Source organism: Halopenitus sp. H-Gu1 (assembly GCF_041821145.1).
Classification (GTDB): domain Archaea; phylum Halobacteriota; class Halobacteria; order Halobacteriales; family Haloferacaceae; genus Halopenitus.
In genome coordinates this window covers 57,124-113,945 of the sequence record NZ_JBGUBC010000010.1, presented here as the reverse complement: position 1 = coordinate 113,945, position 56,822 = coordinate 57,124, and the positions used below count along the sequence as shown (strand labels likewise).

General features: G+C 59.9%; 53 protein-coding genes, 1 tRNA gene and 3 pseudogenes (2 of these 57 only partly in view). 27 read left to right on the top strand and 30 right to left on the bottom strand.

Annotated features, from left to right (window positions below):
• On the top strand, positions 1-433 hold the final stretch of the coding sequence (locus tag ACERIT_RS09500) for a glycosyltransferase (RefSeq protein WP_373674611.1). The gene continues 683 nt to the left of window position 1, outside the view; the window shows 433 of its 1,116 coding nt (coding positions 684-1,116); its start codon lies off the left edge, out of view; it ends in the stop codon at positions 431-433.
• Positions 434-516: 83 nt separating this feature from the next.
• Here the strand turns inward: ACERIT_RS09500 and ACERIT_RS09495 are convergent.
• Positions 517-1,153, bottom strand: a pseudogene (locus ACERIT_RS09495) (IS6 family transposase).
• A gap of 226 nt (positions 1,154-1,379) precedes the next feature.
• On the opposite strand from ACERIT_RS09495, the gene ACERIT_RS09490 reads away from it, so the two are divergent.
• Positions 1,380-2,300 (top strand): NAD-dependent epimerase/dehydratase family protein, encoded by a 921-nt coding sequence (locus ACERIT_RS09490; protein WP_373674610.1) that lies wholly within the window; start codon positions 1,380-1,382, stop codon positions 2,298-2,300.
• A gap of 71 nt (positions 2,301-2,371) precedes the next feature.
• Here ACERIT_RS09490 and ACERIT_RS09485 read toward each other — a convergent pair whose 3' ends face one another.
• Both ACERIT_RS09485 and ACERIT_RS09480 read right to left on the bottom strand, forming a co-directional pair.
• Positions 2,372-3,184: an XrtA system polysaccharide deacetylase gene (locus ACERIT_RS09485; protein WP_373674609.1), complete on the bottom strand. Its 813-nt coding sequence runs from the start codon at positions 3,182-3,184 to the stop codon at positions 2,372-2,374.
• Positions 3,181-3,948 carry a formyltransferase family protein gene (locus ACERIT_RS09480; protein ID WP_373674608.1) on the bottom strand — a complete coding sequence of 256 codons (768 nt, stop codon included), beginning with the start codon at positions 3,946-3,948 and terminating at the stop codon, positions 3,181-3,183. The genes ACERIT_RS09485 and ACERIT_RS09480 overlap by 4 nt, the downstream gene beginning before the upstream one ends.
• A 170-nt stretch (positions 3,949-4,118) precedes the next feature.
• Between ACERIT_RS09480 and ACERIT_RS09475 the strand changes: the two genes are divergently transcribed.
• Together ACERIT_RS09475 and ACERIT_RS09470 are read left to right on the top strand one after the other, a co-directional pair.
• Positions 4,119-5,126, top strand: a complete 1,008-nt coding sequence (locus tag ACERIT_RS09475; RefSeq protein ID WP_373674607.1) for a GDP-mannose 4,6-dehydratase — start codon at positions 4,119-4,121, stop codon at positions 5,124-5,126.
• The gene (locus tag ACERIT_RS09470) at positions 5,123-6,466 is read left to right on the top strand and encodes a nucleotide sugar dehydrogenase (RefSeq protein WP_373674606.1); all 1,344 of its coding nucleotides are present in this window, start codon (positions 5,123-5,125) and stop codon (positions 6,464-6,466) included. The genes ACERIT_RS09475 and ACERIT_RS09470 overlap by 4 nt, the downstream gene beginning before the upstream one ends.
• 20 nt (positions 6,467-6,486) lie before the next feature.
• Here ACERIT_RS09470 and ACERIT_RS09465 read toward each other — a convergent pair whose 3' ends face one another.
• The 3 genes from ACERIT_RS09465 to ACERIT_RS09455 form a co-directional block, all read right to left on the bottom strand.
• Positions 6,487-6,933: a VanZ family protein gene (locus tag ACERIT_RS09465; protein ID WP_373674605.1), complete on the bottom strand. Its 447-nt coding sequence runs from the start codon at positions 6,931-6,933 to the stop codon at positions 6,487-6,489.
• A gap of 28 nt (positions 6,934-6,961) precedes the next feature.
• Complete coding sequence (locus ACERIT_RS09460; RefSeq protein WP_373674604.1) at positions 6,962-8,398, bottom strand: sugar transferase; 1,437 nt, start codon at positions 8,396-8,398, stop codon at positions 6,962-6,964.
• A gap of 174 nt (positions 8,399-8,572) precedes the next feature.
• Complete coding sequence (locus ACERIT_RS09455) at positions 8,573-11,011, bottom strand: hypothetical protein (protein ID WP_373674603.1); 2,439 nt, start codon at positions 11,009-11,011, stop codon at positions 8,573-8,575.
• A gap of 91 nt (positions 11,012-11,102) precedes the next feature.
• Here ACERIT_RS09455 and ACERIT_RS09450 point away from each other — a divergent pair, with 91 nt between their 5' ends.
• The 4 genes and pseudogenes from ACERIT_RS09450 (at position 11,103) to ACERIT_RS09435 (ending at position 15,916) form a co-directional block, all read left to right on the top strand.
• Positions 11,103-14,117, top strand: coding sequence for a PAS domain S-box protein (locus ACERIT_RS09450; RefSeq protein WP_373674602.1), 3,015 nt, complete (start codon positions 11,103-11,105; stop codon positions 14,115-14,117).
• Positions 14,118-14,208: 91 nt separating this feature from the next.
• Positions 14,209-14,643 (top strand): universal stress protein, encoded by a 435-nt coding sequence (locus ACERIT_RS09445; protein ID WP_373674601.1) that lies wholly within the window; start codon positions 14,209-14,211, stop codon positions 14,641-14,643.
• A 212-nt stretch (positions 14,644-14,855) separates the two neighbouring features.
• Positions 14,856-15,722 (top strand): annotated as a pseudogene (locus ACERIT_RS09440) (universal stress protein); the annotation flags it as partial.
• A 59-nt stretch (positions 15,723-15,781) separates the two neighbouring features.
• The gene (locus ACERIT_RS09435; RefSeq protein ID WP_373674600.1) at positions 15,782-15,916 is read left to right on the top strand and encodes a hypothetical protein; all 135 of its coding nucleotides are present in this window, start codon (positions 15,782-15,784) and stop codon (positions 15,914-15,916) included.
• A gap of 55 nt (positions 15,917-15,971) precedes the next feature.
• On the opposite strand, the gene ACERIT_RS09430 is transcribed toward ACERIT_RS09435, so the two are convergent.
• A complete protein-coding gene (locus tag ACERIT_RS09430) occupies positions 15,972-16,628 on the bottom strand; it encodes a helix-turn-helix domain-containing protein (RefSeq protein ID WP_373674599.1) in 657 nt (218 codons plus the stop codon).
• Positions 16,629-16,939: 311 nt separating this feature from the next.
• On the opposite strand from ACERIT_RS09430, the gene ACERIT_RS09425 reads away from it, so the two are divergent.
• From ACERIT_RS09425 to ACERIT_RS09415, 3 genes are read left to right on the top strand one after another with little or no spacing between them, the layout of a single operon-like run.
• On the top strand, positions 16,940-18,595 hold the full coding sequence (locus tag ACERIT_RS09425; protein ID WP_373674598.1) for a COG1361 S-layer family protein: 1,656 nt from the start codon (positions 16,940-16,942) through the stop codon (positions 18,593-18,595).
• Between the two features lies 1 nt (position 18,596).
• Positions 18,597-21,098 (top strand): RND family transporter, encoded by a 2,502-nt coding sequence (locus tag ACERIT_RS09420; RefSeq protein ID WP_373674597.1) that lies wholly within the window; start codon positions 18,597-18,599, stop codon positions 21,096-21,098.
• A gap of 6 nt (positions 21,099-21,104) precedes the next feature.
• A complete protein-coding gene (locus ACERIT_RS09415) occupies positions 21,105-21,809 on the top strand; it encodes a TrkA C-terminal domain-containing protein (protein ID WP_373674596.1) in 705 nt (234 codons plus the stop codon).
• Positions 21,810-21,942: 133 nt separating this feature from the next.
• Here the strand turns inward: ACERIT_RS09415 and ACERIT_RS09410 are convergent, their stop codons facing one another.
• Complete coding sequence (locus tag ACERIT_RS09410; protein ID WP_373674595.1) at positions 21,943-23,508, bottom strand: ABC1 kinase family protein; 1,566 nt, start codon at positions 23,506-23,508, stop codon at positions 21,943-21,945.
• 123 nt (positions 23,509-23,631) lie between these two features.
• On the opposite strand from ACERIT_RS09410, the gene ACERIT_RS09405 reads away from it, so the two are divergent.
• The 3 genes from ACERIT_RS09405 (at position 23,632) to cysK (ending at position 25,318) form a co-directional block, all read left to right on the top strand.
• Positions 23,632-23,907, top strand: a complete 276-nt coding sequence (locus tag ACERIT_RS09405; RefSeq protein ID WP_373674594.1) for a DUF433 domain-containing protein — start codon at positions 23,632-23,634, stop codon at positions 23,905-23,907.
• A complete protein-coding gene (locus ACERIT_RS09400; RefSeq protein WP_373674593.1) occupies positions 23,904-24,272 on the top strand; it encodes a DUF5615 family PIN-like protein in 369 nt (122 codons plus the stop codon). The genes ACERIT_RS09405 and ACERIT_RS09400 overlap by 4 nt, the downstream gene beginning before the upstream one ends.
• 104 nt (positions 24,273-24,376) lie before the next feature.
• A complete protein-coding gene (cysK, locus tag ACERIT_RS09395; protein WP_373674592.1) occupies positions 24,377-25,318 on the top strand; it encodes a cysteine synthase A in 942 nt (313 codons plus the stop codon).
• Positions 25,319-25,332: 14 nt separating this feature from the next.
• Here the strand turns inward: cysK and ACERIT_RS09390 are convergent, their stop codons facing one another.
• The 9 genes from ACERIT_RS09390 to ACERIT_RS09350 all read right to left on the bottom strand — a co-directional run bounded on the left by ACERIT_RS09390 (position 25,333) and on the right by ACERIT_RS09350 (position 34,505).
• Positions 25,333-25,980 (bottom strand): nitrous oxide reductase accessory protein NosL, encoded by a 648-nt coding sequence (locus ACERIT_RS09390; RefSeq protein WP_373674591.1) that lies wholly within the window; start codon positions 25,978-25,980, stop codon positions 25,333-25,335.
• A gap of 196 nt (positions 25,981-26,176) precedes the next feature.
• Positions 26,177-27,061, bottom strand: a complete 885-nt coding sequence (locus ACERIT_RS09385; protein WP_373674590.1) for an ABC transporter permease — start codon at positions 27,059-27,061, stop codon at positions 26,177-26,179.
• Entirely contained in the window at positions 27,061-28,035 is a 975-nt protein-coding gene (locus ACERIT_RS09380; protein WP_373674589.1) for an ATP-binding cassette domain-containing protein, read from the bottom strand. The genes ACERIT_RS09385 and ACERIT_RS09380 overlap by 1 nt, the downstream gene beginning before the upstream one ends.
• Positions 28,028-29,401, bottom strand: a complete 1,374-nt coding sequence (nosD, locus tag ACERIT_RS09375) for a nitrous oxide reductase family maturation protein NosD (RefSeq protein WP_373674588.1) — start codon at positions 29,399-29,401, stop codon at positions 28,028-28,030. Before nosD ends, ACERIT_RS09380 begins: the two co-directional genes overlap by 8 nt.
• On the bottom strand, positions 29,398-30,189 hold the full coding sequence (locus ACERIT_RS09370; protein ID WP_373674587.1) for a hypothetical protein: 792 nt from the start codon (positions 30,187-30,189) through the stop codon (positions 29,398-29,400). The genes nosD and ACERIT_RS09370 overlap by 4 nt, the downstream gene beginning before the upstream one ends.
• Positions 30,190-30,276: 87 nt before the next feature.
• The gene (nosZ, locus tag ACERIT_RS09365) at positions 30,277-32,313 is read right to left on the bottom strand and encodes a TAT-dependent nitrous-oxide reductase (RefSeq protein ID WP_373674586.1); all 2,037 of its coding nucleotides are present in this window, start codon (positions 32,311-32,313) and stop codon (positions 30,277-30,279) included.
• 17 nt (positions 32,314-32,330) lie between these two features.
• Positions 32,331-32,795 (bottom strand): high-potential iron-sulfur protein, encoded by a 465-nt coding sequence (locus ACERIT_RS09360; protein WP_373674585.1) that lies wholly within the window; start codon positions 32,793-32,795, stop codon positions 32,331-32,333.
• 377 nt (positions 32,796-33,172) lie between these two features.
• Positions 33,173-33,559 (bottom strand): hypothetical protein, encoded by a 387-nt coding sequence (locus tag ACERIT_RS09355; protein WP_373674584.1) that lies wholly within the window; start codon positions 33,557-33,559, stop codon positions 33,173-33,175.
• 160 nt (positions 33,560-33,719) lie between these two features.
• Complete coding sequence (locus tag ACERIT_RS09350) at positions 33,720-34,505, bottom strand: TSUP family transporter (protein ID WP_373674583.1); 786 nt, start codon at positions 34,503-34,505, stop codon at positions 33,720-33,722.
• Between the two features lie 66 nt (positions 34,506-34,571).
• Between ACERIT_RS09350 and ACERIT_RS09345 the strand changes: the two genes are divergently transcribed.
• Positions 34,572-34,727: a hypothetical protein gene (locus tag ACERIT_RS09345; RefSeq protein ID WP_373674582.1), complete on the top strand. Its 156-nt coding sequence runs from the start codon at positions 34,572-34,574 to the stop codon at positions 34,725-34,727.
• Positions 34,728-35,762: 1,035 nt separating this feature from the next.
• Here ACERIT_RS09345 and ACERIT_RS09340 read toward each other — a convergent pair.
• Entirely contained in the window at positions 35,763-36,026 is a 264-nt protein-coding gene (locus ACERIT_RS09340) for a hypothetical protein (protein ID WP_373674581.1), read from the bottom strand.
• A 196-nt stretch (positions 36,027-36,222) separates the two neighbouring features.
• Positions 36,223-37,485: an RNA-guided endonuclease InsQ/TnpB family protein gene (locus tag ACERIT_RS09335; RefSeq protein WP_373674580.1), complete on the bottom strand. Its 1,263-nt coding sequence runs from the start codon at positions 37,483-37,485 to the stop codon at positions 36,223-36,225.
• Positions 37,486-37,727: 242 nt separating this feature from the next.
• On the opposite strand from ACERIT_RS09335, the gene ACERIT_RS09330 reads away from it, so the two are divergent.
• The 4 genes and pseudogenes from ACERIT_RS09330 to polX all read left to right on the top strand — a co-directional run bounded on the left by ACERIT_RS09330 (position 37,728) and on the right by polX (position 43,427).
• Positions 37,728-37,943, top strand: coding sequence for a hypothetical protein (locus ACERIT_RS09330; protein WP_373674579.1), 216 nt, complete (start codon positions 37,728-37,730; stop codon positions 37,941-37,943).
• Between the two features lie 227 nt (positions 37,944-38,170).
• Positions 38,171-41,083: a PAS domain S-box protein gene (locus ACERIT_RS09325; protein ID WP_373674578.1), complete on the top strand. Its 2,913-nt coding sequence runs from the start codon at positions 38,171-38,173 to the stop codon at positions 41,081-41,083.
• 233 nt (positions 41,084-41,316) lie between these two features.
• Positions 41,317-41,580 (top strand): annotated as a pseudogene (locus ACERIT_RS09320) (RNA-guided endonuclease TnpB family protein); the annotation flags it as partial.
• A 119-nt stretch (positions 41,581-41,699) separates the two neighbouring features.
• Complete coding sequence (polX, locus tag ACERIT_RS09315) at positions 41,700-43,427, top strand: DNA polymerase/3'-5' exonuclease PolX (protein ID WP_373674577.1); 1,728 nt, start codon at positions 41,700-41,702, stop codon at positions 43,425-43,427.
• Between the two features lie 12 nt (positions 43,428-43,439).
• On the opposite strand, the gene ACERIT_RS09310 is transcribed toward polX, so the two are convergent.
• From ACERIT_RS09310 to ACERIT_RS09285, 6 genes are all read right to left on the bottom strand, one after another.
• Positions 43,440-43,850, bottom strand: coding sequence for a helix-turn-helix domain-containing protein (locus ACERIT_RS09310; protein WP_373674576.1), 411 nt, complete (start codon positions 43,848-43,850; stop codon positions 43,440-43,442).
• A 158-nt stretch (positions 43,851-44,008) separates the two neighbouring features.
• Positions 44,009-44,644 (bottom strand): helix-turn-helix domain-containing protein, encoded by a 636-nt coding sequence (locus tag ACERIT_RS09305; protein WP_373674575.1) that lies wholly within the window; start codon positions 44,642-44,644, stop codon positions 44,009-44,011.
• A 144-nt stretch (positions 44,645-44,788) separates the two neighbouring features.
• Positions 44,789-45,250: a pyridoxamine 5'-phosphate oxidase family protein gene (locus ACERIT_RS09300; RefSeq protein ID WP_373674574.1), complete on the bottom strand. Its 462-nt coding sequence runs from the start codon at positions 45,248-45,250 to the stop codon at positions 44,789-44,791.
• A gap of 253 nt (positions 45,251-45,503) precedes the next feature.
• On the bottom strand, positions 45,504-45,674 hold the full coding sequence (locus tag ACERIT_RS09295) for a hypothetical protein (RefSeq protein WP_373674573.1): 171 nt from the start codon (positions 45,672-45,674) through the stop codon (positions 45,504-45,506).
• 211 nt (positions 45,675-45,885) lie between these two features.
• The gene (locus ACERIT_RS09290) at positions 45,886-47,103 is read right to left on the bottom strand and encodes a CBS domain-containing protein (protein ID WP_373674572.1); all 1,218 of its coding nucleotides are present in this window, start codon (positions 47,101-47,103) and stop codon (positions 45,886-45,888) included.
• A gap of 152 nt (positions 47,104-47,255) precedes the next feature.
• Entirely contained in the window at positions 47,256-47,897 is a 642-nt protein-coding gene (locus ACERIT_RS09285; RefSeq protein WP_373674571.1) for a phosphoribosyltransferase, read from the bottom strand.
• Positions 47,898-48,003: 106 nt separating this feature from the next.
• Here ACERIT_RS09285 and ACERIT_RS09280 point away from each other — a divergent pair, with 106 nt between their 5' ends.
• The 4 genes from ACERIT_RS09280 to ACERIT_RS09265 all read left to right on the top strand — a co-directional run bounded on the left by ACERIT_RS09280 (position 48,004) and on the right by ACERIT_RS09265 (position 50,806).
• Positions 48,004-48,654: a dienelactone hydrolase family protein gene (locus ACERIT_RS09280; protein WP_373674570.1), complete on the top strand. Its 651-nt coding sequence runs from the start codon at positions 48,004-48,006 to the stop codon at positions 48,652-48,654.
• A 59-nt stretch (positions 48,655-48,713) separates the two neighbouring features.
• Complete coding sequence (locus tag ACERIT_RS09275; protein WP_373674569.1) at positions 48,714-48,926, top strand: DUF2892 domain-containing protein; 213 nt, start codon at positions 48,714-48,716, stop codon at positions 48,924-48,926.
• A gap of 197 nt (positions 48,927-49,123) precedes the next feature.
• Positions 49,124-50,071, top strand: coding sequence for a hypothetical protein (locus ACERIT_RS09270; protein ID WP_373674568.1), 948 nt, complete (start codon positions 49,124-49,126; stop codon positions 50,069-50,071).
• A gap of 189 nt (positions 50,072-50,260) precedes the next feature.
• Positions 50,261-50,806 carry a halocyanin domain-containing protein gene (locus ACERIT_RS09265; RefSeq protein ID WP_373674567.1) on the top strand — a complete coding sequence of 182 codons (546 nt, stop codon included), beginning with the start codon at positions 50,261-50,263 and terminating at the stop codon, positions 50,804-50,806.
• A gap of 31 nt (positions 50,807-50,837) precedes the next feature.
• Here the strand turns inward: ACERIT_RS09265 and ACERIT_RS09260 are convergent, their stop codons facing one another.
• Positions 50,838-51,494, bottom strand: a complete 657-nt coding sequence (locus ACERIT_RS09260; protein WP_373674566.1) for an HAD family hydrolase — start codon at positions 51,492-51,494, stop codon at positions 50,838-50,840.
• A 154-nt stretch (positions 51,495-51,648) separates the two neighbouring features.
• Here ACERIT_RS09260 and ACERIT_RS09255 point away from each other — a divergent pair, with 154 nt between their 5' ends.
• The 3 genes from ACERIT_RS09255 to ACERIT_RS09245 all read left to right on the top strand — a co-directional run bounded on the left by ACERIT_RS09255 (position 51,649) and on the right by ACERIT_RS09245 (position 52,772).
• Positions 51,649-52,137 (top strand): DUF2267 domain-containing protein, encoded by a 489-nt coding sequence (locus tag ACERIT_RS09255; protein ID WP_373674565.1) that lies wholly within the window; start codon positions 51,649-51,651, stop codon positions 52,135-52,137.
• Positions 52,138-52,307: 170 nt separating this feature from the next.
• A tRNA-Ser gene (locus ACERIT_RS09250) sits at positions 52,308-52,391 on the top strand.
• Positions 52,392-52,565: 174 nt separating this feature from the next.
• On the top strand, positions 52,566-52,772 hold the full coding sequence (locus ACERIT_RS09245) for an HVO_2922 family protein (RefSeq protein WP_373674564.1): 207 nt from the start codon (positions 52,566-52,568) through the stop codon (positions 52,770-52,772).
• Positions 52,773-52,844: 72 nt separating this feature from the next.
• Here ACERIT_RS09245 and ACERIT_RS09240 read toward each other — a convergent pair whose 3' ends face one another.
• Genes ACERIT_RS09240 through ACERIT_RS09225 form a run of 4 tightly spaced genes read right to left on the bottom strand, consistent with a single transcriptional unit; the run spans position 52,845 to position 55,663 of the window.
• Positions 52,845-53,906 (bottom strand): presenilin family intramembrane aspartyl protease PSH, encoded by a 1,062-nt coding sequence (locus tag ACERIT_RS09240; protein ID WP_373674563.1) that lies wholly within the window; start codon positions 53,904-53,906, stop codon positions 52,845-52,847.
• Between the two features lie 58 nt (positions 53,907-53,964).
• On the bottom strand, positions 53,965-54,195 hold the full coding sequence (locus ACERIT_RS09235) for an H/ACA ribonucleoprotein complex subunit GAR1 (RefSeq protein ID WP_373674562.1): 231 nt from the start codon (positions 54,193-54,195) through the stop codon (positions 53,965-53,967).
• Positions 54,192-54,476, bottom strand: a complete 285-nt coding sequence (gene srp19, locus ACERIT_RS09230) for a signal recognition particle subunit SRP19 (RefSeq protein ID WP_373674561.1) — start codon at positions 54,474-54,476, stop codon at positions 54,192-54,194. Before srp19 ends, ACERIT_RS09235 begins: the two co-directional genes overlap by 4 nt.
• A gap of 56 nt (positions 54,477-54,532) precedes the next feature.
• On the bottom strand, positions 54,533-55,663 hold the full coding sequence (locus tag ACERIT_RS09225) for a PGF-CTERM-anchored ABC transporter substrate-binding protein (protein WP_373674560.1): 1,131 nt from the start codon (positions 55,661-55,663) through the stop codon (positions 54,533-54,535).
• Positions 55,664-55,724: 61 nt separating this feature from the next.
• On the opposite strand from ACERIT_RS09225, the gene btuC reads away from it, so the two are divergent.
• On the top strand, positions 55,725-56,822 hold the 5' portion of the coding sequence (gene btuC, locus ACERIT_RS09220) for a vitamin B12 ABC transporter permease BtuC (RefSeq protein ID WP_373674559.1). 6 nt of this gene lie beyond the right edge of the window; 1,098 of the gene's 1,104 nt are visible here — the first part of the coding sequence; it begins with the start codon at positions 55,725-55,727; its stop codon lies off the right edge, out of view.

The following is a 56,822-nucleotide window of genomic DNA, read 5'->3' as shown; positions in this document are numbered from 1 at the left end:
GCTTCGCAGCGACCTTGAGGATCGCACTAAACAAAAAGGCGTAGATAGCAAGGTGAAATTCCTTGGGTATGTAGATGAAAAGGTCCTCCATTCCTACTATCATGACGCCGACTTATTTGTGCTGCCCTCAGTTGCACGGAGTGAAGGATTTGGGATCGTCCAGTTAGAGGCAATGGCCCATGGAACACCGATAGTAAATACGGATTTACCCACTGGTGTACCGTGGGTCAGTCGTGACGGAGAAACTGGGGTAACCGTTCCCCCCAGAGACTCGGTCGCGCTCGCAGCAAGTATCAACGAATTACTTGGCGATCCCCGACTGCGTAAGGAATACGCTGAAAATGCGCGGATCAGGGTGCGAGAAAAGTTCAGTCGAAATCGCATGGTAGAGCAGACACTTCAAGAGTACGAGGAGATAACGAAAAGTCCTTGATCCTAGTTCTAGTTTCTGGTACCGATCGGTTCTCCATCAAATCCTCTAACTGGTTGCTTTAGTCGCTCTTCTACCCATCGTGTTTAGTTAAGCGAATTCCACCAGACGGCAAAGCTTCGCAACCACGTTTCGGCGGTTTTCGGATCGACGTGACTGAAGCTATTACTAAACGAGGATGTACGTCGTTGTATCTCTCGAAAGATATGTTCGACACCATTCCTATTTCCATGGCGAATCGTCTGAAATTGGAGTCCTACTCGTTACAGTGCAGCAGCTAGATGCTGTGCGTAATCAACGAGAAACACGGCATTTTCAATGTCGTATTTCTCACGAAGTTCTCGCAGAAACTGCTGCGTCAATGCTGTTGTAGTCGTTATAAATAGCCTTACATGCAGAATTTGTTCGTTTCTGGATTAACAGCAGCGTACAGCCAAAACTGCTGGCCGTTGATTCGGATCCCGGTTCCGTCAAGCGCCACGTGATCCGGGCAGCCGTCACTAGTGGGCTGTCGATCGGCTTTCTGCACCCAGTCGTGAACAGCTTTTCGTGAGCGTTTGACACCGAACTTTTCTAATTCAGTAACTGTATTCGAAAAATGATAATCCAGACAGATGAAGGCGAATACCGAGTTCCATCAGCTCGCTCGGTGTCCGCTCTCGCTGCACAAAATCTAACTCAATCCCAGTCGATATGACCGCTGAGGCGGGCGGTTTTCGCCATGGAACAGCTGAAAATCAATCCCGCCTCGCTTTTCAGCCTTAACTAAACACGACGTACTATATTTACATAGCCTGTTTTCCGAAGCGCAAAAAACTTATTGTATAATTGCCTTATTCTCCTGTTTTATCTCGATCGTCCTGACGACTTATTCCGGCAATTGTGGATTCAATAAAGTCGAATAGATCCGAATCGAAGACGTAATGAGATTACTGGCTGTATCCTGTGTATGCACGACAAACGCGTCCTCGTAACGGGTGGCGCAGGCTTCATTGGTTCAAACCTCGCGAACGATCTCGCGGCCGACAACGACGTCATTGCGGTTGACAACGAGTTTCTCGGAACGCCCGACAACCTCGATCTTGGAGTCGAATACATCAAGAGGGACGTTCTCGATGACGATCTTCCGACTGACGCCGACGTCGTCTACCACCTCGCTGCGCTCTCCAGCCGTCAGATGCTTGAGGAGAACCCTCGACAGGGAGCCCGAGTCAACGTCGAGGGATTTGTGAATGTGGTCGAACAGGCGATCGAGGACGGCTGTGACACCTTTATTTACGCCTCGACATCTTCGGCATACGGCAGTCGAGCCGAACCGACTCCGGAGAACGTTCCACTTGAGGCGTCGACTGGGTACGACGCCTCGATGCTCGGTCGCGAACGTTACGCCGAGTACTACAACGATTTTTACGACGAGGTCACCCTCGCTGGAATGCGCTTCTTCTCGGTCTATCAGGGGTACGGCGGCAGCGAGGAACATAAGGGCCAGTACGCCAATACCGTTTCGCAGTTCACCGACAAGATCGCTAGCGGAGAGTCGCCTGTCCTGTGGGGAGATGGTACCCAAACCCGAGACTTCACGCACGTCTTCGACATCGTTCGAGGACTCAAGCAAGCCGGAGAAGCCGAACTTGCCGGAGTCTACAATCTCGGAACCGGCGATCCGTACTCGTTCAACGAGATGGTCAAGTTGATCAACGAAACACTCGGAACCGACGTCGATCCTGAATACGAACCGATACCGCTTGAGAACTACGTCCACGACACCTGCGCAGACATCTCGAAGATCAACGACGCCGTCGGTTGGGAGCCGGAGATCAATTTTGAGGACGGCATTCGGCGCGTCTGTGAACCATACATTAAAAAGTAGTTACGACTGCTAATCGGTGATTCAAACGCTTGCATTTGTTCATACGTTTTTTATAATACGATTGGAGATTGTTACAACCCATCACCGATCGGCTTCCACTCATACTCCGCGAGTAACCGTTCGAAACGCTTCTCAGTCTTTTCGAGATTTCGATAGTGCCGCAGACGGTAGAACGGATTCACATCATGGACCTTCGGTTGCTCGGGATCGAGTTCCCATGGGTGAAGGTAGAAGACGAAATCCCGGTATTGGGAGATACGATCGACGCCACGGCGAAAGATCGGATACGGGATGAAGCGAAAGTATCCACCGCCGGCCCACGGAATCCGAACCTTCGACCACTCAAAGAGCGGTAGTTGGACCTCCGTGAGTCCGGACTCGGTTCGTGTGAATGTTTCCGAACCCTGTACGGACACATCGCCGTATCGATCGTGGACCGGGGCTGGAAAACGACTCGAATCGTATTCGAAACCGAGATCGGAGAGCGTCTCGATCGCCGCTTCCGTAATCGAAAAGCTCGGAGCTCGATACCCGACCACCTCTTGATCGACTTGCGATTCAAGCAGTTGCTTCGACCGTCGTAGATCGTCCCGTATCGCCGTCTCGGACTGTTCGTACAGGAGTTCGTGGTTGTATCCATGTGACGCCACTTCGTGCCCTCTGGCCTCGATCTCCCCCGCAAGTTCGGGTGCCCGCTGTGCGACGTGGCCGAGGATAAAGAACGTCGCTTTCGTGTTGTACTCGTCCAAGAGAACGAGGATACGTCGCGTGTTTTCGACGACTCGAAGTTCGTACTCGTCCCACTTCTCGCGATCGAGTGCGGGCCACAGATTGTGCGAGTGGAACCAGTCTTCGACGTCGATAGTGAGATAAAACTCGGTCATAGAACCTCTCCACCACGTTTCTCGAACTCGCGACGATCGTCGGCGGTGGGGAACGAGTAGTACGAACCCTCACCATCCATCTTCGTCAGATCCACGGTTCCATCCGCGATCGTGGCCAGAGCGGCCGCGGCTTCCTCGCCCCCAACGCGTTTTCCCCGATTAATCACGTCGTCAAGAGTATCGTTGCTGGCCACCGGAAAGGTCGTCTGTCGAACGATCTTCCCTCGATCGATCTCCTCGACCATCGTGTGAACGGTGACGCCGATCTCGTCTTCGCCATGATACAGCGCCCAGAACGTCGGGAGTATACCGCGATACTCCGGAAGCAATGCGGTATGGACGTTCACACAGCCCCAATTTGGTGCATTCAGGACCGCGGGATCGAACACCTCCGGTGCGGAAACGGATAGCAATACGTCGATACCGGATTCGTTGAGATACGAGACGAATTCCGACTCGTTCACGCTTTCGCGAGTTTTGACAGTAACCCCGTTTCGTTTAGCAATGTTTGCGACCGAATACGAACCACCGATCGACGAGAGCGTCTTTCGATATACGAATTCGATTCCTCGCCGGAGGGAAGTCCACGGACCGTATAGACCATACATACGGGTTGCCAGATCCACCATCGAATCGTCGAGGAGATCGAGGATCGTAACCGAATCGATGACGACCTCCTCGGATAGTTCCTCGAAGAACGCCTCGAAGAACGCGGGCATATAGAAGGGTTCGTCTTGAGTGACGATTGCGACCCGTAGCGACATCTACTTCGTTCCTTTCTCGGAGGGCGACTAAACCTTGTTCATCCAACTGATCCCTCGACCAGAGATTCTGGCGTCATACCATGAATCGTCCACAAGTCGATGTGTCCTACTGTTTCAACCACCACTCCTAACGCGAAAGCTACACGTCCCCCCGCCACACACCACACCATATGACCGTTCTCGTCACCGGAGGCGCGGGTTTCATCGGCTCCCACCTCGTCGACTACCTCCTCGGGGAGACGACCGACCGGATCGTCGTCCTCGACGACTTCTCGACCGGCAGCGCCGACAACCTCGTACACCTCGAGACGGACCGCCTGACCGTCGAGGATGGCGACGTCCGGAACGCCGATCTCATCGCCGACCTCGTCTCCGACGCCGATGCCGTCTATCACCTCGCGGCCGCCGTCGGCGTCCAGACCATCGTCGAGAACCCGCTCTCTTCCCTCCGAACCAATCTCGAAGGCACGGAGAACGTCCTCGAGGCCGCCACCGCGGACGGCACGCCCACGTTCCTCGCCTCCTCCTCGGAGATCTACGGGAAGTCCGAGGCCGTCCCCTTCGCCGAGACCGACGACCGCGTCTACGGTCCGACCTCGACCACGCGCTGGAGCTACGCGACCGCGAAGGCTGCCGACGAGTTCCTCGCGTTCGCCTATCACGACGAGCACGACCTCCCGGTCGTCGTCGGCCGCTACTTCAACATCGTCGGTCCCCGACAGACCGGCCAGTACGGGATGGTGATCCCCACCTTCGTCGAGCAGGCGCTCGCCGGCGAGGATCTCACCGTCTACGGCGACGGCACCCAGACGCGCAGCTTTACCCACGTCGCCGACGCCGTCTCGATCACCCACGAACTCCTCGACACCCCGGCCGCCCACGGCGAGGTCGTCAACGTCGGTGCGCCCGATCCGACGAGCATCAACGACCTCGCCGAGGCCGTGATCGACCGCACCGACAGCGACTCCGTAATTACCCACGTTCCCTTCGAGGAGGCCTACGGCCCCGACTTCGAGGAACCGGACCAGCGTGAACCCGACGTCACGAAGCTTCGCGAGATCCTCGGATGGGCTCCCGAGGCCGATCTCGATCGTATCCTGCACGACGTGATTCACGAGCGTACGGACGGAGAGCAACCAACCGGACAGGCCCCGGACGAGGAGGTGACCACGCAGTGAGCGCGTCTAACCTCGTCGCTCGGCTCGCGAACCGCGACGCCAAGATCGGCGTCATCGGTCTCGGATACGTCGGCCTCCCGCTGAGCGTTGAGTTCGCCGCAGCTGGCTTCGACGTGGTGGGATTCGACATCGACGCCGACCGTGTCGAGCGCCTGCAACAGGCCGACAGCTACGTCGACGACGTGAGCGACGCGGATATCTCGGACGCCCTCGATGCCGGCTTCACGCCAAACGACGATCCGAGCGCCGTCGCCGACTGCGACGCGTACGTGATCGCGGTCCCGACCGGCATCGCGAACGGCGAGCCCCGACTGGAGTCCATCGAAGCGGCCGCACGGACGATCGCGGACCAGCGCGATGAGCGCGAGACACTCGTCGTCGTCTCCAGTACGGTCTATCCCGGCGCGACTCAGGAAGTCGTTGCGCCGATAGTCATTCCAGACGGGACGGACAAAAACAACCCCGCCGACGCCCCAACTCGACTCGCGATGGTCCCCGAGCGTCTCAATCCGGGGAGCGATCACGAGATCGCGGACATTCCCCTCGTGATCGGCGCGGACGATGAGCCCGCACGCCGCGCTGCTACCGAACTCTTCGATGCGATCGTCGAGGAGACGGTCCCCGTCTCGAACGCCGAGACAGCCGAACTCACGAAGACGCTTGAGAACACCTACCGGATGGTGAACATCGCGCTCGTCAACCAACTTGTCGACCTTGCAGACGTCCTCGAAGCCGACGTCTGGGAGGCGATCGACGCCGCGGCCACGAAACCCTTCGGCTTCCAGCCGTTCCGCCCCGGTCCGGGCGTGGGCGGCCACTGCATCCCCGTCGATCCGCAGTTCCTCACCTGGCGCGCCCGCGAGAAAGGCACCGAGATTCCCTTGATCGAGCGCTCCCACGAGGTGAACGAATCCATGCCCGAGAAGGTGATCGAAGACGTGCTGACGGCGCTTCGCGCCCGCGGCGTCGAGCCCGAAGAAGCGCGCGTCCTCGCGTTAGGTGCGAGCTACAAGCCGAACGTAGGGGATGCCCGCAACTCCCCGGCGATCGACGTGGTGACCGGGCTGGCCGACCATGCGAGCGTGACCGTAGTCGATCCTCACGTCCCCGCAGGCGACTCCCCACTCCCGCTCGAACTGGACCTCGACGCGATTGACCTCGATGCCATCGATGCGGTCGTCCTCCTCGTCGATCACGACGCTTTCGATCTCGATGCCCTCGGCGAACGTGCGTCCTTCGTCTACGACTCGCGAAATGCCATGCCGGAGGAAACGAACGCGACGGTCCTCACACTCGGCGATCGTCACCGGATCGATGAGGAGCCTCGGATCCGTCGGTAGCTACTCGGAAATGTTTTCGGTCACTGCACGACCGGCTCGACGTCATCGATCGCCGACAGCCGGTAGAATCGAGCGACGTGAAACAGGCCCAGCCACACGATCGCCGCGGCCCCTGCCCCGAGCGCGTTGAGCCCCATGTCGCCTACCGCGAACGTTCGTGCCGGGAGCGTCGACTGCACGAACTCGATTGCCACTCCGTAGCCGAACGCAACGAGGAACCCACCGCCCACCGCGTACCACGACGACCGTGGCGGCGCATAGAGTGCATAGACGACTGCACCCGCGAGCCCAACGTAGGCGGTCACGTGCAGCCAATTTGAGTACGGGAACAGTCCCAATGGACCCATCTCCATCGCCCCCGATCCCGGCGGGGCGAACACGGAGTAGTATACCACGACGCTCGCGACGCTCACCACGAGCAACCATCGGAGCGGTTTCGGAACGAGTGGGAGATGAAGACGGGTCACGGTTCTCTCGACTCCCCTTCCGCCTCGATCATTGGTCTCGAAGCGCCGTTACGTCCCGAGCGACCTGCCAGAGCTGTCGCAGAACGATCTTCACGTCGAACGTGAACGACTGTCGACGGATATACTCGACGTCGTAGTCGATCTTCACGGAGGGTTCCCGGCTCGTCGCGTCGTTGATCTGTGCCAACCCGGTCAATCCCGGTTTGACGAACCACCGGCGCTTCCAGGTCGCCGCCTCGTCCTCGAATTCGTCCTCCAGATCGGTCTGTGCAGGACGCGGACCGACGACGCTCATGTCACCCACTAGGATCGACCACAGCTGCGGGATTTCGTCCAGATGCGTCATCCGAAGGAAATCCCCAAGTCGCGTTTGCCGATCCTCGTCGAAGGTCGTCCCGACCTCTCCTTCCGGTTCCGGTTTCAGCGTGCGGAACTTGTAGACGGTGAAGGTATTCCCGAACCGGTACGTCCGATCCTGGCTGAAGAGAACCGGCCCGTTCCCCTCCAATTTGATCGCGGCCGCGATCGCGAGGGTGACCGGTGAGAGAACGAGGAGCGCCGTTGCGGCGAAGCTCACGTCGAACGCGCGTTTGACGATCCGGTCCTGCAGGTCCCACGGCTCGAGATCCACGTCGACGATCGGGGAGTCCTCGCCCATTTCGTTGACGAGGAGGCTGTCGACGTGGTCGACGTGGGTCTTCACGTTCACGCCGTGTTCGTGACAGGTGTGTAGCGCCCCGAAGAACTCGCCGCGGTCGACCCGATCGAACGCGAGGATCGCGGTGTCGACATCGTAGTCTCGGATCGTCTCCTCCAGCCGCGAGAGCCCGCCGATGTGACCCACCTCGATCCGCGCCTTGCCGCCATCCGTGACCTCCGCCGCTACGGACTCGCGATCGCTCGACGTTCCCCCGTCCGTCTCCGACGACCCGGTCCGGTAGGGTGTCGGCGGCGCGAGGTAGCCGAGCAGCGGGCCGTCGTAGGCATCGACGATGCGCTCGACGCCGTGCGGATCATTACCCACGATAACCGAGCGCCGTGCCTGCGCCGACGGCGATCCGGTGATCGCGACGAAGAACACCGGCAGCAGGATCGATAAGAACACGGTGGTCATAATGACCGTCTGCCGCGGAAGTCGGTGAGACCACTTGAAGTATCCCAGTGTGGCCATCGCACACACCGAGAAAGTGACGCGTTTTTCGACCTCGAAGACGACGTCGAGCACTCGTCGCGGCTCCGGCCGAAAGAGCTTCGTGAACGACCCCACCACGATGACCGTCGAGATGAAAAGCGCCCACCGAAGCCCGCCGCTGTCCAACACGGCCGGGTCGAGCCGGTTGACGATCGGCACGTACTCGGTGAGCAGAACCTGGAAGAGAGGGAGGTTCGCGGTGTATACGGAGAGGGCGGTGATCGACGTCACGCCGAGCACGCTCACCAGCCGATAGCGCCATCCGGTTACCATCACTGAAGAAGAAGCGAGCCAACGCACATAAATCGAATGCTTGTCATCGCAACTGATTCGAGCCGATCGTGCGTCCACATCCACGACGCGTCCTCGTCGATCGGTAAACGTTCGCGTAGGCGGTAGCGGCTCTACACTGACTGCTTGCACGATTGCGATCGTCGGCGAGTGGCGTTACGCGTCGATCGTCCGCCCTTCGCGAACATCCGCCTCCGAGACGGAGACGGTTCGATCGCCGATCTCGTAGGACCCCGGCTGTGCGACTGTCACCGAGAACGATCCGTCGTCATCCACGGTCGCGTATCGCGTGTAGGTAAACTCCGCACCCGGGATCGAGACGTTTGTCTCCACGGTCAGCCGGTCTCCCGGCTCCACGTCGGCCGGGGCGCTCCCGTTGATCGTCGCTCCGGGAACTGGCGTGAAGACGACGACGGAGCCGTCCGAGGCGACGAACTGCGCCCGGTAATGTCCCACGCCGTCGACCTCGCCCGAGGCACTCCCGAGCTGTTCGACGAGTCGGGTATACCCCTGCTCGGCGGTGGTCTCCACGTTCAACTCCGTCAGGACGAGATAGCCGACCCCGCTTTCGAACCGATCGTACTCCCCGTCCGGATCGGTCGAACTCAACATCACCTCCATGTCGCGGTGTGCTCCGGTCGAATACGTATCGCTATCACCAAAGACGTGGTAGTTGTACAGCCGCTGGTCGCCCCAGTCACTCAGGACGAACGCCGGACGATCGTGTTCGGTGACGTCCTCCTGCATCCACTCGATCGCCTCAACCTGGCTATCTCCGTGGGCGACGGTGTCCATAATTCCGGGAATCACGAGCAGGCTCAAGCTGGCGAGGAGAATCAGTCCCGCGGCGATGTACAGCCCCTTCGTCGTGGGGAGACCGAACGAGACGTCCAACCGATATCGCGACCGATCGCCGAACACGGACGCCGGAGCGAGAAGATCGAGCTTCGAGAACAGGAGCACGGTCCCGACGGCGGTGAAGATCGCGGCGAACGGCGAGAACTCCCCGGAAAACCGGATCTGGAAGACCATGAACCCGAACAGCGGCCAGCCGAAGCTACAGGGAACGAGCCAGCGGGGATCGTGACGTTTGATGCATCGCCAACTCACCCAGATCATCGTGGGGAACGCGAGGAAGAACAGCCAGCCGAACATGTCGATGCTTCCGAAGACGAACGCGAAGTCCCCGGAGAACAATCGTCGACTTTCCGCGATCTCCTGTCGCCCTGTAACGAAGCCAACTCGCTCGATGAACCGGGTTGGGATCTCGGGATACCGCTGCCAGACGATCGCGACGAATCCGCCAACTGCCGCGAGACAGGTCCCCAGATACGTCCGAACCGAAAGACGATCGATTCGCAAGCAGGTCTCACCGATCGCAACGACCGCCACGAGCCCACCGAGGAGCAGCGCCGGCGTGTATGCGACTGCCCGCTCCATCAGCCCGCCCCGCGTGTGGATCAGGTGGAGGAGGACTACCGAGATCGCCAATCCCACCGCTACCGGTGCCGCGGTCAATCCGGGGGACGCTCCAGCGCGAACGTCGGATCCGGCCCGGAAGAACACGTACGCGGCGATCCCCGTCAGGAAGACCGGCGACCCGTTCCAGGTGAACGCGGCCGCGGTCACCGCAATCCCGAACAGGATCGCCACCAACCACGTCCACGGTGTGCGGAGGTGGTCGCGGATCGGTGTTTCCGAATCCGATCGAGCCCGCCGATCGAGATCGGCGGCGAGCCAGACGAGTCCCGTCGCGATCGTTGCGATCCAGAGATAATCGAGCGTGTGGTGATCCGTGAACCCGATCCCGGAGTACAACGCGTGGGCCGGCGTGAGCGCGAGCGCGAACACCGCGAGCACGGCGATCCGCTCGTCTTCAGTGATCGTAAACGCCATCCAGGCCACGAGAGCACCGACGATCAGCGCCGACGCGACCGGGATCCACGCCATGATCCGGATCGCCGACTCCTGCCCGCCGCCGAACAACGCCGTCATCCACCAGCCGAGAATGTAGGTAAACGGATCGTTCGTCGCATGTCCCCCAAGCACTTCCGCGATCGCCTGCAGGTCGAAAAATCCGATGTCGGCCGCGATAAGCCGTTCGGACCAGTAGAGGTAGTGATACGGGTCGTTCCCTGGAAGCGTGACCATCTCCTCCCGGAAGACCTGTCGATACGTGATGATCCGATAGACGAAGAGGAACGCCATCGACGCGATGAGCCCGCCGACGAAGGAGGGGTTGATCCCTTCGATCCATCCCCGAATCCCCTCCCCGATCGCCATCCCGCCGACCCTCTCACCCGCCTCACCATCATCCACTCCACCTACACTCCCGCCGTCCACTCCTGCCCCCGCCTCGAACGCTTCGAGCGCGCTCCGGACCGCTTCGGTATCGCTCACGCGATACCCGTCGTCGACGCCCTCGACGATCCCGCGCGAGACGAGCTCGCCGAAAGTCCCCGAATCGGCCGCCACGTCCTCGAACGTCCAGGGCTCGCTGGCCGCCTCGTCCACGTCGAGTGCGTCCGCGACCGTGTCGGCCACCACCGGTCGCTCCTCGAGAAGGGTTCGCGTGGCCGCGTGCGGATCCGCCATTATCGAAGGCGTGGGTGGGCGACCGGCTAAAGTGCTGTGTTGTGCTCTGTCCGCCCCCCGTCTTTTTACTCTCGCTTCCGGATTAGGGAATATGAACACCTCTCACGCCGGTCATCTCGAGTCCGCGTCCGATCCGAGCAGTGAGATGGAGCCGATCACCGTGTTGCACGTCGACGATCAGGTCGACTTCCTCGAGATGGCCGCGCAGTTCCTCGAGCGAAAACACGACGGGCTCGCCGTCGAAACGGCGACGAGCGCGAGCGAGGGGATGGAGCGGCTCGCCGAGGGGGACATCGAGTGCGTGGTAAGCGACTACCAGATGCCCGGAATGGACGGGCTGGAGTTTCTGGAGGCCGTTCGCGAGGAGTACCCCGATCTCCCGTTCATTCTGTTCACCGGCAAAGGCAGCGAGGAGATCGCAAGCGAGGCGATCTCCGCCGGCGTCACCGAGTACCTCCAGAAGACCCACGGCTCCGATCAGTTCACCGTCCTGGCCAATCGGATCGAGAATGCGGTCCACCGGTCCCGGACCGAAAAGCGGTTCGCGGAGAGCCAACGCCGCTTCCGGACGCTGCTCAGCAACCTCCCGGGAATGGTGTATCGCTGTGGCTACGAACAGGGCTGGCCGATGGAGTTCGTCAGCGGTGGCAGTATCGAACTCACGGGATATGATCCGTCGGAACTCGTCGACGGAGACGTTGTCTACGGCGCGGACGTGATCCATCCGGACGATCGCGATCACGTCTGGAACTCGGTTCAGGAGGCGGTTGAATCGGGGGACCCCTTCCGCATCGAATACCGGATCCGAACCGCGGACGGCGAGGAGCGATGGGTCTGGGAAGAGGGACGAAGCGTGATCGAGGACGGTGACGTCGTCGCCATCGAGGGATTCATCACCGACATCACGGACCGAAAGGAATCGGAGGATGCGCTCGAATACCAGTCCTCGTTACTCGAAGCACAGATGGAGACGACGATCGACGGACTGCTCATCGTCGACGAGGACCGAAACGTCGTCTCCTACAACGAGCAGTTCGTCGAACTGTGGGAGATCCCGGACGAACTCGTCGAGACCGGAACGGAGGGGGACCTGCTGGAGTGGGTCGTCGATCACAAGCTTGCGGATCCGGACGAATTTATCGACCTGATCGAAGAGCTGTACGATTACCCCGAAGAGACGAGTCGAGACGAGATTCACCTCACCGACGGACGTGTCTTTGACCGCTATTCGGCACCGGTTGTCGGAGAAGACGGCACCAACTACGGTCGATTATGGACGTTCCGTGACATCACCGAGCGCACGGAGCGCGAGCAGGAACTGGAACGACAGGAGTTCCTGTTCGAGCGGGTGCAGGACATCGCCGACATCGGCGTGTGGGAGTACGATCGTCGGACGGAGGAACTCACGTGGTCTGACGGGATCCGTCGTATTCACGGAGTCGACGACGAGTACGACCCGAGCTTAGCGGAGGGACTCGAGTGGTACCACCCCGACGATCGCGACGAGATCACCCAGGCCGTCACCGAGGCGATCGAAGATGGGAGTGATTACGATCGGGAACTTCGTATCGTCCGTTCCGACGGCACGGTCCGAGACGTCCGTGCGTACGGGGAGGTTCAAACGGACGAGTCGGGGAACACGGATGTGCTTCGGGGAGTGTTCCAGGACATCACTGAGCGCAAAGAGCGGGAACGGCAGCTCCGAACGTACGAATACGCATATGAGTCCGCGCTGAGCGGGATCGCCATCGCGGATCTCGACGGCGAGTTGACGTCCGTGAATCCCGCTGTCCTCGATATGTGGGGGTACGATGACCCGTCGGACGTCCTCGGGAAATCGGTGACGGAATTCTGGAAGCACCCCGAGAGCGCAGCCGCCGTCCTGAACACGATCCAGGAGACGGGACGGTGGAAGGGCGAAGCCCGGGCCGTCCGGGCTGATGGATCCACGTTCGACGCCCAGTGTTCGGCCAGTTACGTGACTGATGACGAGGACGAACCCATCGGATTGATGGCCTCGTTCGTCGACGTCACGGAGCGCAAGGAGCACGAACGACGACTCGCCGAGGAACGAGAGAAGTACTCGACGCTGGTCGAACGGAGCCACGACGGTATCGCGATCGTTCAGGATGGGAAATTCGCCTTCGTCAATTCACGGTTTACGGAGATAACGGGTTATGAGGAGGCAGACCTTCTCGGAATGCCGTTCATGGAGGTGCTCACACCAGCGGATCGACAAATAGCCCGAGATCGATACGAACGCAGACTCGACCCGGACAAGGAGGATCCGCCGTCACGATACAGGGTGACGTTCCGGACGCAGGAGGGGGACAAGCGAGTGGCGGAAGTGAGCGTTGCACAGATCCACTACGAGGGAGCGAACGCCGACCTCGCATCGATCAGGGACGTCACCGAACAGGAACAATACGAAGCGGAACTCGAACGGATGAACGAGGAACTGGCGATACTCAACCGGGTCGTTCGTCACGACATCCGAAACGATATGTCGATCATTCACGGCTGGGCCGAGATACTCGAGGAGTACGTCGACGAAACGGGGACGGAGTATCTCGAGAAGGTGATCAATAGTAGCGAACACATCATCGAACTGACCGAGATCACGCGCGATTACGTCGAGGTGCTATCCAGCGACGAAGAGGCGGACGTGCATCCGACGAAACTCAAGCCGATGCTCGAAAAGGAGATCACCCTCCGCCAGGAGGCGCATTCGGACGCGGAGATCACCGTTCGTGGGTCGATTCCTGACGTCGAGGTTCGAGCGAACGAGATGCTCTCGTCGGTCATCCGGAACGTGTTGAACAACGCCGTCCAACACAACGACAAGGACACCCCGGTCGTCGAGATCGACGTTGAAGAGCGCGAGGAGGACGTGCGAATGGCAATTTCGGATAACGGACCGGGAGTGCCCGAAAGCAAACGTGACGCGATCTTCGGCAAGGGGGAACGGGATCTCGAGAGCAGTGGAACGGGAATCGGGCTCTATCTGGTTCGGACGCTGATCGACCAATACGGCGGCGACATTCGGGTGAGCGACAATGATCCGGTTGGCGCAGTGTTCACGGTGACGCTCCCGAAATCGGGGTGATCGGGGTCTCCCCTACGGAATAACGTACCTCTCCCTCCCGACACGGGAATTCGCCTTGCTCTTTATAACCGAGGAGTCGGATACTCCACGTATGCAAGGACCCGACGAGACGGAGGAGTTGCTCGCTCACGTTCTCCTGCCGATTGCCAACGAGGAGGACGCGCTGGCGACGGCGACCGCGCTGGAACCGTACCAGCCGGATCGAGTGACTGCCCTTCACGTCGTCGAGAAGGGTGGCGGCGTCCCCGATAAAACTCCAGTCGAGCAATCGGAGGACCTGGCGGGGGAGTCGTATGCTGCCGTGCGGACGGTATTTCCCGACGCCGACGAACACACCGCCTATGCTCGGGATGTCGTCGGCGCGATCTTCGAGGCTGCCGAGGAAATCGAGGCGAGCGCGATCGCGTACCGCTCCCGCGGCGGCAACCGCCTGCTGCAGTTCCTCACCGGCGACAGGTCCCTGAAGTTGGTCACGAACGCGAATCGCCCAGTTATCGCCCTCCCGCACGAGGACCAGGAGGAGTGAGCGATGGGACACTCCCCACAGGCGGGAGGTTCCTATCGGCGATACCGTTCGGAATCGGGACGATGATCGAGTCCGGACGGTTCGACCTATCCGGCGTCGCCGCGAACGCAACAGGCGTCTCGACGTTCCGAGACGGTCGGGACGAATCGCCGCGAGAGCGTATCCTCCCGAACGCCGTTGGTAGCCGTGAAACGAAACTGCTGGGTCCACTCGTCGCCGCCGCCGCAGTGGCCCCGAGCGGGAACGAGGGGCCAACGATCATGGCGGCGATATCGAATCCGCGAACCGAAAGTGACCTCATCACGCTCGCCGGCGCGCTCGCTCAACACGAGGGTGGTCGCGTGCTGGCAACCCACATCGTTACCGTCCCGGATCAAACGGCACTCGAGGCTGCTGCAAAGCACAAAGCGGAGATCGACGCGTCCTCACGGGAGCTTCTGATCGCCGCGAGAGCGGATGCGAAGGCGTTCGACGTTCCCATCGATACGAAAACCATCCTCTCTCACCGTGGATTCGAGGAGGTGTTCGACGCCGCCCGGAGGAACGACGTGGACACCCTCGTGATGGGCTACGGCGGCGCGCAGTTCGCGGGTGGACGTGTCGAAGGCACGCTGGAGGAGCTTGCACACGATCTCCCGTGTGACGTCCTCGTGTTGGACGGACAAGACCTCGAACTCACCGACGTCCTCGTTCCCACTGCCGGTGGGCCCGCCTCCGATCTGTCCGCGGAGGTGGCCCGTGCACTCCGAGAGACCGTCAACGTGGACGTCACACTCCTGCACGTCGTCGATCAGGGCGCGGAGAAAGCTGGACGCGACTTCCTGAGGGACTGGGCAGAAGCCCACCACCTCGAAGACGCCACCCTGCGCGTCGAAACCGGAGACGTGGAGACGGTGATCGGACGGATCGGGCCCGAGTACAGTCTGGTTATCGTCGGGGCGACCGAGCGAGGACTGCTGTCACGCATCGTTCGTGGATCGCTCGCGTACGAGACCATCGAGAAACTCGACACGCCGGTGTTGCTGGCCGAACGACCGACCTCACGATCCCTTCGAGAGCGACTGTTCGGCCGTCGTTGAGGGGTCGCTTCGTCGATCCGCACGGCGTCTTTATTGTGGTCGCGTGCGTTCCGTGATCCATGGGCCACTGTCCCGATTGCGGACGAGACATCGATGAACTCGTGAGTTCCGAGACGAACATCTCGAGCGGGATCGTCTACGAATGCCCGGAGTGTGAGGCGATCCTGGGTGTCTCCGACGCCGTTGATCTCTGATCGGTCCGAGCGGGAAGACCGCGGACCGGCAGCGTCTTCCCGCCACGTCGACGACTCATCCGATCACGTCACTTGCTCGGAGGTGCTCCTCGATGAACCACGACAGAACGTTTCCTTCGGTACGGTGGAGCACGTCGCTGCCGGTCGCCTTCGAGATGTCGAGCGAGTTGGACACCTCGGTGAGCGTCACGCGTCGAGGGGTGTCATAATACCCTTGCTCGGCGGCCGTCAACAGGACCTCTCGCTGCCGATCCGTGAGGAGATAGTCGGCCGGATCCGATGGCTCATCGCGCACGTATTTCGTTTCGAACTCGATACCGGCCTCCGCAAGCCGCGTTCCGAGCGCCGACAGTCGCTCCGATGAAGTCGTGATCACCCATTCTGCAGTTCCATCGATGACTTCGAATGGAGTTTGCAGTGGAATCCCGGCTTTCAAAACCGGAGCCAACAGGAGGGGACTTTTCGTTTCGATCTGTAGCATGGTCTCTTCGTCCTGTTTCCACAACAGATCGAAGTTGGAAATGTCCGATCGATGTTCGATGTTCGTAATGATCGGAATCGGGTTCGGGGTTTGGATCTTGAGGAGGGCGATACCGCTTTCGTCACTGGAGAGGACGGCGACGATTCGGAACCTCGTCTCCGGATATTCGGCTGAGACGTCGTGAATCCATGCCTGTTCGGGGATGGAAATTCGTAATTTTGCTCTGGGCATTGGATCGGTCTCCGTGTCCTTTCTAGAAATTTGATCCGGGCAAGCCTATCAAACGTGGCTAACATGTTAGGGTCCGACAAATCAGTTGCGAGCAATGCGTTCCGATCGTCGCAGATCCCGTGGAGTGCTCGCCTCCTCGATTCGACGCAGATCGGGTGGAGACTGCATCTCTCGACTCACGACGGGCAGTGTCCAGCGTTCGCGTGATCTCGACGCCGATGGGTGAGGCTGGGGCGCGAGACACCACGAGCCACCGGATATTCTAACATGTTCGTGATTAGCTACACAAGTCTCGGGAGCCAATACATCATATGGGGAAGATGCTCCGGGTCGGCAGGGTCATACTCGTCGGCGTGTTGGTCGTTTCGGTGCTGTCGATGCCGGTGGCAGCCGAGTATAGCGTCATTGGACATCCGTCGATCGAACTGTCCGCTCACGACAATCACGTGACCGCCGAATCCCAGGTGGTGCTCCCGGTGTCCGTATCGAATGATGGGAGCTTCGACGATGGCGGACCGGCGAATCTCGAACAGCGGGTCAAGACCGCACGGAACGTCCAGCTGACCGTTCTCTCGGGTCGGATCGACGCCCCGATAACGGCCAAATCCGGAACTGCCCTCGTCGGAAACGTTCCCGAAGGCGGTCTCCAACATCCCGTCAACTACAAACTCGACATCGGCGACGCCGAACCCGGCACCTATCGAATTCCGATCCGGGTCGAGTACGACTACACGATCCACGCCAAGTATCGCCAAATGAAGAATCCTCCTGGATACACCGACGTCGAGTACACCGACCGTTCGAAATCGGAGATCAAGTACGTGACCGTCGTCGTCGAGGACCAACCACGATTCGAGATCGTCGACGGTGAAGGGAACGATCTCACGGCGGGGGATAGTGGCCCCCTTTCGTTCACTCTGAAAAACGTGGGGACACAGACCGCAACGGACGCACGCATCCAGTTACGATCGGCTGACAAAACGGTTCAGTTCGGTGAGTACGCCGCCCCACAACCCACGAGCAGCACCTTCGTGTCGTCGCTTGAACCCGGGGAATCGACCGCCGTCGAGGTACAGGGCGTTGTCCCGCGTGACATCTCTCCCGGAGAGTATCCAGTGACCGTCGGCGTCGAGTATGAGGATCCAAGCGGCATCGAAAAACGGTCGAAGCCACTGCAGTTCGGCGTCGACGTCCGACCGGAACAGACGTTCAGCATCCAGGAGATACGCAGCGATCTCAACGTTGGCGAGGACGGGACGGTGACGGCGACGATCGTCAACGACGGACCCGCCGACGTCACCAACGCCCTCGTCACCTATCGGTCCGAGAGTCGAACGCTCACCCCGACTGAAACCGAGTACGCGGTAGGCGACCTCGCGTCGGGTGAGTCGTCCCACTTCCAGTTCGAATTCGACGTGAGCGAGGAAGCCGACGCCGGCCCACGGATGCCATCGTTCGCCGTGCGATATCGGAACGCTGAGGGCGAAGTCCGCACCAGCGAACCGATCGATGTCCCCGTTACCGTCGATCCCGAAGCGGACCCCTTCCAGGTCGAACCGGTCGCCACGACCGTCACGGCCGGCACGCAGACGACGATCGAACTCCGGGTGACGAACACACGGACGGAGACGCTCACCGACATCGAGGCCAAACTGTTCGCCGATGATCCGCTAACGAGCGACAACGACGAGGCGTTCGTCGAGACGCTCGATCCGGGAGAATCGACCACGATGAAATTCGACGTTGGAGTGGCCGAGGGCGTCATCGCGAAGACCTACCCCGTCTCCGTCGATTTCACCTACGAGGACGCGAACGATGACACCGAACTCTCCGGCACCTACCGAGTCCCGATCGACGTGGTCGAACCCGAAGATGGCGGGTTCCCCTGGTCCCTGATCGGGGGTGTCGGAATCGCCTCGATCGGTCTCGTCGCCTGGAAGCGCACCACCCTGTGGGGCCTGCGTTGAAATGTCCGGATACGGCGGCCGACTCCTCGATTGGATCGACATGTGGATCGTCGATCGTCCGGGGACCGTGGTCATCGTCTTTTTGCTCATCACTGCTGGGTTCGCCACTGGCCTGGATGACATCACCATGTCCTCCGGGACGGAGCAGATCGCACAGGACGTGCCCGCCTACGACACCTACCAGCGGATGGAGGACGACTTTACGTTCACCTTCGGGCAGGGCACGGACACGACACAGCTCATCCAGACTAACGAGAACGTTCTCTCACGGGAGGGGTTGCTTCGAATGCTCGAAACCCAGCAACGCCTTTCCGATCGCGAGGATTTCCGCGTCGCTGACAGTACCTCGGTTGCGAACCTCGTAGCACGAGAACTCGATCCCAGCGCGACGACCCTCGACGCTCAGATACGGGCCGTCGAGCAGGCAAGCGATGCCGAGAGACGCGCCGCAGTTCGTCGAGCGTCCCGCCATCCCTCATTCGGGCTGGCCATCAGCGACGATTTCAATCAGCGCGAGGCCTACGCATCGTCCACGCTCGCCGTGGTCGAACACGACGTCTACGTCGAGAGTTCGGACGTCGGTTCCGGCGGCGAGGCGACCCAGCTGACCGACATCCAACTCGAGGCTCGTCGCGTTACCGACTCCGTCGGCGGCGACGTCCGCGTCTTCGGGAGCGGCATCATCAGTTACGAGAATTCGAAGATCCTCGAGGACTCGCTCCGGGCGACGATCCCCGCAGTGGTCGTCCTGCTGTTGTTGTTTCTCGCGATCGCCTATCGTGACCCGTTCGATCTGGCACTCGGCGTCCTCGCGCTGTCGATGGCGCTCATCTGGACCTTCGGGTTCATGGGATTGGCGAACATCCCGTTCACGCAGTTACTGGTGTCGTTACCGCCGCTGTTGCTCGCCATCGGCGTCGACTTCGGCGTCCACACGATCAATCGATATCGCGAGGAACTCGCCGACGGAGTTGCCGATAGGCGGAGCGCTATGGACGGGGCGATGCGGCATCTGCTGGTGGCCTTCTTCCTCGTGACCGGGACCTCGGTCATCGGGTTCTCGGCCAACATGACGAGCGGCCTGGGAATGATACGCGACTTCGGTCTGGTGGCCGCGGTGGGCATCACCTTCGATGCGCTGGTGTTCGGCGTCTTCCTCCCGGCGGCGAAACTGCTCGTCGAACGGGCACGGGCGGGGACGCGGCTGCCCGCATTCAACTCGAAACCGCTCGGCTCCGAGGACTCGATGCTTGGCCGTCTCATGCCGCTTCACCTGACGGTGACGAGCCAGGCACCGAAGCTGTTCCTCGTTGCCGTCCTCCTGCTTGCCGCCGTGAGCGGTTACCACGGATCGGGCGTTGACAGCTCATTCGAGGACGAGGATTTCCTCCCGCCCGAGGAGTTGCCCGCTTATCTGTACTCGCTTCCGGAACCGATGCAACCGGGTGAGTACACGACGACCCGGGACGTTAACTTCATCGAGGACCATTTCGAGACGAGCAACAGGGATACGGTTACGGTGTACGTCGAGGGACCGATGTACCGCGACGACGCCCTCGAATCGATCGCCCGGGCCGGTGACGATCCGCCGGATTCGTTCGTCACGGACGAGACCAACCACGCCCGCTCCGAGAGCATACTCACAGTCATCCGAACCTACGCACGGGAGTCACCCGAGTTCGCCCGTCTCGTCGCGGCAAACGACGCGAACGGGAACGGCATCCCGGACGACAACCTCCGCGACGTCTACGACGCGCTGCTCGCCTCGCCATACGAGGACCGGGCGGAGTCGTATCTCACTGCGGACTACCACAACACGCGTGTGGTCTACTCGGTCGAGGCTGATGCGACCCGAGCGGACACGACCGTGGATGCCGCCGAGATGGCCGACCGCTACCGGTTCGAGGCGGTCGAGACCGGCGGAACGGTCGTGTTCCAGCGCGTCGCCGACACCATCTTCGCCACGGCAGTCACCAGTCTTGGGACGGCGCTGATCCTCGCGGGACTGTTCTTGTTGTTCATCTACTATCTGCTGGTTGGTGACCCGCGTCTGGCTCCCGTGACGATGCTCCCGATCATTGTCACTGCGACGTTGCTCGTGGGGACGATGCGGGTGATCGGCGTCCCGTTCAATACGCTCACGGCAACCATCCTTTCGATAACCGTCGGCATCGGTATCGACTACGCCGTCCACGTCGTCCACCGATTCGTCGACGAGGTCGATGCGAGTGGCGATCCACACGGTGCAGCGATCATCACGCTCCGTGGAACCGGTGGGGCGCTCGCCGGGAGCATGCTTACGACTCTCAGCGGTGCGGGAGCGTTGTATTTCCTGTCGATAACGCCGCTGCTCAAGCAGTTCGGCCTGTTGTTGTCCATTAGCGTGACCTACGCCTTTCTCAACTCCGTCATCGTACTCCCCATTGCACTGCTGCTCTGGGCGCGACGATCCGGCCGCGGTCAACCGAGCGCGGTCGACGGGCGAGAGGGGACGCCCGCCTGATCCGCCATGACGATCGGAATATACGCAGTCATATTCGTCCTCGTCGTACTCGCGTTTTCGGTCATCGTCATTCGAACCGGAACAAGGGCACTAACGATGACGGGGCTGTCAGCAGAAATTGCCACCTTTCAGGCGGTCTCCGCGTTCACCGGTGTGGGATTCACCACTCGCGAAGCCGAAGATGCGATCTCGACACCGGGACGCCGTCGAATCGTCATGGTCTTGATCTTGGCCGGAAACGTCGGCATCATCACCGGTATCGTGACGTTGATCCTGTCGTTTATGGGAGGGGAGGGAGGTGAGGCACGACGATTCATCTACCTAGTCATCGGGAGCGGGACCATTCTGTTGTTCGCCCGGAGTCGGTGGTTCGACCGTCTCATTACCCCACTGATAACGTGGGGACTCGATCGGACGACGTCACTCGCTGTGGGAGGGTCTCGACAACTCCTGCAGCGTCGTGAGGGATACGGAGTTGCCGAAATATACGTCGGAGAGGATCACCGTCTCGCGAACGAACCGCTTCGAAAGGCAACCCCGGATTCTGATTCCGTTCTGGCGCTGGGTATCGTTCGTGCGGACGGATCGTACGTGAGTGTCCCGAACGGTGACGAGATCCTTCGTCCAGGTGAGACATTACTGGTGTATGGACAAAAACGCCGCTTGAAGGAACTGTCCGAACCCGAACGTGACGACCCGAACGCTCCCTAGACGGAGACGATTGAGCGACGCCGACATGAGGAACATCGCCGACGCGATCAACCGTCGCCGACGCGATCAACCATCGCCGACGCGATCAACCGTCACCGACACGATCGATCGTCGCCGTGGTGGATCTGCTGTCCTACTGGAACCGCCGAACGAGGTAGCCGGTGAGAAAGACCCCTGCCAGGAGCAGGGCGGGAACCTCGTACGGTCGTTCATGGAGCGTGAAAACCGCCGCAGCGACGGTGAGCGCGCCGGCGAGTATCGCATACCCGAGGGCCGGATCGCCGAGGCCGGAGGCGTCGGCGCCCTCGGTTTGGACGACGAGTTTGCCGCGTTCCATCCGATCCAACGTTCGATCGAATCGGGCCGGAATACGTGCCAATGCGGGTATCGACCGTCGAGCGTCCCTCCACGTCTCCTCGATGATCGTTTCGAGTTCGCTTTCGATGAGACCCTGTTCGACGAGGAACGACCGAACGACTGCGAGAAAGTCGAACTCGGGATCGAGTTGGCGACAGACGCCTTCACCGACGGTGCCGACCCGAATGAGCAACATCACGTCCGGCGGGATACGGAACGGAAAGTCCCGGAGCATCGTCGTCAATTCGGTGATTATCATTCGCCAGGTGATCTCCGAACGTCCCTCGAGGTTCTCGACGACGAGTTCGAGGACGCGTCCGACCTCGGCTCGATTAACACCCGGGTCGAGAACGTCGAGCGTGATCAGGGCGTCCACGAGTGCATCGACGTCGCGCCGGACGAGCGCGCGATAGAGTCCGATGATGTTCTCCTGATCGGTGGGTGAGAGTCGATCGCTCATTCCAAAATCAAAGATCAGCAGACGCCCCGCATCCGTGACGGAGAGGTTGCCCGGATGCGGGTCGGCGTGAAAGACCCCGTCGACGAGGCCCATCCGTAGAAACACCTTCGTGATCCGCGTGGCCATCTCCTCCCGGTCGACGTCGACGTGGTCAAAGGCGTCGTCGGCAGTGACCTTCCGACCAGTCAGGTACTCCATCGCCAGCACGCGCTCCGAGGAGAGGTCCTCGTAGACGTCCGGGATGACGACCCGATCGTCGTCGGCGAAGTTCGTCCCGATTTCGACCATGATCTGCCGTTCCCGGTCGAAATCGATCTCGTCGAAAATGATCTCCTCGAAGTCGTCCGCCGCGTTCTCGATCGAGTACTGATTGCGCTCGTCGACGAAGACGCTTATCAGGGGGATCAATCGCCGGATGACTCGGAGGTCGAGTTCGATCTGGGATTTCACGCCCGGACGCCGCACCTTCACCGCGATCCGATCATCGTCGTGGGTAACCGCGTACACGAACGCGAGCGACCCTCCGGCGATCGGTTCCAGCGTCGAGAGATCCAGTTCGTCGCCGAGTTCCTCCCTGAGGACGGTCTGTGGGTCGCCGCCCGTCTCCTCGGGGATCTCATCCTGGAGCGTCCCGAACACGTCGGTGTAGGTCAACGGGAGGATGTCGGGACGCGTCGACAGAACCTGCCCGACCTTGATGAACGCCGGGCCGAGTTCCAACATCGTGTCCCGCATTCGCTCAGCCCGCCGTCGGTGGGTCTTCTCGTCGATCGATCTGCCGGACCCGAACAGCAGGAATCGGCGTCTGTCGCGAAGGAACTCCACCGCGAAGGGGAGAAATTGAAAGAGGACCAGAAGATATCGGCGATAGAATCCACTCATCGGGGGTGGGAAACGGGGTCGATCGGTGTGAGGCGGTTCATGCCTCGGTTTCGTACACGTGTCATGTAGTGACAAGATCAACCGCCAGAAAGATATAACCGGCGAGAGTGTCTATCAAATCATATGAGTATCACCCGTGACGAAGATGTGCTCGGTGGCGAGCCGCGAATCGACGGAACGCGTATCGGCGTTCGCCACGTGGCCGCACGGGTGATTGACAGCGGACAATCCCCCGCTCACGTCGCAGATCAACTGGATGTGTCTCTTGCAGACGTGTACGAATCCCTCTCATACTACTACGCCCACATTGACGAACTGCGCAAGCTCGAAGCGGAGAACGAAGCAGCATTCGAACGAGTGCAAGAGTCGGCACTCAAACCTAAAGAGACCGTTCAGTGACGGGTGCTCAGATCCTGCTTGACGAACACGTCGGCCGGATCTTCGAACGACTTCTTCGAGAGCGTGGACACGACGTTGAACAGGCTAAAGATCGGTTCGGTGAACACACGAGTGACGACGAACTGACAGAGTGGTGTGGTGAGTATGGGATCGTCCTTTTGACGAACAACGCAAAGGATTTCGAGCCACTGCACCACGAGTACAACCACGCGGGGCTCCTCCTCTACTACGATCAGCAACTACCGGACACTGACCCGGAAGGACTGGCTCGAACCGTTGACGAGGTTTTCAATCAGTACGGGATCGACGGAATCGAAAATCAACTCGTCGATCTCGGTGAGTGGTACGAATGGCTCCATGAGTGAAATCCGATCGGTTCGAACCAGCAGAGAGATCCGACCCGAGACCCGTTCTCAGTCGCTGGGATTCGAGTATTCGATTTTTGTGGGGATTGCGTGTATCATTCGTGATGGCACGCTCCGAGACGATCGGTTCGGAAATGGACGTCGCATCGTCGATCGGTGAGCTGATCGGGGAGACACCGCTGCTCCGTCTGGACGCTTTTGCCGACAATCTGCTCGGAAAGGTCGAGGGACAAAACCCCTACTCGGTCAAGGATCGGATTGCTCGTGAGATCATCGACGTGGCCGAGCGGGAGGGGGATTTGAAACCGGACGGGACGGTCGTCGAATCCACGAGCGGCAATACGGGCATCGGCCTGGCGGCCGTCTGTGCCGCCCGGGACTACGACTGCCTACTCACGATGCCGACCTCCATGTCCGAGGAACGTCGGGCGATGCTACGCGCGCTTGGCGCGGAGTTGGAACTCACACCTGCCGAGGAGGGCATGGCGGGTGCCAACCGGCGTGCCGAGGAGATCGTCGCCGAGCAGGAGAACGCGATCATGGCCCGCCAGTTCGAAAACGAGGCGAATCCGGCGGCCCACCGTCGGACGACGGGACCGGAACTGTGGACGGCGACGAACGGGGAACTTGACGCACTGGTCGCTGGCGTGGGGACCGGCGGAACGATCACCGGCGTCGCCGAATACATCAAAGAGGACCGTGACGAGACGGCATTCACCGCCGTTGCCGTGGAACCGGCCGAATCACCGACGATCTCCGAACAGAGTTCAGCCGGCCACGAGATCCAAGGTATCGGTCCGGGCTTTCTCCCGTCCGTCCTTCGGACCGAATTGATCGACGAGGTCCGTGCGGTTGAGGCGTCCGATGCGAAAGCAACAGCCCGCAAGCTCGGACGCACGGAAGGGTTGTTAGTCGGCATTTCATCGGGCGGGGCACTCGCCGTCGCGGCCGAATACGCGACCGAACATCCCGATGATCTCGTCTGTGTCGTGTTGCCTGATCCGGGCGAGCGCTATCTCTCCACGGATCTCTATAAAACGGGCTGACACCCCGACCGTCGCTATCCTCGACCCAGCATCTCCGGCGTGATATCGTCCATCCTCACGGTTCGACCACCGTATTCCTCGGCGAACGATGTCCCATCGTCCGCATCGGAGAACGGGATGAAATCGGGCCCCATCGCACCGTGAACGTCGCTTCCGACCACAAAAACGACGTCGTCCGCGTTCGAAAACGTCTCCGCACTCGTGGCGGTCTCGATGTATTGCTGTCCCTCCACGACCGAGATGTCGTAGTCGATGAGCGAGTAATCAGTGACGTAGACGATCTCCGCCGTCCAGTCCAGTTGCTCGTGTTCGAAGTAGTAGGGGAACAAACACGCCTTCGTCGAATCGAATCGAGCCGGATTGTCGTGATTCTCCGGACTGTGTTCCCGGTAGAAGATCTGGCCGTTCGGTCCCGGATGTTCGGAGATCACCATCCCGCAGACGTCACACTCCGTGTTTTCGGATAGTGAGACGGGAGCCGGCGGGCCGCCTCCGTTCGACTGTCTGCCGGCACATCCCGCGAGGAGTCCCGTCCCGACGGCGCTTCCGGCAATCAGGAACTCGCGACGGCCGAGCCGTCGATGACGAGCGCCGTCTTCGGAAGCCGTGGCATGATCTATCGCTCGACACTGGTGGTGGCGCTGTCTGTGTGGGTGTTTCATTGATCTTCCTGGATTGTATCTCTCAGTCAGTGGTGTTCGTGGATGGCATTCCTCAGTCAGCGGTGTTCGTGGGTCGCGTCTCTCAGTCAGCGGTGTTCGTAGATTGTCTCTCCAATCGGCGTCAGTCCCGGCCCCAAGCAGGAACACGAGATCCGGTGTCCGCACGGACGTGTGCAACTGAGACAGCATCCTTCGATCACGGGGGTTGGTGGCGTATTCCGACGGTCGCCACGACTATCGGGGCGAGAAGCCAGACGATCAGTGCGACGACCAACAACGGGACCGACAGGCTCGCCTTCGCGAGAACCGCCGCGAAGCCCCCGGTGGTCGTCTCCAACTGACTCAAGACCAGGAGGCGATACACGTCTGCGGGATTCGTCAGCGCCATCACGGTTAACGCGGCGTCGGGAAGCTCCGTCCCTGCAATGAGACCGATAGCCACCAGGTCATGCAGAAGGACGAACCACAGCCAGGCGACGAGGGCGGCCCCGAGTGCCTGTGTCTTTTCGCGAGCGAGCGTCGAGAGGAGGACGCTCACGCCGAGGAAGACGCCGGCCGTGGCGACCGACACGATCACGAACAGCGCGTACTGTTCGAGCCCACCGATGCCGCCGATGAGCGTTGCCGCCACGCCGCCGACTCCCAGCCCGATACCCATCGCCCCCCCGAGGACGGCGAGCCGACCGAGATACTTTCCGAAGATGACCTGGGCCTGTGAGACGGGAAGCGTGAACAACATGTCGAGAGAGCCCGCCTCTCGTGCTCCCACCACGGTGTCGTATCCGACGGTCAACGCGGCGAGGGGAACGAGATAGACGCCGAGTTCCACGAGGCTAGCGACGACGGCAGCGTACTGGCTCGGACCGACCTCCGAGGTACCGAACCCGACGACGGTGACCGAAAAGATGGCAAACAGGGCCGTGAGTCCGATCGCCCACCGGCCCCGGATGGCGATGCGATACTCCCGGATCGCGATCCGGATCACGGCTCGATATCCCGGAATCGAACCCAGTTCGTCGTCGCTGACCGTCTCGACAGCCGCATGCTCGGAGGTGGGCTCGCTGCGAAAACGGGACGCCATTACCCACCACCGTCCTGAAGGGGAGCCGCTGCTCGTGAGGACGTCTCCGTGTCCGGCCTGACGGCGTTGTGGAACACGTCGTCCAGATTCGGTTCGTGGACCTCGAATCCATCTACGGTGACGCTTTCATGGACGACGGATATCACGTCGAAGACGTCGTCGCGGGCACAGCGAACGCGGAGTCGCTCCTCGGTGGGTCGTTCGACGGTCCGAACCATCTCGGCATTCCGAAGCTTGTCAGTCACCCGGGACAACGCTTCCCCGTCCACGGTCCGGAACTGGACGGTCACGGTGTCTCCCACGGACTGGCGGAGCTCATCGGTCGAGCCTGACAGTTGGACGCGTCCGTCATCGAGGATGGCGATCCGATCACAGATCCGTTCGGCTTCGACCAGGGTGTGGGAGGTGAGTACGATGGTCATCGACGTCTCCGTTGCGAGCCGGTCGATCACCGAATTAAGCGCGTCCACGCCGATCGGATCCAACCCGGAGAACGGTTCATCCAGCAACAGCACGCTCGGTTCGGCGATCAGAACCGTCGCCAGGCTGAGTCGACGATTCATTCCGTTCGAGTAGCCGCCGACACGACGATCCGCCGCGTCCGAGAGGCCGACCGTATCGAGCACGTCGGCAATACTGTCGGCCTTCGACACCGGTGGAACGCCGCGCACGTCAGCGTGGAACGAGAGGACTTCCCGACCCGTGAACGAAGCGGGAAAGCCCGCGTTCTCGGGGAGGTAGCCGACCCGTTGTCTGATCGAGGCACCCTCGTCGGGAGAGAGTCCCGCGATTTCGAGCGTTCCCGTGTCCGGATACTCGTGACCGATGAGCAGTCGAAACAGGGTCGTCTTTCCGGCACCGTTGGTTCCGAGGAGACCGAACGTCGAGCCCGACGGGATACTCAGCGACACGTCGTCAAGGGACGTCACGTCGCCGTACGTTTTCGTCACGTCTTCGATCGTGATCTCATTCATAATATTGCCTCCAATCTTCGTGTGGGGGAGTCGTCAACGGATGGTGGTCGACGACGCCGGGAGTCTCGATGATCGGCACCGAACTCTCCGCGAGCCGGATGACGGCGAACGCCGGGCTATCCGTGTACAGACGGGCATTGGGGTTGCGAGCAGCGAGTCGTTCGACCACGCCTGCCGGTTGATACCGGACGTCGCTGATACCGTCTCCGTCGACGTCAGCCGGCTTCGTCCCCGACCAGTAGTTGCCCTCGCCGCTCGCGTTCCAGGCTACCTGCTCGCCGATGACGGCACGGACCGGCTCGTCGTTCGCAATGAAGCTGTTGTGGTGGACCTCCTCCCGGACGCTCCCCGCAGTCAGGTGAACGCCGATGCCGTTTTCGAGCACGAGGTTTCTCGTAATGACGTTATCCAGCGAGTTGTAGACGTATAACCCCTTATCGTTCCTGACCAGCGTATTGTTCCGAATCTCCGTCCGGTCGATGCTTTTGACGAGGATACCGTGCCCGCTCCGGCCGGTGTTGTCGATGGCCGTGTTGTTGATGATCGTCAGTTCCTCGGAGACCATCAGCGCGTACCCGACGTCGTTGTCGAACGCCAGATTGTTCCGGAGGGTGTTGTCGTCGGAGTACATGTAATGGACGCCGTATCGGAGATCCCACATCGTGTTCCCGTGGGCAAGTACGTTCGAGGCCCACGAGTAGTAGATGCCGTCCCTGACGTCGGTAATACGGTTGTTCGCGATGACGGACCCGTCGCTTTTCCATATCTGGATACCGTTCCCTCGATTCGAGAAGGGATAGATCGACTCCCGTCCGACGATCGTGTTGTTCTTGAGGCGGACGTCGTCGACGCCGTCGATCCAGACGCCGAACGTCATGTCGGTCACGCGGCTATCGACGACTCGGGTGTTCGTTCCGTTGACCCAGATTCCGGCGTCGTTCTCGGCGGTGTCGTAGCCGGAGTTTTTCACCCACACACGATCGAGCGTGACGTTTTGACCGTTGATCGTCAATACGTTACCCTCGCCGTCGCCCTCGACGAGCGCGAGCGTTCCGGGTGCGCTTGTCAGCGTCACGTTCGATTCGTTGACGACGACTGGCCCGTCCAGTCGCCCCCGGAGGACGACCGTCTCGCCCGACTCGGCCGCCGAGACGGCGGCCTGTACCGAATCGAACGTCCGACCGTCAACCTCGGCGGTTCCGTCCTGGGTCGGTGCCCTAAAGGAGTATTCGTCCGGGACCCCAGTATCAAACTCCAGTTCATCCCCGCTTTCTGCCTCCGTCGGTGGGACGACGACGCCCACGACGGACAGGACAAGCATCACCGCTGCCACGACCGCGAAACCGCGCTCAAGAGGATCATTCATCGCTGCGAAGGAGTAGCCTCCTCGTCTCGAACGTTCGATTCGGTTTCGGTATCGGACCCGACGGTTTCCGTCTCAGACCCGGCGGTTTCAGTATCGGACCCGATCACAGTAGCGATTCGTGCCCGAACACGGGCTTCGAACTCCTGGTACGTTACCGTCGAATCGCGGTAGTAGTACGCCACGACGAGGAGTCCGATCGCGATCAGGACCAGATAGACTCCGGACCCGAACCGGGAGTGGCTCGTGATGTTGGCGACTTCGTATTTGCCCCAGATGGGCGGCGTAAATGCCTCGACGCCCATCAGTGGTGCGTCTGGGTCAAGCGAGTGACCCGCCTGATAGAGGCGGTACTGGATGTCTATCAGCATCACCGTAAACACCGTGACGGTGCCGATGAGCTGCCATTTCAGACCACGTTTCAGCTTCTCGACTGACGGTGCGAGGGCGACGAACAGGCTAAGTGCCGACACCAGAACGAACGCCAACCACCCGAACGACCACTCGGGCACGTTGATCGCTCGGTCGTGGACCCGGAAGTTCGGCTCCCAGTACACGGGATCCGGATAGTAGAAGCCGACGTACTGGTTCAGCTCCGCCATCTCCCAGTAGTCGCCAGTGAGCCGCGGATACGCGTAGAGTTTCAGCGTCAGCACTTCTCCGGGGTACTGCGGTGCTTGGACGTAAATGACCCACATCGGAAACGCGAGCGCCGCGACGAATAGCACCGCCGCGACGACCGGAAGTGAGCGTCGAAGCTCCCGGAACTCATCGAGGCTTGGCCACTGCATGCTAGTCACCACGCTTGAGGGATCCACGATGTCCCGGGAGATGATCTGTTTGGTGTGTCATGGGAGTGTCCGCGGTGGCTGCGTTGGTTAGTCCTCTCGGGGCTCCACGATCATCCGCGAGCGCATCTCGAGGTGGAGCGCGCTGCAGAAGTACGTACAGTAGATCCAGTAGATTCCGGGCTCGTCGGCGGAGAACGTCACTTCCCGGGTGTCCTGGGGCGCGATCGAGAGGTTGATCGCGTATCGCGGGATGGCGAGTCCGTGGATGATGTCCCGGCTGCTCTCGATGTTGGTGACGGTGATCGTCACCTCGTCGCCCTCTTTCACCGTGAAGTCACGGAGTCCGAACTCGCTTCGCTTGACCGACGTGTACACATCGACCGATCTATCGCCCGTCCGCTCAATCCGGGAGTCGTCCTCGTTGACGTACTCCTTTTCACCCTCGTAATCCTCACGGTCCCACACGTTGTTCGGGTTGATCTTGTCGCGGCTGGCGAACACGCAGTCGTGCGGTTCGGGATGGACCGGATGGTCGGCGATCAGCTCCATGCCGCCCGTCTCGTCTTCGGCGTCCTCGCCGATGGCGATGAGCTGGTCGTTATCCGGATGTATCGGCCCGACCGAGAGGAAACGATCCTTCGAGAGCTTGTTGAGCGTCACGAGCCAGTCGCCGGCGGGATCCGTCGTCTCGCCCTCGACGGCCTGCACGTGACCCGGGTTGTAGTGGACATCGATCGTCCCGACAACCGGCTCATCGGAGCCTTTCTCCGCCTCGACGGCCTGTTCGACGTCCCACTTCGCGATCGCCGAATCGATGAACAGGGTCGTATACCCGTGTCCACGGCCGTCCCAGGTCGTGTGAAGGGGGCCCATTCCGACTCGGGGTTGGCCGACGATAGCGTCTTCGGGGTCGTCGACGTCCGTGATTCGGTCGATCTCCACCATGGTCACGGTCGGCGAGAGCTTCCCGCTCGCCGTGACGTACGTCCCAGTCGGTTCGACGTCACAGCCGTGAGGGCCTTTGGGGGTCGGGATGTAGTGAACGATCGGATCGCTCCCGCTGACGAGCGGCGAGTCCCGCCGTCCGTCGAGAACGGGGACGCCGTTGACGTCCTCTGCCTCGCCGGCGTCGATGGCCGCCTCGATGGCCTCGATGTCGAAGGCTTTCAGATAATCACGATCGTCACGAGTCATCCCGTCGATCTCGAAGGCCTCCTCTTTGTTGTAGCCGGTCGCGAACGCCCACCGACCTTCCTTCCCGCTATCAGCGTTGTCGAGGTTGCCGGAGACCCGAATTTCCCAGGCGACCTCCATCGAGTCGGGATCAAGCGCCGCAAAGACCGACCAGTACTCGTCGGCGTCGTCCGGGTCGGTCGTGCCGTCGTTGGGAACGGGCACACGGAACTCGCCGATGCCGTAGACGTAGTTCGTGTCCGGGCTCTGGACGGAGCAGCCGTGACACGCCTGCATGTTCGGGATGTCCGTGATGGCGTCCGTCTCGAAGTACTTCAGGTTGATCCGCGCCAGTCGCCCCGACACTTTGTCGTTGATCCAGAGGTACTCACCGTCGTAGTCGCCCCCTGACTCCGAGAGTATCGGGTGGTGGGTGTCGCCCCACTCGTGACCGGCAAGGGAGCCCACATCGCCTCCCTCTCTGAGGATGTCTTTCGTCTGCTCGTCGTGTCCATATCCGAGCGCGCCGTCCTTCTGGAAGACGGGGATACGCCGGAGCTCTCGCATCGACGGGATCCCGACGACGCGCACTTCTCCGGAGTGGCCGCCGCTCCAGAAGCCGTAGTACTCGTCGTGCTCACCCGGTGGGACGGCGTGGTCAGTCGTGGCCTCACCGTTTCCGCCGTTACCGTTCCCGTTCTCAAAGCCGCCGAACGTACACCCGGCCAATGCGCTAGTCGCACCGACTGCCGCACCCGCTTTCATCAGGTCGCGTCGTCCGAGCTTGAGACCGGGGAGATCCAGACTCACACCGTCGTCGTCGACTCCGTCTCCCTCGGGAGGCTCTACGTCGGCGATCAGTTCATCGAGCTGTTCTTCATGTTCCCGCATCAGCTTCTCAGCCGATTTCGGGATGGACATCTCATTCGTCTCGGTTTCATTATTAGTCATGATCGTATTGGTCCCGGTCACACCGTCTCGCACGGATTTTCCCAGTCGTCCCCGCTGTATTCCGAATAGAGGAGACACCAGTCACAGGGGTGGATCTTGCCCGCGACGGAGGAACACGCACCGAATCCATCGTCGTTCTGATCCGGGACGTACAGGGCACACGATCCACAACTCTGGCCGTCGCTCGGCGTGTGCTGGAGCATCACGCTCGCGTTGTCCGGCTCGGACTGGTTCCCCGGTTGTCGCTCGCCACCGGCGAGCGGCTCCCCGGTCGCCTCGGCGTCGGAAAGCTCGTCGTTATTGGGGTGTGGGACTTCGTGATCCGGCTCTCCGTTCGTGTCCTCCGGCGTTGGCGTCGGTGTCTCCTCGCCGTCGCCGTTGCCGTCGCCGTTACCGTCCGACGTACAACCCGCGATCGCCGGCGTAATACTTCCCGCACCGATCGTCTTCAGTATCGTTCGTCTGTCGTAGGGATCTCTCATGGTATGGTCTTCGGTAGGTTCGGTATGACTCGATGCCCCTCGTGTCACGGGTAGTAATACCCCCTAGCCAGTGATAAATGAGTAAACAGATTCTCATCCGGCAGAAATTACCTCGAACATGTTCGTGATATATCCTTATTAAAATCGCGGAACGATCTGCAGGATATTGCTGAGAACCTGCAGGAGACCGTAGCGACTCAGGTGAGACTCAGTTACAGCACGATCTGCCGGTGCCCGAGAGTGACGTCGTCAGGAAGATGAGCCAGGTGAGCGCGATTCGCGATCCGATTCGTAGGTCGATTCGCGAGCCAGTTCGCGAACCGATTCAATCCGAGAGCACAACGCCCGGAATCAAGCAGTTAGCACAACGCCCGGAATCAAGCGGCTGGCGTCCCGCGGCTCCGTTCGGGTGTTTTCCGTTCCTTCCAGAAGAGGTAGACGAGAACGATGATGAGTACGACCTGAATCGTTTTATCGACGTACCCGATCATCGTGTATTCACCGGCTTTCCCAACGTACCAAAGCGGAAGCTGAACTGCCGTGTAAACGATTCCCACCGGATACAGCAGGGATCGGCGGAAATCCAAAAGGAACAACGCGATAGCACCGAGGAACCCGACACCCGCGAGTGATACCGGTATTCGTCCTTCGACGAGGCCGGCATACACGTGGATGATCCCGGTTGCCAGGACGAGTAGTATCGCGAGCCAGTGGGTCGTGGTGAGCGATTCCGTCTCGACGTATCCACCAGCTGTCTGTCCCATGGAGACAATAGAGACTCGTGGCCGTTAAATCCCCCTTCGAACATGTTCGGATTTCTGCTCCGGGAGGGGCGGGAGAGTCAACGACAGCCATCCGGACGTGTTCGATCGCAACGATCGATTCAGTCGGGTCATCGTCTCCGAGACGACGCTGGATGGCCGGTCAGGCGATCCCGAGACCGCCAAGAACCAGTCGGATCCCGATCACGGTCAACAGCGCAAGCACCGCGACCCGCCGGTGGTGTTCGCTGACGGTCGACCTGAGTCGCGTCCCGATCGCAACTCCGACTACGGCCGGGGCTGCTGCGAGGGCGGAGGCGAGCGCGACCGCGCCACTCGGGTACAGCCCGAGAACGCCCGCCGCACCGATGCGGACGCCGTTGAGCCCGAGAAAGACCATCGCGACGACGCCGATGAACATGCTGTGGGAGAGATCACAACTCCGGAGATACGCGATGAGTTGCACGCCGACGTTCGTCCCGCCGAACACCAGCCCGGAGACGGCACCGACGCCGACCATCGCGGACGGCGTTTCGACGAAACAGCCCGATCTGGCCCGATCGAGTCCGGGAATCGGGACCGTTTTCTGAGCACTCGCGACGAAGGACAGTGACACCACGCCGAGACCCACTTTCAGTGGTCCCTGTGGGACGCGGTCGAGGACGACGAGGCCGGCGAGGGTACCGACGAGCGCCGCGAGAATCAGCGGTGCGAACTGGCGCCCACATGATCGGAGTTGCGCGGGCGAAAGATCGCGGACCAAGGACAGATTCACGGCGAGAATCGGGGCGATCATGAACACGACGGCCGTGGCTGGATCGATGGCCGTCGCCAGCGCCATCGTTCCAACCAGTGCGAACCCGAATCCTGCGAGTCCGTTCACTGCGCCGGCGACGAATACGACCACGACGATCCCAGCGGCCAGTTCCGGCGCGAATCCAAACGGCACACGTCAGGAGTCGGCCGGCGAATTTATAAACGGTATGGGGTGGTAGATCTCGGCGGATACCTCTTCATGAGCCTCGAAACCCTCTGTCAGATCTGTGAGACGGCACTCGCCGAGCACCACTGTTCCCAGTGTGGGGCACTCGTGTGTACGACCCACTACGACGAGGAAACCGGGTTCTGTACCGAGTGTGCTGCAACGATGCGTGGTGGAGGGCAGGAGTGAGGAAGAGCGAAAGTAAGGCGGGACAGGAGTGATAGAGGACAGGAATGGGGACGACGGGAATGAGGGAGAGCGAGAGTGAAAAGGAGGTGATCGGATGACCCGATCCACGACGATGGCACCGTCACGAACTCCTGAGAATCGGCACGTGATAGAGATACGAGCGCATACCCCCGCCTTCCCGTGAGTGACGAGTGTTCCGACACTCTGTCGGAACCGAGGATCGAATAGCGGGGGTCGAGTGGACAGCATAGTGTGAGCGTGTCATAGAAAGATTCGCACGCTCTGCCTATCCAAGTCTTGTCAAGACTCGCGTGCAAGATACAAAGCGCGAGTCTTGCACGAGGGGCTGGTTTGATCGAGGCGGTCGAGATCGGTCTATGTAGGAGACTCGCCTATCGATTACTCTTCGGCGTACAAGAGAGTTCGTCGGCATTCGGGACACACGTATGGGACCGGCGTGAGGATTTCGTCTACTCGTATGCTGCTAAGGAATCCGTCTTCTGGCGATTCTGAGACAATGGAAAGCTCTCCAAGGGCGTCGGTTCCTTGCAGCTTCATCTGCTCTAATAGTTCCTCACAATCCGGACAGACTTTCTCAGAGGGCATCTCTGTATGGAACAGAGCCATCCCTCTCAAAAACTACTGTGATTTGTTCTCTAGCTCGGGGTGGAGCGATACATCCGGTAAGAAGAGAATAGAAACCCAGACGTATCGCGATGAACCGTTTTTGTTGAGACAGACTCGGTCTGTGAACGATCACAGCCGACGTCGAGTGTACATCAGGGGAATTCCTGTGAGGACGCCTGCTAGGGAAACAGCTCCAAGCACGAATACAATGAGGAATGCAATTGTTCGGGTTGATGCCATCTCAACCCCCCAGAATCGTATGAATTGAACTGTCCACAGCAATCCCGTGAACAGGGCTGTGGTGACTCCGACAAACCCCTCGAGGAGGTGCGTATACGAGTCTCGTCGTTCGACGGCTGTCCACCAAACAAAAACCATCAGATAGCCGAACCGGTCCGTGTCGGAGACTCACTCACCGGACAACTGCGTTCCACGAGCGACGACGTACATGAGCACGATACCAGTCCCGACTGCGAGGATGAACTGGCCCAATATGACCAGTACCTCACCCACAGGTGAGCTGCCAAGTGCAAGAAACACGAGACCAAAGGGCACGAGGCTGAGAGTGACGAATAGGCCGATGAGTTTACCGATCGGGATCGCTTCCGAGAGAACTTGGGCTCTATCCAGTTCTCCAGTAACCGAATCAATGAAGGGGGTAGTGGAGGGCATATGGGCAGATATGTTCAACCGGTCCGAAATACGTGTTGATGTGTGGATAGAACGTTCCATTGCTCAATACGCACGTTCCACAGAATAGCAGTTTCAGAATAGAGTAGTTGCAATAAACTGTTGCCAAGTGCTGCATCCATCCTCTGAATGCAGCGCGGCTCTTGTAACAGAACGAAGAGAGGTGAACTACCCCACCCTACTCGCTCACGGCTGACGCCGTTCGTTCCTTGAGGGTTGGGCTTCCTGTTTCGACGACGCGCTTTGCAGACACCGTAGTGGTGTCCGTAGGGAGCGCAGTCTCCACAGGCGTGTCTTCGGGCCATCCCAGCCCTAGTTCAGAAAAGCCGCGTTGCAGGACGTTCATCGCCGCGTTCGCATCACGAGCACATTCAAACTCACATGACGGGCACGAATGCTCGCGTACCCAGATGGGTTTCGCTGTCTCTACACCACACGCCGCACACTCTTTTGTCGTCCCTTTGGGGTCGACCTGCACGACGTGACAGCCGTACAAATCGCTCTTGTATTCGAGGAGCGTGATGAATTGCCGCCATGCCGCATCCTGCTTGTTGCGAGCGTTATGCGACTGTTCCAACATTCCTTTCACGTCTAAGTCTTCGACGAACACGGCGTCGTATTCGCGGACGAGCCACGTCGTTATCTTGTGCTGGTAGTCCAGCACCTTCCGCTGGATGTAACGCGTGACTTTCGCCACGTTCCGGCGTTGTTTCTCCCAGTTGTTCGACCCTTTCTTCTTCCGCGACAACTTACGTTGTTCGCGGCGGAGTCGGTCGTACTCGTCTTCGAGGTCGAGCCAATCCACGGTCTTGGCGTCTGACGTGTGGACGTAGCTGAGGATGCCGAGGTCGATACCGACACTATTGCTCGTGTCGAGCGAGTCCACATCCGGTTTCTCGGGCGGGTCGGCGTCGTCGGTTTCGAGGCCGAACGAGACGAACCAGTCGCCGGTCGTCTCCTTTTTGATTGTGATCTCTTTGATGGACGCTTCATCAGGGATTTCGCGGTGGTAGCGGATGTTGATGTCTCCGATTTTGGAGAGCCAGAGAGTTGCGTTGCGGCCACTCGTGTTTTTGAGTTCGAAGCCAGACTGCGAATACGTCATACTCTGGAACTCCCGTGGAGACTTCCATTTGAGCCTCCCGACCTTACGACCGTTCGCTTTCTGCTTGGAGAGGTTCGAGAGATTCTGGTAGAACCGTGTGACGGTTCGTTGAAGTGCTTTGGAGTGAACCTCTTTGAACACGGGGAACTCGGTTTTCCAGTCAGTGAGTCGGGCATGATGGTTGTACGCCGACCCGATGGTGTCGGTGTCCTCCCGAAGGTGGGAGTATTCGTAGCGTGTGTGGTTGTACGCTTGGCGATGAACGTCGATGTGAGAGTCGAGTCGCTCCGCTACCTCTTGTGTCGGGTACGCGTGGTAGCGGTGACTGTATTCCATCGCTATCTCTTGGTTAGAGATATGTTCATTTAATGGTTTGTACTGGCGTGCGGCGATTCATCCCCTCCCTACTCGCTCGCTACACTTGCTCCTTGAGGAAGGGGCATTCTCGTCTATGATCTGGTAAATTCGACGCTGCTGAATGCAGTGCGCGAATATAACAGAACCAAACTGCGGAAGAAAAGTAAGTCTCTGTTTGAGTTACCGGGTCTATTTTGTAAAGAGGCGAACTATCCAGCCGTATGGAATTTGGAGAGTTCGAAGTCCCCACGTCGGTAATTGGGTTGATACTCGTACTTTTTGTTGCTAGTCTCGCTTATGGATTTGTCGTCATGCAGAGCCTCATTAGGCCGATCTCAGTATGGATCAGTATCGTTGAAGTTGGCATACTCCTATTTGTGGTGTATCTTTTCTATCGGTTCGTCTTGGCAGTTGAAACAATCGCTATCAAACTTTGAATCCAGCCGCTATACTATCTCTATCGTAGACATTTTTTACTACTGGGTGCTGTATCTATCCTCTGTATCTTGCAGGACGTTACTGACGTAACCCGGATAAATAGGATCTGAACCTGCTGAATAGAACGTGCGTACCTGCCTTCCAGACGCACTGGCGGGAAGGCAAATTATAGTTAAAGATTTTATATGACGGCAAGAACTAACCGATTGACGCACTCACATGAATTATGGAACCGCCGATACACGTCCTTCACGTCGACGATGAGGCGGATTTCGGTGAGATGGTGGCGACGTACCTTCAGCGTGAAGACGAGCAGATTGAGGTTTATACCGCGACCAGCCCCGAGGAGGGACTGGAGATTTTGGTCGACCGCGACATCGATTGTATCGTCTCGGACTACGATATGCCCGGATACAACGGCATAGAGTTCCTAGACCTCGTCCAAGAAGAACACCCAACGATTCCGTTCATTCTCTACACGGGCAAGGGCTCGGAGGAAATCGCGAGCGAGGCCATCTCAGCGGGCGTCACCGATTACCTCCAGAAAGAACCTGGGACTGAGCAGTACACGATTTTGGCGAATCGAATCATCAACGCCGTAAACCAGGCGCGGAGTGATCAAGAAGTCGAGCGCATTCGGGAGTACTTCAGAACCATCCTCGATCAAGCGTCCGATTACGTGATGATCGTCGGTGAAGACGGACAGGTCGACTATATATCACCAGCAGTCGAGCGCGTGCTGGGCTACTCACCCGAAGAACTCAAGCAGCGCGATGCCTTCGAATATATCCATCCGGACGATCAGTCGACGGCCACAGCCGGCTTTACGGAGTTATTCGAACACCCAGACCAAGAGCACACTGTCGAGTTCCGAGCGCGCCATGCCGATGGATCCTGGCGGTGGCTCGAAGTCAGGGGTCGGAATCTCCTCGACGACCCGGTTATCGAGGGAGTTATGGTGAACGTCCGGGACATCACCGAGCGCAAGGAGCGCGAGCAGGATCTCGAACGGCAGGAATTCCTGTTTCGTCGCGTCCAAGATATCGCCGATATCGGCGTGTGGGAGTACGATATCCAGAAGGAGGAGCTCTCGTGGTCAGACGGGGTTCGTCCCATCCTCGGAGTCGAGGACGATTTCGAACTGACGATAGAAAAGGGACTCGAGTTTTACCACCCCGAGGACCGCGACGAGATCAGGAGGGTGTTCAACGAGGCAATCGAAGACGGGACTGAATACGATCGTGAACTCCGTATCGTCCGTCCCGACGACACGGTCCGATATGTCCGTTCATATGGTGAGGTTCGAACGGATGGTTCGGGGAATGCGGCAGTCCTTCGGGGCGTGTTCCAGGATATTACCGAGCGCATAGAGCGGGAAAAACAGCTCCTGCGGTACGAATACGCGTTTAAATCGTCACTGAGCGGAATTGCCGTCGCGAATCTCGACGGCGAGGTGACGAACGTGAATCCTGCCTCCCTCGAAATGTGGGGGTACGATGACAGAGACGATGTCATTGGACGGTCAGTGACAGAATTTTGGAAAGATCCCGAGAAAGCAGCATCCGGCTTGGAGACGATGAAAGAGCAGGGGAATTGGGAAGGTATACTCGAGGCTGTCCGGGCCGATGGTTCAACGTTTTACGCCAGGGGTGCGGCCAGTCTCCTGACAGATGACGAGGGCGAACCCATCGGGGTAATGTCATCGTTCGTCGACATCACCGAGCGAAAACGACGGGAACGGGAACTCAGAGCAGAGAAAGAAAAGTATTCGACGCTCGTCGAACAGAGTCACGACGTAATTACTGTCATCCAAGATGGAGAAATTAAGTTTGTGAACCAAGAGGTGACGGAAACGTTAGGATACGAGAAATCCGATCTGCTCGGCAAACCGTTTTTAGAAGTCATCGCTCCAGAAGATCGGGATCGCCTTATAGAACGGTACCTTCAGCGCCTTGATCCTGAGTCAAAATCGCCCCCGTCACAGTACGATGCGCACTTTCTCGCGAAAGACGGCGAACAGCGGGTTGCAAATATCAGTGCTGCTACCATTCAGTACGAGGGTGAACCTGCCGATTTAGTCGCACTTCGAGACCAAACTGAACGAAAACGGTACGAAGAGAAGCTCGCGGAGGCAAAAGAACGATACGAATCCCTCTTCGACAGCATCCGAGATGCGATCCTCGTCGAGGATGCGGATCGACGAATCATCAATGCCAATCCAACGTTCACAGACCTCTTCGGCTACGAACTGGAAGCGATCGAGGGTAAATCCACTCGATACCTGTACGAAAGCGAGGATGAATTTGAGGCAATGGGCGAGGCGATAGAGGACCACATTGACGATCCAAAGATCACGCATACCGTTGCCTTCGAGAAGGAATCCGGACAGACGTTCCCAGGCGAGATTAATATGTCGTATCTCAGGGATGCAAGTGGCGAGGTTATCGGATTCATCGGTATCATCCGTGACATTACGGGACGGATCGAACGCCTCAGACAAATATACATGGTGGATCGAATCCTCCAACACAACTTCAATAATGACATGAATGTCATCGAGGGCTATGCTGAGAATATTAGAGACGCCACAACGGGTGAGATAGCGTCCTCTGCCTCGAAAATTCTCAAAAGTAGCCAGAAATTGCTTCAAACCGTCGAGAAGGAACACGACGTGACTGAGTTCCTCGCCAGTCAACCAGAAACGACCACACACGAAATCGGGCAGGAAGTGGCGACACTCGTTTCCGACATGCGAGAGAGATACCCGGACGCGGAAATCTCCATGGATATCCAGAGCGAGGCCACTGTTCGGGCAGTCCCAGAAATCACCCTAGCCATTGAGGAGGTTCTCCAGAACGCTATCATCCATGCTGATACTGATAGTCCCCGGATTCAGGTGCAGGTGGAGGTATGCGACAATACCCTTGAGATCAGCGTAGCCGATAACAACCCCCATATCCCTGAGATGGAACATAAGGTGCTCATGGAGGGTGAAGAAATGACGCCACTGTACCACGGCAGTGGAATTGGCCTCTGGCTCGTCAATTTGATAGTCGCTCATTCAGATGGAGTGGTGGATGTGGAGGCGACCGAGCCACGGGGAAACGAGGTCACCATTCGACTCCCAGCAGGAAACTAATCGGTTCGACAGTATTTGTGAAGATATTCTGTTCACCCCTCCATCGGCTCCTGAATTCGCATGATCGAAGCTCTCTTCGCCAACTCTTGGAGAACCGCATCCGGAACGCGATCGAACACAGTGGCGAAGTTCGTATCAAAGACAACGAACCTCACGGTGCCATTTTCATCGTGACATTGCCGATGGCAGGCGATACCAGAGAGCGACCCATCGAGGGTTCCAAGTGCTGAATTGATGATCGCTGTTGGGTCGGTGAGTACCAAGCCGACGTGAACGGGACGATAAACATTGCAGACCGCTACCTCAGCGGAGAGAGTCGTTCCAGAGAACACTCGAACGACGATGACTCGGCTGAGGATGGGGCGCGTTTGACCGCGCCACAAGACAGCCAAGCCGTTAACGAATCGCTGCGCGATTCGTTCGCACACCAGAAATCTTCGATTTCTGGGGACGATGCTGAAACCCAGCAGGTGACGCTTGGAACGTATGCGTCTTGAAACCAACAGGCCGCTACACTCGGCCTGAAATCCCGTGGTGGGATTCCTCCGCGTGAACGCGGAGGAGGAGGTCAATACTTATCCGCTGCCGGAGCAGTCACTGAACGGAGGAAACGGGAATGAAGAATCAGGAAATCGCCGACCTGCTCCGAGAGATCGCGGACTTCCTCGAGATCGAGGAGGTGGAGTACAAGCCTCGCGCCTATCGTACCGCTGCCCGGAACATCGAATCCCAATCCGAGGCGATCGAGGACGTCTACGAGCGGGGCGAACTCGAAGACATCGAGGGCGTCGGCGAGTCCATCGCCGAGAAGATCGCCGACTACCTCGAAACGGGCGAGATGGACTATTACGAGGACCTCAAAGCGGATCTCCCCATCGACATCGAGGCGATTACCAGCGTGGAGGGGGTGGGACCGAAGACCGCCAAGACGCTCTATTTGGAACTCGACGTCGAGACGCTCGACGACCTCGAGCGGGTCGCCGAAGCGGGTGCGATCGCCGAACTCGAAGGTTTCGGGGAGAAATCCCAACGAAACATTCTCGATCACATCGAACGGGCGAAAAAGGGGCAAGAGCGAATGCTTCTGGGCCGTGCCTTTCCGATCGCGAGCGACGTCAAGACGCGACTGCAGGATTCGGATGCGTTCGATCGGATCGACATCGTCGGCTCGTTTCGGCGACGTCGAGCGACCGTCGGTGATCTCGACATCCTGGCCACGGCGGGGGATCCCGATGCAGCGATGGCGGAGTTTTGCAGCCACGATGACGTCAAGGAAGTCCTCTCCCGTGGCGAGACGAAGGCATCGGTCATCGTCTCGGGTGATCTCGGGATGGATCTTCGCATCGTCGACGACTCGGAGTACGGTGCCGCACTCGTCTACTTCACCGGGTCGAAAGACCACAATATCACGCTCCGAAATCGAGCGATCGATCGCGACTGGAAGCTCAACGAGTACGGACTCTTCGACGTGAGCGCGGTGGACGACGCGCGGGGCCAACAGCGCGTCGGCGAGCGACTCGCGAGTGAAACCGAAGACACGATCTACGACGCGCTGGATCTGGCGTGGATTCCGCCGGAACTCCGCGAGGACACCGGTGAAGTGGACGCGGCAGCACGGGGGGAGCTACCGGATCTGGTCGAACTCGACGACGTTCGGGGCGACCTCCAACTCCACACCGACTACTCCGACGGGTCCCACGACGTCCGGGAGATGGCCGAGGCGGCCGACGAGCAGGGTCTCGAATACGTCCTCGTCACGGATCATGGCCCAAACGCATCGATCCCGACGACGATCGATTCGGAAGGGTTCAGCGACCAGCAAGCCGAGATCGAGGCGGTCAATGCCGACGACGACGTCGAGGTCACGGTCCTCCAGGGTATCGAGGTCGAGATTACCGAGGACGGCGTGGATATTCCTGCCGAGTGGATCGAAGCCTGTGATCTGGTCGTCGCCGGGATACATAGCCAGCCGTCCGATCCCACCGACCACGTGGTGCGAGCGCTACGGGAGTTTCCGATCGACATCCTCGCACATCCGACCAACCGGCTGATCAACGAGCGCGATCCACTGGATCTCGAGATGGGAACGGTCGTGGAGACGGCCGCCGCGGAGAACGTCGCGATCGAAATAAATGCACAACCCGAACGGCTGGATCTGGATTGGCAGGCTGTTAAAGACTACCGCGAGACGGTCTCATACGTCATCTCGACCGACGCTCACACGACCGGTGAACTGGAGTTCATGCATCTGGGGGTCGCGCAGGCTCGTCGCGGATGGTGTGAGACGGGCGATATCCTCAATACACGTTCGCTCGAGACGCTGTTGTCGTTTTTCGATGAGTGAGAATTGTTCGCCTCACTTCATCAACAAGGGCGATCCGGCTTGCTCGGTGTCCTCGTGCCGTGAGATCCGTAGCTCCACCCCTCCCTGAGGGTCAAGCGAGACGACCACGTCTTCAACCGTTCGAGAATACTCGCTGGCATGCTTTCCGGATCGGCGAATACGAGTCCGTTCTTCGAGCAATTCGGCCTCGGTGAGCAGATCGAGTTTTCGATACGTCGTCGAGAGCGGCAGGTTACAGGCCTCCGAAACTTCGTTTGCGGACAGTGTCTCGTCGCTTGTCGCTTCGAGAATAGCACGGCAGTCAGCGTCATCAAGCGCGCCGAGCACTTCCTGAACCCTCTTTTCGTCGTCGATTCTCCGAATCCGGTCCGAAGATGAATCGAGGAAGTGATCGGTCGCGGCGGCGATCTGTGACTGACTCATATATAATTATACCACCAGTCAACGGAGTAACACACACCCACAATATCCGGGTGGGTTTATTAAGGACGAACAAATTCCGATCGGTCGCGTGAACCGCCTCGGGGTCCCGCCCCGAGGCACTCGCCTTGCTCATCTGTAGAAACGAACGCAAGTCCGGATCAAAGAACGTCTTCGAGGATTTTCGTTTCCGCTGTCACGAGGTGTTCCCTGAAGGTGGACGGGGTAATATCGAGGTCAGCAGCGATCTCCGTTGCGTTGGCTCGGCGCGGTCGTTCAAAGTATCCCCGTTCGTAGGCGGCTTCCAGTATTTCGAGTTGACGAGACGTGAGTTTGTCCCGATCCACGAGAACGCTATCGTGGGTGTGTTCTCCGGCCGGAGATTGGATGAATCGTTTGATGTCCAGGCCGGGGAAGCGGTCACGGAGTTTCCCGATGACCTCCTGGAGCTGATCGTAGTCGGCCGCGTGGAAGACGACGGTCAGTGTGCCATCCTGTGCGACGTACCGAGCGACCGGACACCCAAACGATCCGAGACATTCACACGGACAGCCCACATCGCCGCCGTGTGTCAATCGATATCGATCCGTCGACCCGTGCGAGAAGATCGGTGTGATATCCATCTCGGGGGCGGGGTCCGTGTCCATCGAAAATTCGGTCACGCGTTCCGTACAGTCGGAGGGACGCACGTTCGACGCTACCGAATCGATCGTCGTTTCCGCCGTCTGCGAGAGTTCCACGATCGGACAGATGTCGGGGGTGGTAAACTCCACGGTAACTCGAATTCCCGACGACATGACCTAGACGTTCACAACGAGGGACCTTTAGTGTAGGGTCGACGTTCCGAGGAAGTCACAAACAGCTAATATATGTGTGAATAGGTAGCGTGTCGTAATAGTGAAACGGGATTCGACTCACGCCCGGTGACTGCGTGAGACGGATCACGAAGACTCGTCGTCGCGCTCGATTTCGATTCGACGACCACTCAACTCGGTCGGATCGAGCTGATAGAGTTGAACGTCCATATCCGGACGCGACTCGCCCCATATCTCGAAGAGAGGTCGCTTGGCGTCGCCGTACTGTGCAACGTGTTCGACGGTCAACTCATCACGGTCAACTTCACGGAGCGCTCCGACCGCCACGACACTCCAGTAGATGGGCTCGTCCGTCTCGTATACGACGAGTCGGGCCGAGGGTGAGGACGCTAAGAACTGCCGTTTTTCGCTTTGGGGAGTCGAAACGAGCCGCAGATAGAACCGCCGTTTTTCGGCGTCATACCCGTACGAGATAGGGATGGAGTACGGCTCGTTCTCTCGCGCCAGAGATAGTACTCCCGTCTCATGGCTGCCGAGAATGGAATCCGTCTCCTCCGTCGAGAGTTCCGTTTCCGAGTCCAATGTCATATGAGCTACCTACGACTATCGACGAGCACGGCACTTTAATACCTGATCCAAAGTCGACGGCCATCTGAGACGACGTCGGGACACGGCAATCCCGGACGAGAAACGTAGGTACGACCTCCCTCGAACGTCGATTGAGGGCGAACGACCGTCATATGTCACGGAAGTGAGACGGTTATGTCCCCTTCAGGGGGAGCGAACGGCGGCAGTCAGACATGAGTTTGGGGAGATCCACGAAAACGGACTCATTCGGACATCAACAGGAGTCGGCAGGAGGGGTTCGCGTGAACGCCTCCGGAGTCACGGTCGTTCCACAGATGACACAGCCGCTCTCAACGAGCGCGTTCTTCATCGGTTCGTTGACCACCAACGATTCCTCACACCCCGGACAGTTAAACGCGTACTCACCTCCCCCATTGCTACTCATCGTATGTCGTACTCCAGTGTCTATCGTTAAATGATGCTCTCCAGTTCCGAGCACGTGGGAACGACGTGTTCGAAACCGATTCGGTATCGAGGGTTCGGCCGGGGGCGGAACCGAGACGACCGACAGACTCCTCACCTCCGTCGCCGACAGTCAGCCCCCGGCATGCGCTACCCTCGCCTGCTTGCCCCATCACTATCGAATAGTGAGGTGATCATTCCTCAAGCATCCAGCCGAATCGCTTCTCCCAAAACTCCTCGCTTCGGGGTTTCTTGCTTCGTCCGTGGGTCTTCTTGTCGCGAATCTGGCGCTCCAAGATGTCCCGTGCTTCGTTGATGGCTTGACTCGCGCCGTACCCCTCTCCGGAGGCGATGTAGAGCCCTCGATCGGTGTGCAGACGGATGCGAGCGAGCAGGAGCGGCGTCCCGCGGAGCGTCTCATCGTGCTCGTGGAGGTGGACCTTCGCGTCGAGAACGTTCATTCCGTGGTCCCTGTCGTCGAACTTCTCGACCATCGCGGCGATGTCGTCGTAGCTCATGTCGTCTACCAGATCGATACCGTATATCTGGACGGATCGATTACCGCCGGCTTCCCACGTGAGCGAGTCGAGGATGTCGGTCTTCGTGACGATACCGCTTGGACGTCCGTCCACCGTGACGATCAGCGAGGACCCATCGATAGCGAACATCTCCTCGACGGCCGCCTCGAGCGTCTCGTCGGGGGTAATCGTCCGCACCGGCGAGACCATGACGTCGCGGACGGGGAGATCCAACATCGACGTGAGTTCCCCTTCCCGAGCGCCGAACCCACCGCGGCGCGCGCGCGCACCGCTGTCGGAGATGTCGCCTCCGAACGAGTCGGTCCCGCTCGCATCGCCACCTTGACTCCGGTCTATGGATCGAACCGTGAAGTCAGTCACGTCATACAGACTCAAGATACCGACGGCGGAGTCATCCTCGACGACCGGGAGGTGGGTGATCCGATTCTCCCTGAAGATATGGAGCGCATCACCGAAACTCGAGTCCGGATCGAGCGTGACGAGATCGGTGGTGACGGCTTCGGAGACGGTTGCTGCAGCGAGGAACGACTGGACTTCCTCGAGAATGTCGTCGACGGTGACGACGCCGATCAACTCCTGTCCTTCGAACACTGGAAGGACATGTGAGTCCCCATCGATCATGAGCTGGGCGACCTTACGGACGTCTTCGTCGGGTGCGAGTCGGGGGACGTGCCAAACTAGCGAGCCGAGCTTTTCGTTCGGCTGGTGATGTGACGCAGCGAGTTGTCGTCTGGTGACGACCCCCTCGAATTCCTCACCGTGCACGAGGACGCCTTTGGTCGTCGGGTCCTCAAATGCTCCGGCGAGTTTTGAGACGGTGGTCTCCGGCGAGAATTCCACGTAGTCTTCTGAAACGATATTAGCGATGTCCATGGGTCTGAGTGTATGTCCGCTCTGGTTTGCCGCTCTTTACTACTGTCGGAATCGTACTGCCAACACATAATCTTCAGTTATTAAATCCCAAGTACTCGCGGATCATTCCCAACATCTGGAAACCGACGAACGTATTCTCCCGAACAGCACCCTTACTCCGCCTCCAGATACGCCATCGCCTCCTCATCGGAAACCTGTTCGAAGCGCTCGTAGAACTGTCCGACCCCTCTGAAGCTGCTCGGCGTCTCGAGACAGACGACCTCGTCGGCCATCTCCCGGAGCTCGCGAATGGTGTCGGGCGGTCCGACCGGGACCGCCAGCACGATGCGTTCGGCATCGGTCTTCTCGAGCAGCTGGAGACACGCTCTGACGGTCGAGCCCGTGGCTACGCCGTCGTCGACGACGGCGACGCTTTTGCCAGCCAGGTCGGGTTCCGGCTGGTCGCCTCGGTAGCGATCGGCCTTCTGGCGTGCGTTCTCCGCTTCAACCTCGCGTTCTCGTTCAAAGTACTCCTCGTCGGCGCCGACCCGCTGAAAGGCCTCCTCGTTTCGCCAGGTGCTCCCGTCGCTGGCGACGGCACCGATGGCGTACTCCGGGTTGCCCGGGGCCCCGATCTTCGAGGCGACGACGATATCGAGCGGCACGTCGAGCGCATCGGCAACGGCTCGCCCGAGTGGTAGCCCGCCTCGAGGGATGGCGAGTGCGATGTCCACGTCGATGTCCCTCTCTTGAAGCGCTTCGCCGAGTCGTTCGCCCGCCTCGGTACGGTCTTTGAATCGTCGAGAGTCTGGCATGGGCCTTCACTGGAAGGTGGTGCGACAACGGCCAGTAGTATGCGGAAATTCCCAGAAAATCGGAATGACCATGGGGATAAATCCCACGGAGGTCCTTTACCCGGACATGGGACGGACAACGGAAGATCCGCTTCGGATCCCGGTTGACGACGTCGAACTCGAGGGATTGCTCGAAATTCCGGAGGGGGCGACGGGTCTAGTGGTGTTTGCCCATGGGAGCGGCTCGAGTCGGAAGAGCCCGCGCAATAACTTCGTCGCGGAGGTCATTCGGGATCAGGGTCTCGGAACGCTGCTTTTCGACCTGCTCACCGAGGAGGAAGATCAGGTGCGCGAGAACCGGTTCGACATTCCGCTGTTGACGGACCGTCTCGTTGCCGTGACGGAGTGGCTCTGGACCCGAGAATCCACTCAGGATCTAAACGTAGGATACTTCGGATCCAGTACGGGTGCCGCGTCCGCACTCCGAGCAGCGGCACGTCTGGAGGATGACGTCGACGCCGTCGTTTCGCGTGGCGGCCGCGTCGACATGGCGTCCGAGGTTCTCGACGATATCCAGGTCCCGACGCTGTTCATCGTCGGCGGTGCCGATACGCAGGTGCTCGAACTCAACCGCGAGGCCCACGATCAGCTCTCGTGTGAAAAGGAACTGCACGTCGTCGAGGGAGCGGGGCATCTCTTCGAACGGGAGGAGGAACTCGAAGAGGTCGCGGACGTGGCAGCCGATTGGTTTGCCGAGACGCTCCCAAATTCTCAGTGACTGGGAACGATCCCCGAGAGCAATGTCACTCGGCGATCCACTCGCATCCGTGATTACCCATGGATAAGAACGTCGGCGGAATCGACCGAACGGGACGTATCGTCATCGGTATCGTGGTCGCTATCGCCGGAATCGCCGCTCTCACCGGCTATCTGGCCGCGAGTGCGGTGATCGGTGGGGTCGCGGTCGTTATCGGAGCGATCCTCCTCGTAACCGGAACGACCCAAAAGTGCCCCATCAACTCGGCTGCAGGAATCGACACTACGGAGTGATCACCACTCCGGGACACCGCGGTGTGGACGTGCCCGAGTAGATAGCGGACACGGGCCCGCAATACGACTTACTAGGTCCGTTACTAGGTCGTCGTCAAGCCACTACTACGTCCATCGGCAATGAAAATGAAGAGGTTGAAGGGCAGTTCGGGCGACGAATACTGACGTCGACTTCGGAGATCGAGGCGACACGATCAATGACTCTCTCACACGACGTATACGCCCTCCCGACGTTCGCTGCCCTTGACAGCTACGCAGTTCTCACCGGACGAAGACGAGGGACGAGCATCCAACTCGACGAGACGTACTTTACCGGACAGTTGTGGGCGTTACGGAACCTGGATACGGACTCGGATTTCGAACACCGAACGGAGAGACTCGAGGACTCCCGTCGCGCTTACGACGACATTCACGTGGCGATCGATGAACTGACCGAGCAGGCCCTCTGGGAGACGTCACAACGGTTTCGTGAGCAACTACAAGCGATTCCTGAGATCAGCTATCTCACTCGGAACGTTCCGGGGCGGTGTTTCGTCGTCCCCGAGTGGATGCGGACGGGAAACCGCCTTCATTATGGCGCTCGCGTCTATCTCTTCGGAGACGAGGATCCACCGGATCCGGAGGCCGTTTTGCGTGAAAACATCGAGTCGATCGTGAACGAGTCGTTCGGCACGTTCGAGCGGTATCAAGGACAGCTACACGGCTATCCGGACTGCTGTATCGACTATTATCAGGATCGAACGCCGGATTCACCGTCGCCGGAATGGCGCTCCGTCGAACCGTTCACTGACCGGATTCGTGATGCAGCACTCGGTCAGGGTCCCGCCATGTCGATCGACGACGTCGTTTCGACGTTCCTCGATCGGGAGGACGGGTATGCGTTCTTCGCCAGGGAGTTCTTTCCGGAGTCCGGATGTGAAACTGCGATGGCGAAGGGGCGGTCCATATACGAGGAACTGTCCTCGGCCCTGCCCGAGAGCCTCGTTCGGGATTATTTCCGACTCAACTTCGGTACTAACTATCTCGTCGCTCGAGCCGTTCATAGCGGGCGTGACCGACGTCCATCACCCGGTGAACTCGGGCGGGAACATCTCCTCTGGTACGCGCCGCCACGGGAGGCGTTGGCGGTCCCTCGCTACACGTGACCGTTCGGTGACGGGGCGGAGCGGAACGTTCGCGGCTCGATCGGAAAGACACCCCCCGAAACATCGTTTCACGACCCTTCCGAAATGGTCGTGAAACCGACTATTCCATCCCTGTCTTGTGCTGGTTCTTGGATCATCGAAAGGTAGGCAAAGGATTAACCTCCCGTGACGTGAACGGATAGCCGTTAAATGAAACGCTCCGTCTCAGTCGATTCGAATCGGCGTACTGTCCTCAAGTCACTCGGTACAGTCTCAACTGTGGGACTGATCGGCCTGGCTGGCTGTTCCGGCAATGGTGGCGGGAACGGTGACGGGGTCGAGACGATTCCGGGAAACGACTATCCCGCCGTCGATGAATGGATGACCGAGACGGAGATCGGTGGCGCCGACGACTCATACGAGGGGGAGATCCTGGATCTCCGTGAGGAAGGTGACGTCACGATCGACGTGGGTGCGGAAGGCAACGGCGACGGCTTTGCATACGGTCCCTCGGCGGTGGCGATCTCAGCCGGGAGCGAAATCCGGTGGGAATGGACCGGTGAAGGAGGCCAACACAACGTCCAAGCCGAACCGGACGGCCAGATCGGCGAATCCGACTACGAGTTCAGTTCCGGGGACTCGGTTGCAGGAGCTGACAACGAATACTCACATACGTTCGATGAGTCCGGCGTCGCGCTCTATCATTGCGTCCCACATCTATCTCTCGGGATGAAAGGATCCGTCGTCGTCGACTGAACGACGGCCGGGTACTCGGAGCTGAGTGGACTTACCCGCCGGCTTCTTCGACATCGATGATGGCATGCTGTTCGAAGTACAACCGGAGTTCTCGGATCGACGTCACGACGACGTCACAGTATCCCTCGACGACCGGCTCCGGTTCAAATCCGATGGCAGTTCCGGCCATTTTGAGCATCGGAAGATCCGTTGCTCCGTTGCCCACTGCAATCGTCCGTCCCACGTCCACCCCCTCGGAGACGGCGAGTTCCTCGATTGCTTGGTCTTTTTGGCCATCCACTAATGGCCCCTCGACGTCGCCCGTCACCGCTTCGTTTTCGAACACGAGCCGGTTCGCGATCACGTGATCGACGGTCACGTCGGCTCGTTCGAGTGCCGACTCGATACCGCGCTCGAAACTCCGACTGATAATGGCGACGGACACGTCGGATCGGCTGAGCTCCGCGATCAGGTCGGCAGCGCCGAGTCGTAGCGTACACCGCTCGAAGGCGGCGTCGACCTGCTCTTTGGGCATGCCTTCGAGGAGCGAAACCCGTTGACGGAGCGTTTGGCCGAACGGTACCTCACCGAGGAGTCCCTGTTCGACGAGTCCCCGAACCTCGCCACCGACGCCATACTCCCGGCCCAAGAGGACGGAGAGGTTGGATTGAGTGAGCGTCCCGTCGAAGTCGAGGGCAACGAGCGTCATACGTACGTGTTTAATCGCAGGTCGTATAATACCTCACCCGAAACGCGTGTTCTCCGATTGTGACGCCGGGGGCGGCTACTGTTATCCCCCTTCATTTTCACGCGCTGGGAACGACCGTCTTGATTAATGCCGTTCCTCTCCGAGTTTCTACTGTATGAATTTCGATGAGTTCACAGGGAAGATACAGCATCGACTCGAACTGCCCGGAACTGGCGAGACGGTGCGGGCGATCCGAGCCACCCTGATGACGGTGGGGCAGCGTATCCCGGAGGGGAACGCCGAGGATCTGGCCGCGTCACTACCCATAGAGATCAAGTGGTACATGACCGGAGCAGTCCAGGAACACGGTCAGCGCTTTGACTGGCAGGAGTTCGTTGAGCGAGTCAGTGATATCGAGCAAGCCGACCCGCCGGATGCGGCCTACCACGCACGCGTCATCATGGACCTCGTCCACACGGTCGCCCCGGAGTCCGATTTCCATCAACTTCGCGACTCGCTTCCTGAAAGTGACAACGAGGAGAGTTGGGGCCAACTCTTCGAGATCGTCGACGCCGGCGGCTGGAGTGACGCTCAGGAAGCACAGACGGGTGGTGGTCCACAACCCGACGCTGCGAACCCGAGCGAAGACGCGGACGATAGATAGCTCCTCGGAAGAAGCAACTAACGCGGGGCTCCGGATGCCCCGACGTTTCCTGGGGCTAATTCCTCTCAGCGACGAATCAGAGGACCAGCACCGGACCACACGAACAACACTGGACCACACGAACAGCACCACCGCTTCCACGCACGGGCCACGAACCAGACGCGGTGATCGGTGGGATGACAGAGTGGACTATCGTGCCTGCTTGGAAAGCAGGTGGCCGAGAGGCCTCGTGGGTTCGAATCCCACTCCCACCGTCTAGCGATCCACGATTGCAGTCGCCAGTTCCGAAGTCACCTTCCAGATGCGGCTGTCCGTAGCGCCTGCGTTCAGCTAACATGTCGTTCCTCGACTTCAGGTTCCTCGACGGGGGGCACGCCGACGGTACTACCACCGGTACACCGAAGTGCCTGCTCGACAAACGTCATGTCATGTCGAAAGCAACTTTCGAGATGTACGAGGATCGGGAAGGCAAATGGCGCTGGCGGCTCGTTCACGACAACGGGAACATCATCGCCGACGGCGGGGAAGGCTACGCAAGCCGGCAGAAATGCGAGCAAGGCCTCAAAAGCGTCAAGCAGAACGCACCGGATGCGGATCAGGTTACCGTCGACAGTCCGACCGGCGGGATGGAGTAGGGCCGAACACGGCTCTCTCCCGTATCGTCGAATCCACACTACGCGGAGGCAGGGCCTCCGTCCGACGTTCGGTTACAGGAATCCGGCGATCCCGAGCGCCTCGAGGAGCGGAACGCCCGCGATGAGGGATCCGAGAACGTACCCGCCGATCGCGCCGCCGTTCAAAAGCGGGAGTCCGGCGTGCGCCCGTCCGCGCATCACCCACCCTAACAACACGAACAGTCCGACGAAAATCCCGCCCATTGCGAAGAGGGCAGGGAGGTTGAGACCGACGACCGGAACCCCGAGATCCGGGGCGGGCGAGAACGTCGCTGCGCTGGCGACCAACACGGCGGGGATGACCGCGTCTCCGAGGCCGATGAAGAATGCGTCGCGATCGTCCTCGTCGGGCGCTGCCGGGCTCTCGTCCGTGTCCGTTCCAGTCTCATCCTTGTGTGCATCGTTCGGTCTCCCGGCGTCCTCGTTGACGTCGGTCCCGGTTGCCTCCTGGAGGACGTCCCCGGCGGTTTCCTCGACAGCAGTCTCGGCGGTCTCCTCGGAAGCGTCCGCGGAATCGGCGTCGGACAAAAACGAGTAGGAAAGCGAAAGCGGGATCACGAGTACGACCGGCATCCGCAGATCCATCACGCCCTCCGCAAGCGAGAGCATGTGTTCGGTCCGGTACACCGAGATCGCATCATAGATCGCGAGGAAGCTCAACAGCAGGAGCGCCGGGAGGATCCCGAAGGAGATGCCGAACAGCCCGGCCGCGCCGGCCCCCATCAGGACGCCGGCGGCGTCGATCACGTACCACTCGGGGTAGACGAGTAGCGCGACCGACACTCCGGCGGAGGGCACGACCGCAAGGGTGGGATCCATCAGCGCGGCGAAGACGTACCACGCCAACAGCCCGGCAGTCCCCACGATCACGTACCGAACCAGCTGATCGAACTCGAATCGGAACGCCGCAAGCATCAGTCCAGTCGCGATCAGGATCGCCACGATGTACACGAGACTGTTCGTGGGGTCCTGTGGGTCCTCGACGGGCTGATAGCCACTCTCGACGAACTCCGGGACGAGCGCGAGCGCACCCAGTTGGACGATCAGGAACAGGACGACGGCGATCGCGACGCCCCGATACTCGCGAGGAATCATCTATCGATCCCTTCGATCGGAGGACGGGTGTCGATTTGAGATTCGATCATTGGTTCGTTCATCGTGCGTAGAGTTTGCCGCCGAGGAGATCGGCGAGCGTGACTCCCTCGTTCGGGGTCACCGCCACGTACGGGTGATCGACCGGGCCGAACACGTCGACGACGCGTCCGACGGTCGACAGCGATTCGTCCACGACGGTCTCGCCGATCTCGGGCGGGTCCTCCCCGGGCGACCCACGGGCGATCGCGAGGCCCTGTGCCGTTCGCACGACGTCGCCGACGCGCTTCACGAATCGTCCCGAATGAGGCCGATGTAGGCGGCGACGGCCTGCACGAGGTCGTTTTTCGTCGTGTCTTCGGTACCTTGAACGAGGACGCGCCCGCGCGCTTCGTATTCGCGGGAGTAGCTCGTCTCACGTTCGATGACTGCGTCGTACCCGACCTGCTGGACAGCCTGGGCGATCTCGTCGACGGTCGGGTCCGTGAGCGCCAGATCGAGCGGGACGCGCCGGCCCTCCGCACGCGAGAGATCGGCGTCGAGATAGGCGGGATAGATGACGTTCTCGACCATATCGATCCGCTGTCCCCGGGCCGTAAGGTCGTTTCGACTGCCGGAGACCGCTGACGTCACCGATCGAGTCGTCGCGAGAGCAGCGCCGTCACGACGATCGCGACTGCGGCGATCGCCGGACCGAATCCGGGCGCGTCGTCGGCCGTCGTTTCCGCAGTCGCGTCCTCGTCCGCCGAGTCGGTGGGTTCGGCGGTCTCCGTCCCATCGTCGACCGGAGAAGCGTCGTCGGTCTCGGTGGGGGTTGCGGTCGCGTCCGTCGAGTCGGTCTCCAACTGCGTGGAGACGTTCTCGACCGTGTACACGACGCTACGGGGTGCGGGCTGGTTGACCCATTGAACAGGGACGTAGATCGTGTTGTTCTCCTGGCCGGCAGTCGTGCTGGCGTAGGGTTCCTCCTCGATGATCGCCGACTCGCGGTCGGTAATGAGGATGTATTCGGGATCCATCCGGAGGATGATCTCCGCGTTTAGCTGCGGGTAGCCGGTGTGATTCTCGGCGGCGACGTTTCTGGCTCCCGCGGCCGAGATCATCTCGTCGATGAACGTGTCGCCGGCGGCGACGTAGCCGCTTCCGAGTGGGTAGAGCACGGTCGGGCGATCGGCATCGTCCTCGACAGTCACGCGCGCCGCCTCGACGCTCTCGTTCATCCAGGCGTTCGTCTCGGCGGCCCCCTCACAGTTACCGGTGAGCCTGCCGATCGTCGTCGTCTTCGCGGCGATGTCCTCGATCGAGTGCGCACGCGGAAGGTGGTAGACGGGGAGTCCGGTCTCACGCATCTTTTGAAGCTGTTCGGCATCAGTCGTGTTCGGGACCAACACCAGATCGGGTTCGGTGCCGGCTACCTCCTCGATGCTCACGCCGAACTCCGAGGAGACGTCGGTCCGCTCGTCAGCACCCTCGAGGTAGGAGGCGTATCGAGTTACGCCGACGACTTGGGAGCGCCCGCCGATCTCCCACATCGTCTGGGCGGCGGAGGGGTTCGTCGTCGTCACACGCTCGGGGCGCTCCTCGAGGCGAAGCGTTTCACCGGACGCGTCGGTCCGCTCGACCGGGAACGTGCACGATTCCTGGGTCGCCTCGACGTCGGCGCCGCTCGGGATCGACTGGACGGCCCCGACCGGCATCGCCATCCCCGACAGAAGGATCGTCGCGACGAGCGCCACGGTGACCGCGGTTCGTGTTCGCATCGTCTCCCACTCGCCGACAGTCCAATAAATATTTAGCTACTGCAAGCCGGTTTGTAACACCATGCGGCGGACCCGAACGGCGACGTGGTGTCTGGGCCTGACGGCGCTTTTGGCGGTCGTCGTCACCGCGAGCGCGGGGCTTGGCCCGGTTCGGGTCCCCCCGACGGAGGTTGCGAAGGTACTTTTGGACGCGCTGGTGGTCCCGGTCGGCGCGGAAGTCGGGATTCGCTCGATGCCCGGCCCGCTGTTCGTGCCCGCGATCGAGTTGCGATACGTATCACCGTTTTCCTACCCGATCGAGGAACTCCACCGGCAGATCGTCGTCGGGATCCGGTTGCCCCGGATCCTCCTTGCGGCGATCGTTGGATTCGCGCTCGCGGCCGCCGGAACCGTAATGCAGGGATTCTTCCGGAACCCGATGGCCGATCCGTCGATCATCGGCGTCTCATCTGGTGCGGCAGTCGGTGCGGTTGCGTTCATCGTGGCCCCGCTCGCATTTCCGACGTGGCTTCGATGGATCGGACTCCAGGGGATGGCGTTTCTCGGCGCTCTCGGAGCGGCCTTCGGGGTGTACGCGATCGCGACCAGGAACGGACGGACGCCGGTCGCGACGCTTCTGCTCGCCGGCGTCGCCGTCCAGACGTTCCTCGGCGCCGTCATCTCCTACCTCCAGTTACAGGCCGAAGAGAGCCTCCGGGAGGTCGTCGGCTGGCTGATGGGCCATCTCGCCGGGGCAAACTGGGCGGAGGTACAGGTGACGGTCGTGGTCGTCCCGATCCTGTTCGCCGTCCTGTTGGCCTATGCCCGCGATCTCAATGTCCTCCTGCTCGGCGAGGAGGAGGCACAGGGGCTCGGAATCGACGTCGGACGGACGAAACGCGTCCTGCTCGGCGTCTCGTCGCTCATCACTGCTGCAGGGGTGGCAGTCACGGGCGTGATCGGCTTCGTCGGTCTGATCGTTCCCCATATGCTCCGGCTGGTCGTCGGTCCGGACCACCGGATCCTGCTTCCGACGGCGGCGTTGGCGGGCGCTTCGTTCCTCGTGGTCGCGGATACGGCTGCCAGGCTCGGCAACGCCGAGCTTCCGGTTGGGGTCGTCACCGCGGCCGTCGGCGCGCCGTTCTTCCTGTTCTTGCTCCGACGCCGGGAGGTGCACGAG

Excerpts from the sequence above, each read along its gene's own strand:
- cysK (WP_373674592.1), top strand. The coding sequence starts at position 24,377 with ATGGCACGCTCCGAGACGATCGGTTCGGAAATGGACGTCGCATCGTCG.
- ACERIT_RS09410 (WP_373674595.1), bottom strand. The coding sequence starts at position 23,508 with ATGAGTGGATTCTATCGCCGATATCTTCTGGTCCTCTTTCAATTTCTC.
- ACERIT_RS09275 (WP_373674569.1), top strand. The coding sequence starts at position 48,714 with ATGGATAAGAACGTCGGCGGAATCGACCGAACGGGACGTATCGTCATC.
- ACERIT_RS09385 (WP_373674590.1), bottom strand. The coding sequence starts at position 27,061 with ATGGCGTCCCGTTTTCGCAGCGAGCCCACCTCCGAGCATGCGGCTGTC.
- ACERIT_RS09325 (WP_373674578.1), top strand. The coding sequence starts at position 38,171 with ATGGAACCGCCGATACACGTCCTTCACGTCGACGATGAGGCGGATTTC.
- ACERIT_RS09420 (WP_373674597.1), top strand. The coding sequence starts at position 18,597 with ATGTCCGGATACGGCGGCCGACTCCTCGATTGGATCGACATGTGGATC.
- nosD (WP_373674588.1), bottom strand. The coding sequence starts at position 29,401 with ATGAATGATCCTCTTGAGCGCGGTTTCGCGGTCGTGGCAGCGGTGATG.
- ACERIT_RS09415 (WP_373674596.1), top strand. The coding sequence starts at position 21,105 with ATGACGATCGGAATATACGCAGTCATATTCGTCCTCGTCGTACTCGCG.
- ACERIT_RS09480 (WP_373674608.1), bottom strand. The coding sequence starts at position 3,948 with ATGTCGCTACGGGTCGCAATCGTCACTCAAGACGAACCCTTCTATATG.
- ACERIT_RS09285 (WP_373674571.1), bottom strand. The coding sequence starts at position 47,897 with ATGCCAGACTCTCGACGATTCAAAGACCGTACCGAGGCGGGCGAACGA.
- ACERIT_RS09340 (WP_373674581.1), bottom strand. The coding sequence starts at position 36,026 with ATGCCCTCCACTACCCCCTTCATTGATTCGGTTACTGGAGAACTGGAT.
- ACERIT_RS09355 (WP_373674584.1), bottom strand. The coding sequence starts at position 33,559 with ATGGGACAGACAGCTGGTGGATACGTCGAGACGGAATCGCTCACCACG.
- ACERIT_RS09445 (WP_373674601.1), top strand. The coding sequence starts at position 14,209 with ATGCAAGGACCCGACGAGACGGAGGAGTTGCTCGCTCACGTTCTCCTG.
- ACERIT_RS09330 (WP_373674579.1), top strand. The coding sequence starts at position 37,728 with ATGGAATTTGGAGAGTTCGAAGTCCCCACGTCGGTAATTGGGTTGATA.
- ACERIT_RS09300 (WP_373674574.1), bottom strand. The coding sequence starts at position 45,250 with ATGACATTGGACTCGGAAACGGAACTCTCGACGGAGGAGACGGATTCC.
- ACERIT_RS09360 (WP_373674585.1), bottom strand. The coding sequence starts at position 32,795 with ATGAGAGATCCCTACGACAGACGAACGATACTGAAGACGATCGGTGCG.
- srp19 (WP_373674561.1), bottom strand. The coding sequence starts at position 54,476 with ATGGTCGAGAACGTCATCTATCCCGCCTATCTCGACGCCGATCTCTCG.
- ACERIT_RS09430 (WP_373674599.1), bottom strand. The coding sequence starts at position 16,628 with ATGCCCAGAGCAAAATTACGAATTTCCATCCCCGAACAGGCATGGATT.
- ACERIT_RS09455 (WP_373674603.1), bottom strand. The coding sequence starts at position 11,011 with ATGGCGGATCCGCACGCGGCCACGCGAACCCTTCTCGAGGAGCGACCG.
- ACERIT_RS09295 (WP_373674573.1), bottom strand. The coding sequence starts at position 45,674 with ATGAGTAGCAATGGGGGAGGTGAGTACGCGTTTAACTGTCCGGGGTGT.
- ACERIT_RS09370 (WP_373674587.1), bottom strand. The coding sequence starts at position 30,189 with ATGCAGTGGCCAAGCCTCGATGAGTTCCGGGAGCTTCGACGCTCACTT.
- ACERIT_RS09490 (WP_373674610.1), top strand. The coding sequence starts at position 1,380 with ATGCACGACAAACGCGTCCTCGTAACGGGTGGCGCAGGCTTCATTGGT.
- ACERIT_RS09310 (WP_373674576.1), bottom strand. The coding sequence starts at position 43,850 with ATGAGTCAGTCACAGATCGCCGCCGCGACCGATCACTTCCTCGATTCA.
- ACERIT_RS09245 (WP_373674564.1), top strand. The coding sequence starts at position 52,566 with ATGTCGAAAGCAACTTTCGAGATGTACGAGGATCGGGAAGGCAAATGG.
- polX (WP_373674577.1), top strand. The coding sequence starts at position 41,700 with ATGAAGAATCAGGAAATCGCCGACCTGCTCCGAGAGATCGCGGACTTC.
- ACERIT_RS09425 (WP_373674598.1), top strand. The coding sequence starts at position 16,940 with ATGGGGAAGATGCTCCGGGTCGGCAGGGTCATACTCGTCGGCGTGTTG.
- ACERIT_RS09270 (WP_373674568.1), top strand. The coding sequence starts at position 49,124 with ATGACTCTCTCACACGACGTATACGCCCTCCCGACGTTCGCTGCCCTT.
- ACERIT_RS09435 (WP_373674600.1), top strand. The coding sequence starts at position 15,782 with ATGGGCCACTGTCCCGATTGCGGACGAGACATCGATGAACTCGTGAGT.
- ACERIT_RS09460 (WP_373674604.1), bottom strand. The coding sequence starts at position 8,398 with ATGGTAACCGGATGGCGCTATCGGCTGGTGAGCGTGCTCGGCGTGACG.
- ACERIT_RS09260 (WP_373674566.1), bottom strand. The coding sequence starts at position 51,494 with ATGACGCTCGTTGCCCTCGACTTCGACGGGACGCTCACTCAATCCAAC.
- ACERIT_RS09380 (WP_373674589.1), bottom strand. The coding sequence starts at position 28,035 with ATGAATGAGATCACGATCGAAGACGTGACGAAAACGTACGGCGACGTG.
- ACERIT_RS09305 (WP_373674575.1), bottom strand. The coding sequence starts at position 44,644 with ATGTCGTCGGGAATTCGAGTTACCGTGGAGTTTACCACCCCCGACATC.
- ACERIT_RS09475 (WP_373674607.1), top strand. The coding sequence starts at position 4,119 with ATGACCGTTCTCGTCACCGGAGGCGCGGGTTTCATCGGCTCCCACCTC.
- nosZ (WP_373674586.1), bottom strand. The coding sequence starts at position 32,313 with ATGACTAATAATGAAACCGAGACGAATGAGATGTCCATCCCGAAATCG.
- ACERIT_RS09225 (WP_373674560.1), bottom strand. The coding sequence starts at position 55,663 with ATGCGAACACGAACCGCGGTCACCGTGGCGCTCGTCGCGACGATCCTT.
- ACERIT_RS09405 (WP_373674594.1), top strand. The coding sequence starts at position 23,632 with ATGAGTATCACCCGTGACGAAGATGTGCTCGGTGGCGAGCCGCGAATC.
- ACERIT_RS09345 (WP_373674582.1), top strand. The coding sequence starts at position 34,572 with ATGAGCCTCGAAACCCTCTGTCAGATCTGTGAGACGGCACTCGCCGAG.
- ACERIT_RS09450 (WP_373674602.1), top strand. The coding sequence starts at position 11,103 with ATGAACACCTCTCACGCCGGTCATCTCGAGTCCGCGTCCGATCCGAGC.
- ACERIT_RS09335 (WP_373674580.1), bottom strand. The coding sequence starts at position 37,485 with ATGGAATACAGTCACCGCTACCACGCGTACCCGACACAAGAGGTAGCG.
- ACERIT_RS09390 (WP_373674591.1), bottom strand. The coding sequence starts at position 25,980 with ATGAAACACCCACACAGACAGCGCCACCACCAGTGTCGAGCGATAGAT.
- ACERIT_RS09240 (WP_373674563.1), bottom strand. The coding sequence starts at position 53,906 with ATGATTCCTCGCGAGTATCGGGGCGTCGCGATCGCCGTCGTCCTGTTC.
- ACERIT_RS09290 (WP_373674572.1), bottom strand. The coding sequence starts at position 47,103 with ATGGACATCGCTAATATCGTTTCAGAAGACTACGTGGAATTCTCGCCG.
- ACERIT_RS09255 (WP_373674565.1), top strand. The coding sequence starts at position 51,649 with ATGAATTTCGATGAGTTCACAGGGAAGATACAGCATCGACTCGAACTG.
- ACERIT_RS09485 (WP_373674609.1), bottom strand. The coding sequence starts at position 3,184 with ATGACCGAGTTTTATCTCACTATCGACGTCGAAGACTGGTTCCACTCG.
- ACERIT_RS09280 (WP_373674570.1), top strand. The coding sequence starts at position 48,004 with ATGGGACGGACAACGGAAGATCCGCTTCGGATCCCGGTTGACGACGTC.
- ACERIT_RS09265 (WP_373674567.1), top strand. The coding sequence starts at position 50,261 with ATGAAACGCTCCGTCTCAGTCGATTCGAATCGGCGTACTGTCCTCAAG.